This window comes from Wohlfahrtiimonas chitiniclastica, assembly GCF_002252325.1.
Lineage (GTDB): Bacteria > Pseudomonadota > Gammaproteobacteria > Cardiobacteriales > Wohlfahrtiimonadaceae > Wohlfahrtiimonas > Wohlfahrtiimonas chitiniclastica.
In genome coordinates this window covers 461,372-507,661 of sequence record NZ_NEFL01000002.1, presented here as the reverse complement: position 1 = coordinate 507,661, position 46,290 = coordinate 461,372, and the positions used below count along the sequence as shown (strand labels likewise).

Annotated in this window: 46 protein-coding genes and 4 tRNA genes (1 of these 50 running past the window's edge); 8 read left to right on the top strand and 42 right to left on the bottom strand. The window is 43.8% G+C overall.

What is annotated here, in order from left to right; all coding sequences use genetic code 11:
- Nucleotides 1-500 precede the first annotated feature (500 nt).
- From B9T10_RS07640 to B9T10_RS07615, 6 genes are all read right to left on the bottom strand, one after another.
- Nucleotides 501-1,676 carry an AI-2E family transporter gene (locus tag B9T10_RS07640; protein WP_008316693.1) on the bottom strand — a complete coding sequence of 392 codons (1,176 nt, stop codon included), beginning with the start codon at nt 1,674-1,676 and terminating at the stop codon, nt 501-503.
- A gap of 2 nt (nt 1,677-1,678) precedes the next feature.
- On the bottom strand, nt 1,679-2,155 hold the full coding sequence (gene greA, locus B9T10_RS07635) for a transcription elongation factor GreA (protein ID WP_026165790.1): 477 nt from the start codon (nt 2,153-2,155) through the stop codon (nt 1,679-1,681).
- A 2-nt stretch (nt 2,156-2,157) separates the two neighbouring features.
- The gene (locus B9T10_RS07630; RefSeq protein WP_008316695.1) at nt 2,158-2,583 is read right to left on the bottom strand and encodes a VOC family protein; all 426 of its coding nucleotides are present in this window, start codon (nt 2,581-2,583) and stop codon (nt 2,158-2,160) included.
- A gap of 82 nt (nt 2,584-2,665) precedes the next feature.
- Nucleotides 2,666-3,235: a nucleotide exchange factor GrpE gene (gene grpE / locus B9T10_RS07625; RefSeq protein WP_018123101.1), complete on the bottom strand. Its 570-nt coding sequence runs from the start codon at nt 3,233-3,235 to the stop codon at nt 2,666-2,668.
- A gap of 69 nt (nt 3,236-3,304) precedes the next feature.
- Entirely contained in the window at nt 3,305-3,496 is a 192-nt protein-coding gene (locus B9T10_RS07620) for a PA3496 family putative envelope integrity protein (protein WP_008316699.1), read from the bottom strand.
- Between the two features lie 173 nt (nt 3,497-3,669).
- Entirely contained in the window at nt 3,670-5,259 is a 1,590-nt protein-coding gene (locus B9T10_RS07615) for a helicase-related protein (protein WP_094538196.1), read from the bottom strand.
- Nucleotides 5,260-5,529: 270 nt separating this feature from the next.
- Between B9T10_RS07615 and B9T10_RS07610 the strand changes: the two genes are divergently transcribed.
- The 5 genes from B9T10_RS07610 to murA are packed head-to-tail and all read left to right on the top strand — an operon-like array spanning nt 5,530 to nt 9,231.
- On the top strand, nt 5,530-5,826 hold the full coding sequence (locus tag B9T10_RS07610) for a lipopolysaccharide assembly protein LapA domain-containing protein (RefSeq protein ID WP_008316703.1): 297 nt from the start codon (nt 5,530-5,532) through the stop codon (nt 5,824-5,826).
- Nucleotides 5,827-5,829: 3 nt separating this feature from the next.
- Nucleotides 5,830-6,981, top strand: a complete 1,152-nt coding sequence (locus B9T10_RS07605; RefSeq protein ID WP_094538195.1) for a tetratricopeptide repeat protein — start codon at nt 5,830-5,832, stop codon at nt 6,979-6,981.
- Between the two features lie 14 nt (nt 6,982-6,995).
- Nucleotides 6,996-7,694 (top strand): orotidine-5'-phosphate decarboxylase, encoded by a 699-nt coding sequence (gene pyrF / locus B9T10_RS07600; protein WP_063503991.1) that lies wholly within the window; start codon nt 6,996-6,998, stop codon nt 7,692-7,694.
- A gap of 18 nt (nt 7,695-7,712) precedes the next feature.
- Nucleotides 7,713-7,964 carry a BolA family protein gene (locus B9T10_RS07595; protein ID WP_008316709.1) on the top strand — a complete coding sequence of 84 codons (252 nt, stop codon included), beginning with the start codon at nt 7,713-7,715 and terminating at the stop codon, nt 7,962-7,964.
- On the top strand, nt 7,954-9,231 hold the full coding sequence (gene murA, locus B9T10_RS07590; RefSeq protein ID WP_063455674.1) for a UDP-N-acetylglucosamine 1-carboxyvinyltransferase: 1,278 nt from the start codon (nt 7,954-7,956) through the stop codon (nt 9,229-9,231). The genes B9T10_RS07595 and murA overlap by 11 nt, the downstream gene beginning before the upstream one ends.
- A 44-nt stretch (nt 9,232-9,275) precedes the next feature.
- On the opposite strand, the gene dnaQ is transcribed toward murA, so the two are convergent.
- The 10 genes from dnaQ to B9T10_RS07540 form a co-directional block, all read right to left on the bottom strand.
- Nucleotides 9,276-9,956: a DNA polymerase III subunit epsilon gene (gene dnaQ, locus B9T10_RS07585; RefSeq protein WP_094538194.1), complete on the bottom strand. Its 681-nt coding sequence runs from the start codon at nt 9,954-9,956 to the stop codon at nt 9,276-9,278.
- Complete coding sequence (rnhA, locus tag B9T10_RS07580) at nt 9,949-10,404, bottom strand: ribonuclease HI (protein ID WP_094538193.1); 456 nt, start codon at nt 10,402-10,404, stop codon at nt 9,949-9,951. Before rnhA ends, dnaQ begins: the two co-directional genes overlap by 8 nt.
- Complete coding sequence (locus B9T10_RS07575; RefSeq protein ID WP_094538192.1) at nt 10,404-11,198, bottom strand: thymidylate synthase; 795 nt, start codon at nt 11,196-11,198, stop codon at nt 10,404-10,406. The genes rnhA and B9T10_RS07575 overlap by 1 nt, the downstream gene beginning before the upstream one ends.
- Nucleotides 11,199-12,017 carry a prolipoprotein diacylglyceryl transferase gene (gene lgt, locus B9T10_RS07570; protein WP_094494124.1) on the bottom strand — a complete coding sequence of 273 codons (819 nt, stop codon included), beginning with the start codon at nt 12,015-12,017 and terminating at the stop codon, nt 11,199-11,201.
- A 71-nt stretch (nt 12,018-12,088) separates the two neighbouring features.
- On the bottom strand, nt 12,089-12,748 hold the full coding sequence (locus B9T10_RS07565; protein ID WP_018123094.1) for a thiol:disulfide interchange protein DsbA/DsbL: 660 nt from the start codon (nt 12,746-12,748) through the stop codon (nt 12,089-12,091).
- 46 nt (nt 12,749-12,794) lie between these two features.
- Nucleotides 12,795-13,682: a c-type cytochrome gene (locus B9T10_RS07560; RefSeq protein ID WP_008316719.1), complete on the bottom strand. Its 888-nt coding sequence runs from the start codon at nt 13,680-13,682 to the stop codon at nt 12,795-12,797.
- Between the two features lie 119 nt (nt 13,683-13,801).
- Nucleotides 13,802-14,386 carry a DUF2058 family protein gene (locus tag B9T10_RS07555; protein ID WP_008316720.1) on the bottom strand — a complete coding sequence of 195 codons (585 nt, stop codon included), beginning with the start codon at nt 14,384-14,386 and terminating at the stop codon, nt 13,802-13,804.
- 28 nt (nt 14,387-14,414) lie between these two features.
- On the bottom strand, nt 14,415-15,641 hold the full coding sequence (gene serA, locus B9T10_RS07550) for a phosphoglycerate dehydrogenase (RefSeq protein WP_094491673.1): 1,227 nt from the start codon (nt 15,639-15,641) through the stop codon (nt 14,415-14,417).
- Nucleotides 15,642-15,656: 15 nt separating this feature from the next.
- Nucleotides 15,657-17,057, bottom strand: coding sequence for a threonine synthase (gene thrC, locus B9T10_RS07545; protein ID WP_008316722.1), 1,401 nt, complete (start codon nt 17,055-17,057; stop codon nt 15,657-15,659).
- A 102-nt stretch (nt 17,058-17,159) separates the two neighbouring features.
- Complete coding sequence (locus B9T10_RS07540) at nt 17,160-17,921, bottom strand: hypothetical protein (protein ID WP_246781908.1); 762 nt, start codon at nt 17,919-17,921, stop codon at nt 17,160-17,162.
- Between the two features lie 184 nt (nt 17,922-18,105).
- Here B9T10_RS07540 and B9T10_RS07535 point away from each other — a divergent pair, with 184 nt between their 5' ends.
- Nucleotides 18,106-19,395 (top strand): Glu/Leu/Phe/Val family dehydrogenase, encoded by a 1,290-nt coding sequence (locus B9T10_RS07535; RefSeq protein ID WP_094538191.1) that lies wholly within the window; start codon nt 18,106-18,108, stop codon nt 19,393-19,395.
- A 50-nt stretch (nt 19,396-19,445) separates the two neighbouring features.
- On the opposite strand, the gene B9T10_RS07530 is transcribed toward B9T10_RS07535, so the two are convergent.
- The 12 genes from B9T10_RS07530 to B9T10_RS07475 all read right to left on the bottom strand — a co-directional run bounded on the left by B9T10_RS07530 (nt 19,446) and on the right by B9T10_RS07475 (nt 27,540).
- Nucleotides 19,446-20,855 (bottom strand): MFS transporter, encoded by a 1,410-nt coding sequence (locus tag B9T10_RS07530; RefSeq protein ID WP_094538190.1) that lies wholly within the window; start codon nt 20,853-20,855, stop codon nt 19,446-19,448.
- A gap of 93 nt (nt 20,856-20,948) precedes the next feature.
- A tRNA-Pro gene (locus B9T10_RS07525) sits at nt 20,949-21,025 on the bottom strand.
- A 42-nt stretch (nt 21,026-21,067) separates the two neighbouring features.
- Nucleotides 21,068-21,143 (bottom strand) — tRNA-His (locus B9T10_RS07520).
- A 28-nt stretch (nt 21,144-21,171) separates the two neighbouring features.
- A tRNA-Arg gene (locus B9T10_RS07515) sits at nt 21,172-21,248 on the bottom strand.
- Nucleotides 21,249-21,273: 25 nt separating this feature from the next.
- Nucleotides 21,274-21,350, bottom strand: a tRNA-Pro gene (locus B9T10_RS07510).
- Nucleotides 21,351-21,415: 65 nt separating this feature from the next.
- Nucleotides 21,416-22,567, bottom strand: a complete 1,152-nt coding sequence (locus B9T10_RS07505; protein WP_094538189.1) for a tRNA nucleotidyltransferase/poly(A) polymerase-related protein — start codon at nt 22,565-22,567, stop codon at nt 21,416-21,418.
- A 1-nt stretch (nt 22,568) separates the two neighbouring features.
- A complete protein-coding gene (locus tag B9T10_RS07500; RefSeq protein WP_094491669.1) occupies nt 22,569-23,546 on the bottom strand; it encodes an alpha-L-glutamate ligase-like protein in 978 nt (325 codons plus the stop codon).
- Between the two features lies 1 nt (nt 23,547).
- Nucleotides 23,548-25,122, bottom strand: a complete 1,575-nt coding sequence (locus B9T10_RS07495; protein WP_008316733.1) for a UUP1 family membrane protein — start codon at nt 25,120-25,122, stop codon at nt 23,548-23,550.
- A gap of 11 nt (nt 25,123-25,133) precedes the next feature.
- Complete coding sequence (locus tag B9T10_RS07490; RefSeq protein ID WP_008316735.1) at nt 25,134-25,691, bottom strand: ATP-dependent zinc protease family protein; 558 nt, start codon at nt 25,689-25,691, stop codon at nt 25,134-25,136.
- A gap of 23 nt (nt 25,692-25,714) precedes the next feature.
- The gene (ruvA, locus tag B9T10_RS07485) at nt 25,715-26,311 is read right to left on the bottom strand and encodes a Holliday junction branch migration protein RuvA (RefSeq protein ID WP_094538188.1); all 597 of its coding nucleotides are present in this window, start codon (nt 26,309-26,311) and stop codon (nt 25,715-25,717) included.
- A gap of 3 nt (nt 26,312-26,314) precedes the next feature.
- Nucleotides 26,315-26,797: a crossover junction endodeoxyribonuclease RuvC gene (gene ruvC / locus B9T10_RS07480; protein WP_008316737.1), complete on the bottom strand. Its 483-nt coding sequence runs from the start codon at nt 26,795-26,797 to the stop codon at nt 26,315-26,317.
- Nucleotides 26,794-27,540, bottom strand: a complete 747-nt coding sequence (locus B9T10_RS07475; RefSeq protein ID WP_008316738.1) for a YebC/PmpR family DNA-binding transcriptional regulator — start codon at nt 27,538-27,540, stop codon at nt 26,794-26,796. The genes ruvC and B9T10_RS07475 overlap by 4 nt, the downstream gene beginning before the upstream one ends.
- Nucleotides 27,541-27,734: 194 nt before the next feature.
- Here B9T10_RS07475 and pepQ point away from each other — a divergent pair, with 194 nt between their 5' ends.
- Nucleotides 27,735-29,051 (top strand): Xaa-Pro dipeptidase, encoded by a 1,317-nt coding sequence (gene pepQ, locus B9T10_RS07470; RefSeq protein ID WP_094538187.1) that lies wholly within the window; start codon nt 27,735-27,737, stop codon nt 29,049-29,051.
- A 70-nt stretch (nt 29,052-29,121) separates the two neighbouring features.
- Here pepQ and B9T10_RS07465 read toward each other — a convergent pair whose 3' ends face one another.
- Nucleotides 29,122-32,457, bottom strand: coding sequence for a PilC/PilY family type IV pilus protein (locus B9T10_RS07465; protein WP_094538186.1), 3,336 nt, complete (start codon nt 32,455-32,457; stop codon nt 29,122-29,124).
- Nucleotides 32,458-32,750: 293 nt separating this feature from the next.
- Entirely contained in the window at nt 32,751-33,560 is an 810-nt protein-coding gene (locus B9T10_RS07460; RefSeq protein ID WP_008316741.1) for an endonuclease, read from the bottom strand.
- 122 nt (nt 33,561-33,682) lie between these two features.
- On the opposite strand from B9T10_RS07460, the gene B9T10_RS07455 reads away from it, so the two are divergent.
- Complete coding sequence (locus tag B9T10_RS07455) at nt 33,683-34,522, top strand: ribonuclease Z (RefSeq protein WP_094538185.1); 840 nt, start codon at nt 33,683-33,685, stop codon at nt 34,520-34,522.
- On the opposite strand, the gene trmD is transcribed toward B9T10_RS07455, so the two are convergent.
- The 12 genes from trmD to murD all read right to left on the bottom strand — a co-directional run.
- Nucleotides 34,502-35,200 carry a tRNA (guanosine(37)-N1)-methyltransferase TrmD gene (gene trmD, locus B9T10_RS07450; protein WP_063455834.1) on the bottom strand — a complete coding sequence of 233 codons (699 nt, stop codon included), beginning with the start codon at nt 35,198-35,200 and terminating at the stop codon, nt 34,502-34,504. The genes B9T10_RS07455 and trmD overlap by 21 nt on opposite strands.
- Nucleotides 35,190-35,702 carry a ribosome maturation factor RimM gene (rimM, locus tag B9T10_RS07445; protein ID WP_094538184.1) on the bottom strand — a complete coding sequence of 171 codons (513 nt, stop codon included), beginning with the start codon at nt 35,700-35,702 and terminating at the stop codon, nt 35,190-35,192. Before rimM ends, trmD begins: the two co-directional genes overlap by 11 nt.
- Nucleotides 35,703-35,766: 64 nt before the next feature.
- Nucleotides 35,767-36,018, bottom strand: a complete 252-nt coding sequence (gene rpsP, locus B9T10_RS07440) for a 30S ribosomal protein S16 (protein ID WP_008316748.1) — start codon at nt 36,016-36,018, stop codon at nt 35,767-35,769.
- A 129-nt stretch (nt 36,019-36,147) separates the two neighbouring features.
- A complete protein-coding gene (gene lpxC, locus B9T10_RS07435; protein WP_063455662.1) occupies nt 36,148-37,074 on the bottom strand; it encodes a UDP-3-O-acyl-N-acetylglucosamine deacetylase in 927 nt (308 codons plus the stop codon).
- Nucleotides 37,074-38,198 carry a cell division protein FtsZ gene (gene ftsZ / locus B9T10_RS07430; RefSeq protein WP_008316753.1) on the bottom strand — a complete coding sequence of 375 codons (1,125 nt, stop codon included), beginning with the start codon at nt 38,196-38,198 and terminating at the stop codon, nt 37,074-37,076. Before ftsZ ends, lpxC begins: the two co-directional genes overlap by 1 nt.
- A 57-nt stretch (nt 38,199-38,255) precedes the next feature.
- Nucleotides 38,256-39,515 carry a cell division protein FtsA gene (ftsA, locus tag B9T10_RS07425; protein WP_008316754.1) on the bottom strand — a complete coding sequence of 420 codons (1,260 nt, stop codon included), beginning with the start codon at nt 39,513-39,515 and terminating at the stop codon, nt 38,256-38,258.
- Nucleotides 39,516-39,519: 4 nt separating this feature from the next.
- The gene (locus tag B9T10_RS07420) at nt 39,520-40,347 is read right to left on the bottom strand and encodes a cell division protein FtsQ/DivIB (protein ID WP_008316755.1); all 828 of its coding nucleotides are present in this window, start codon (nt 40,345-40,347) and stop codon (nt 39,520-39,522) included.
- 3 nt (nt 40,348-40,350) lie between these two features.
- Nucleotides 40,351-41,274: a D-alanine--D-alanine ligase gene (locus tag B9T10_RS07415; protein WP_008316756.1), complete on the bottom strand. Its 924-nt coding sequence runs from the start codon at nt 41,272-41,274 to the stop codon at nt 40,351-40,353.
- Nucleotides 41,274-42,689, bottom strand: a complete 1,416-nt coding sequence (gene murC / locus B9T10_RS07410) for a UDP-N-acetylmuramate--L-alanine ligase (protein WP_008316757.1) — start codon at nt 42,687-42,689, stop codon at nt 41,274-41,276. The genes B9T10_RS07415 and murC overlap by 1 nt, the downstream gene beginning before the upstream one ends.
- A gap of 41 nt (nt 42,690-42,730) precedes the next feature.
- Nucleotides 42,731-43,804 (bottom strand): undecaprenyldiphospho-muramoylpentapeptide beta-N-acetylglucosaminyltransferase, encoded by a 1,074-nt coding sequence (murG, locus tag B9T10_RS07405; protein WP_063503999.1) that lies wholly within the window; start codon nt 43,802-43,804, stop codon nt 42,731-42,733.
- Nucleotides 43,779-44,966, bottom strand: coding sequence for a putative lipid II flippase FtsW (gene ftsW, locus B9T10_RS07400; RefSeq protein ID WP_094538183.1), 1,188 nt, complete (start codon nt 44,964-44,966; stop codon nt 43,779-43,781). The genes murG and ftsW overlap by 26 nt, the downstream gene beginning before the upstream one ends.
- Nucleotides 44,959-46,290 carry the 3' portion of a UDP-N-acetylmuramoyl-L-alanine--D-glutamate ligase gene (gene murD, locus B9T10_RS07395; RefSeq protein ID WP_094538182.1) on the bottom strand. It continues 45 nt past the right edge of the window, so 1,332 of the gene's 1,377 nt are visible here — the last part of the coding sequence; its start codon lies off the right edge, out of view; its stop codon occupies nt 44,959-44,961. The genes ftsW and murD overlap by 8 nt, the downstream gene beginning before the upstream one ends.

Here is a 46,290-nt window from a genome sequence, read left to right as displayed (position 1 = left end):
ATAAAATATACGCTGGAATTGATTTGGTTCGAAACTTGTATTTCTGTAATCACTTCAATACAAGCTCCCACACAAACCACTTAAGATTAATCTGTTAAAGAACTCGAGGGAGTCAAGTGACTCAACCTCGTGAAGAGCAGGCTATTTTACATGATCTAAATCATTTGTCAACACCTAATTTGAAAAGTTTTTTTCAGCGAGGGAGACTTAAACAACTATCTCAACCTCTCAAAACCCTTCAAACTCACCGCTTTTCAGCAGCGCCTCGTTCAGAAGAGGTGCTCATTATAGATAAATTCAGAGAGGTGTCAACACCCTTTTTCAATTAATTTAAAAGTATTTCACAAAAACTATATTTAACAATGAGATAAAGCATAAAAATAATTGAAATTAATTGCATCGCAACGTGCCACAGCACTGCCCTATCCTAAAAACAACGACCATCCATACAAAAAAACCCGCCAATTCTGGCGGGTTGTGTGCACATATCATGCAATCTTTTAAGCATTCGGTCGTTTTCTTTGCATAAAACGGCGCAATGTTGTTTTCTTCTGAGTACCTTTACGCAATCCCACAATCTTTTCTTCCATTTTAACGTGCTCTTCATCATGTACCCACTCACGCCAAATCACTAATAAGAGCGCCATTAATACAGGACCAATGAATAAGCCTAATAAGCCCATGGTTTGTAAACCACCCACTAATCCAAAAAATGTGGGTAAAAATGGTAATTTAGCAGGCCCGCCCACTAAACGCGGACGAATGGTTTTATCCACAATAAAGAGCTGGCATGTCCCCCATGAAAAGAGAATGATGCCTTGCGTCACCAATCCACTGCCCACTAAATAGAGAGACACCATCGTCATTGACAGTGGCGCACCACCTGGAATCAAAGCAAAAATACCCGTCATGATGCCAAGGGTTAAAGCAGTGGATGATGGAATGCCCACCATCCAATACACCAAGCCAAAGACAATCCCTTCACCAATGGCAATGATCACCATGCCTGTCACGGTTGAACGAATCATAATGGGCACAACGCCAGAGATGCGCTCCCAGCGATCTAAAAACATGATGTGTCCAACTTTCGCTAGATTGCTTTGCAGTTTTTTGCCATCTTTATATAAGAAGAACAAAATAATCAAAATGAACAATAGATGAAAGCCAATGCTCGCAAACTGCTTACCTAATGACAATATATAGTTGGCAAAACTTGTCACACGCTGAAGCCCAGCAAGCTGCAATAGCTCATTGAGCCCATTTTCTTTCCCTAAGTACTCAAGCCACAACTCATTGAGCTGATGCCCAACTAAGGGTAAATTTTTAATCCATTCAGGCGTAGCACTGCCATAACGATTGAGCTGCACCAACCAATTGCTTAAACCATGAAATTCAAACAACAAATAGTGCCCAAGCCAAAACACTGGCAGAACAATCAAAAGTGTAATGATGATGATGGCAATGGTGGCCGAAGAGATGGAGCGGCCGCCCGTCATGCGGAGCAATTCTCGATACACAGGCCATGTCACCACTGCAATGATGATGGCCGCTAAACCGGGTGCAAAGAATTGATGAAAAAAGAAAACACCTGCAAAAAGCAGGGAAATAATCAGCCACTTACCCACCGGATGGTAAGTCAGTGGCTTCAATGCTGCTGCCGAATGTTTTACATTCATTATTAGAGATGCTCAACTGTTAGAATTTCATACAATTGTACACCGCCTGGTGTCTCAATGCGAACTTCTTCACCCTCTTCTTTACCAATTAATGCTCTTGCAATGGGAGAAGTAACAGACAACAACCCTTTTTTTACATTCGCTTCATGCTCACCGACAATTCTATATGTCACTTCATCATCACTGTCTAAATTCAACAATGTGATGGTGGTGCCAAAGATCACTTTGCCGGTGGGCTCAATGGCTTTAACATCAATGATCTGTGCGTTTGATAAACGCGCTTCATAATCTGCTAAACGCGCCTCTACAAAACCTTGCTGTTCACGCGCTGCGTGATATTCAGCATTTTCTTTTAAATCGCCATGCTCTCTTGCCTCTGCAATCGCTGCGATGATCGCAGGTCTTTGCACGCTTTTGAGTTCATGAATTTCTGCTTTTAGCGCTTCTGCGCCTTCCACTGTCATCGGGAATTTTTGCATCACTACCACCAACCTTTATTTTCCATATTAATCCATGGCTCTTGCGGTTCGAGCTTGTCACCTTTTTGCAACAACTCAATTGAAATGTCATCCGGTGAACGTAAAAATGCCATCCAACCATCACGCGGTGGCACATTCAATTCAATGCCTGCATCTAACACACGCTGGCAAATCTCATAAATGTTATCCACTTCAAACGCTAAATGACCAAATGCACGGCCAATGCCATACGTTTCATCTGAATTCCAATTGTAGGTTAACTCAACTTCCGCACCTGTTGGATCATTTGGGCACGCCAAATAAACCAATGTACATTCCCACTGAGGGTATTCTTTTCTGCGTGTCTCGATCAATCCAAGCACATTACAATAAAAATCTAACGACTTTTCAAGATCCGAAACGCGCACCATTGTATGTAAAAATTTCATATGTCCCTCTCAATAAAAATGATCCATATTACCCTTTAGATAATATAGATCATTTTACATTTAGACAAATCAAGCGTGCGTTTTATTGCGCAACCACTACCTGAGCGGCACGCACCAAACGATCGTTCAATGTATAACCTGTTTGCACCACATCCACAATTTCATTACTCGGTTTGCCCGTGTTTGGAATCATGGTGATCGCTTGGTGGAACTCAGGGTTCAACATCTCACCCATCGGGCGCACTTGTTTGACACCAAATTTTTCCACTGCATTGAGCAACATGCGATACGTCAGCTCAGAGCCCTCTTTAAATTTCACAAGCTCTTCAGATAAGTTCTCTTGCTTTTCAAGTGCATTGATTTCAAATTCTAATGCATCAATACATGGCAACAATTCTTTAACGAATTTCTCTAAGGCGAACTTATGGGCATTCGCTAAATCGATCTCAGTGCGGCGGCGCAAGTTTTGCATGTCCGCTTCTGAGGCCAATAAGCGTTGAAAAAGAGCATCTTTCTCTTGCGTTAACTTTACCACTTCATCCGTTAAATCGGTGTCATCGGCAAGGGCTTCTACGCACGCTTCATCCATCGATGTTTCCACCGCTGCATCTTCTGCTTGTGCCATCTCTTTCTCTTTTTCAGCATTACTCATATGTTTTTTCCTTCTAAACTTAGTGAATAGTCTGTTCATAATGAGGATCGATCTGTGATTTTCAAGAGATTAGTCATCCCAATCTTCTAAACCATCTAAATCATACTCTTTTTCAAGTTGTCTTAAGAGCGCACGCTCTTCACGCTTCGCTTCAATGTCACGCCAAGCTTGCGACTGAGAAACCTTAACCTCAGGAATCTCTTCCTCTTCAACAGAATCTTCATCCATTAAATCGTTGTCATCTTCAAAATCAGTTTTCATATGTAAAACCTCCCTTTCATAAATTTATAAAAGCCTTATATATTAAACTGAGAAAAAAGCAATATGAATGGCGGACATTTTTTAAACAATAAAAAAGGCCACCGCTGTTTATCGCGCTAGCCCTTTGTTTTATCGATCATTTATTTAATCAATCGAGATGATTAATTTATGATTTATTGATTCCCATCGATGTCAAACACACGTTTTTTACGATGCACAACTTTTACACTCTTTTTCACAGGTTTTGGCGAATTAAAGTCATCTTGCACATCGCGCGCAGGCGCTTCACGACGACTAAAGAGCTGCTTGACGCGTTTTTTATTTTGGCGCGCAACGCTCGCCTCAAATGAATCGAAGGCAAAAGGATTGCGATTTTCATTCACAATGGAATTGCCATGATTGCTGTTAAATGGATCTTCATTGTGATGGGAAATGTCTTGTGGCTGCGCTTCATAAGGCGCGTCATGTTCCGCAGGTTTCATCGGACGCTGACCAAAGGGTGTATTGCGTTTTTTCTGCGTATTTTTACCGCCAAGCTTACGCAGCCCGCGACCACGTTTTTCTGTTTTCTCAGGTTTTTCTTTATTGTTGCGATCTTTCAAGCGCAAAATATTGTGAGAACGTTGAGGTGGCGCTGCTTGCACAATGGGCAATGTCCATTTCAATTCGCTTTCCATCGCATCAATCCAAGGTGTTTCATCATTGGTCACAATCGAAATGGTGTTTGGCACATTGAATTTTTCACCCAATGTTTCAACACGTGCTTTAAATTCAATGCCCACATCCGGTAGATCAAAGAAGATCACTTTGCCAATGTCACTTAAATCTGTCGTTTGCGCCACAGATTCTGGCAACAACAACACTTTTAATTCACCCGATTGCAATTGCTCAATGACTTTCTCTTTCGCTTCTTCTGATAAATTCGCGTGCAAAATGCGTGAGCGCACCTTCCCTTGATAGAGATACTCTTCTAAACGATGGGCATTGTGGCGCGTGCGTGTGATCACCAATGTTTTTTCATCGCTGCCTTTTAACACATTGCGTAAATAGGCGCGTTTATAATTGCGGTCCACCAGCACAATGTGGTGCCCTGCCTCTGCTGCGCTGGCATCTATCTCATGGCGCACCGCTTCTGGCTCAGGCTCAACGAAGACTTTAATCTCTGGCATGGCTTTGTCATCACTTTGTGCTTTGACCACAATTTCAGGCGCATCGTCCACCATCGGTTCAACTTCCAACACAATGGGCGCCGCTTCTTTTGAGGTTTGTACAGAATCAGACAATGCAACACTCATCAATGGCAAAATTTTACAATCCGCCAATAACTGCGTCACACAAGGCTCTAAAATCGCCGCCATGTCATTCATGCCTTCTGGGGTAATGGTCATCACAAAATGAGAGGCTTGTAACACCTCTTCAGTGAGACGTTCACCGATTTGAAACGCCATCATTGGCGCGACAATCACAGGCGTTGCAAACACATGATCTGCCACTGTATGTGGATAAACGGCCGCAACACTCTCTTGCCCTAAAATGTTCGCCAACAAAATGGCCACGTCAAAACACTCAGAGACTGAATTTGTCACCACGATCATTCGGCGATGATCTGCCAATGCTTTGTGATCATTTCGCAACAACTGTAAGACATCTTTATTGAGCACAGAGGTAAAATGTAACGGTTCTAACTCAGGATAAAGATCCACGGCCTGCTGAATATGATCGCTTAATGCGTCACACAAGCTAATATTAACTTTTTTACTCATCGTAAACTTTATATAACAATTCCTTGAGGACATCCGCAGCTGAAAAGCCTGATCGTCGGATGCAATATGTAAAAACTTATACCAATTACGGAGAACTTATGGGCTGATCAACCATCAAGCCATCTCCAACATTATGAAGTTCATTCGTTAACTACTATACTGAATAATATCACAGCTGTCATTTTTTTCACACGCACAGCACACAAAAGTTGTATAACTTCGGTATAATCCTAACCATCGCTATTTTCATGCCAAACATAGGAATCATAAATGAAAAAGATTATTAAATGGATCAACTTTGTTGTCTTTTTGGTCTTTCTAACCTTAATTTTCTTCGTGCTCTATTTAAACCGCGGCATCGAAGTGCACTTTGATTATTTAATTGGAGATGCCGTCTTAACCTTGCCAGCGGTCATCAGCATCATCTTCTTGTCGGGCGCGGTGTGTGGCATCATTGTCTCTTTACTCTTAAGCCTTGGCAGTTTTGGTGAGTCTTTCCGTCAGCGCCGTGAATTGAAAGCTGCGAAAAAATCCCTCAAAAAACTACAAGAAGAGAAAGCCCTCTAATTTATGTTTGAATACATCTGGATCCTGTTACCGCTCGGTTTAATCATTGGTTGGTATGCGGCTAAACTTGACAGTTCGCGTAAACGTAAGCTCCATCAATATTTAAACCTGCGTTATTACCTTGATAAAGAGAAGGTCAAAACGCCGGTATCTACGCCTGACTCCGCGATTCCCTTAAATGTGGAAGATGAAGGCATCCACTTTACCTTAACCCTTGGCGATGCGTATCGTCGCCGCGGGGAGGTGGATAAAGCGATCGAGATGCATGAACATTTACTCCATTCCTTAGACATCAATGATGCTAAGCGTGCTGAAGTGCTGATCTCGCTGTCTGAAGATTATGTGCACGCAGGGATTTTTGATCGAAGTGAACGCACGCTCAGAGAGCTACTCTCAACACCGTATCATGATGAGGCTGCCCTTAAGCTTGCCGCCCTTTATAAACAGCAAAATGACTGGCTACAAGCGGCAAGCATGTATGAGCGCATCAATGATTATAAAACGCGTTACACCACAGAAGTTGCCCACCTTTATTGTGAAATTGCCGAGCAAGCTTTAACGGATCATGATTTAGAGCAAGCCCTTTTTTGGTCAGCGCGCGCCTTGTCTGTGGATGAAAACTTAGCCCGCGCAAGTTTAATCAATGCGTACATCGCACTCACCCATCAAGAATTTCATAAAGTGATCGATGCGCTCACTCTATTATCTGAGCAGCAACCTTCACTGACGCCCATCATTGTACCGATCATGTATCGCGCGATGATGAATGTAGAGCCGCAGCGTTTTGTACCATGGCTAGATGAGATGATCGAACGTTATCCCCATTATTTTTATTTAAAACTGTGGAAAACGCATCTATGTGTGCTCACCGATTCTCTTAAAACGGCGATCGATTATCTGACTGAGCAATTGACACACACGAAAAATCTACAAGGCATCACCCTGCTCAATCGCCTCAACAGTTTACAAGATGGCGAACATCAAGCCACATTCACCCTCTATCATGAAACGTTTCATCATGTGATTGACTACTATGCGCAGTTTCGTTGTGAGAAGTGTGGCTTCATCAGTAAAACGCTACAATGGCACTGCCCAAGCTGCCAATCATGGAATACAGCTGCGCCGGTTTCTGATATTATAGCGCTTCAAAAATAGTTACAGAGGACTCTATGCAAACAACATCACCCATCATCGTTGCCATCGATGTTGATCATACGCAAGCTGCATTGAACTTAATGGATGCACTTGATCCTGCTTTATGCCGTTTAAAAGTTGGCAAAGAGCTCTTTACCATGGCAGGCCCAAGCATTGTAGAAGCCATGCAAAAACGTGGCTTTGATGTATTTTTAGATTTAAAATTCCATGACATTCCAAACACAGTGGCGAGCGCCGTGAAAGTGGCGGCTGAATTGGGCGTTTGGATGGTGGATGTGCATGCCCTTGGCGGTCGCAAAATGATGTGTGATGCCAAAGAAATTTTAAGTGGTTACTCCACTCCACCTTTATTGATCGCAGTGACATTGCTCACGAGCATGAGTGATGAAATGGCCAATGAGATTGGCTTACTTGGCAATAAAGATGAGATCGTCACACGTTTAGCGAACTTAGTGGCGGAATGCGGATTAGATGGTGTCGTTTCTTCTGCAAATGAAGCGAGCATGATCAAATCATTACAACCAAATTTACACACGGTTTGCCCTGGCATTCGTTTAGATGATACAGTCAAAACAGATGATCAAGTGCGCATCATGACGCCACAAAAAGCTGTGGCAGCCGGTGCCGATTATTTAGTGATTGGCAGACCGATCACCCGTGCAGCAGATCCTCGCGAAGCATTGCACAACATTCTCTCTACCCTTTCCATTTAATTTGAGGAGACAGTAATTATGATGACTAAAGAAGAAGTACAAAAAAGAATCGAAGCCGGTTTAAAATGTGATTATATTCTCGTCTCTGGTGATGATGGCCGTCATTTTGATGCCATCGTTGTGAGTGCCGCATTTGAAGGCCTTGGTAAATTAAAGCAACATAAATTGGTGTATGAAACCTTAGGCGATGCAATGCAAACGGATGAAATCCACGCACTGTCTGTACACACCTATACGCCAACAGATTGGGAGCGCGTTCATGCACTCTAATGGCCATGTTCCTAAACTCATCATTGAGGGCAACGGCCCTCTGACCGGTGAAGTGGTGGCAAGCGGCGCAAAAAACGCCGTTTTGCCCATTTTAGCCGCCACCATTTTAGCCTCAGAACCCGTCACATTACACAATGTGCCTAAATTACAAGATGTGATTGTGCTCACAGATCTTTTAAAAGATTTGGGTGCAAAAGTTGAAATCAACGGCAATACCGTTGTGATTGACCCACGCAGCATCACCAAAATTCGTGCGAGCCACAATTTGGTGAAATTAATGCGTGCGTCCATTTTAGTCCTCGGTCCATTGGTCAGTAAATTTGGTGAAGCAGAAGTCTCTTTACCGGGCGGCTGCGCCATTGGTAGCCGACCTGTGGATCAGCACTTAAAAGGGTTAGAAGCTTTAGGTGCAAACATTGAGCTGAAAAATGGTTATGTATTTGCCTCAACACCGAATCATGCAAAATTGACGGGTAACCATTTCACATTTGACATGATCACGGTGACGGGTGCAGAAAACATCATCATGGCTGCCGTCTTAGCCGATGGCCGCACAGTCTTAGACAACTGCGCACAAGAGCCTGAAGTGGTGGATTTATGCGAAATGCTCATCACATTGGGCGCACAAATTGAAGGTGTGGGCACCAGCCGCCTTGTGATTGATGGCGTCATGCAATTAACCGGTGGTGAACACACCATCATGCCAGATCGCATTGAAGTGGGCACTTATTTAGTGGCGGGCGCCATGACATTTGGTGACATCATCGTCAATGATTGCACGCCAATTCATCAAGAAGCCACCATTGAAGCCCTATTGCAAACAGGCTGCGGCGTTGAAGTGATGGAACGCGCCATTCGCGTCTTCCCAAAAGCTTCAAAACTGCAAGCCATTGACATCAAAACGCAACCTTATCCAAAGTTTGCCACCGATATGCAAGCGCAGTTCATGGCATTGGCCACCATTGCGGAAGGTAAATCCACCATCATTGAAACCATTTTTGAGAATCGTTTCATGCATGCCAATGAATTGAGCCGCATGGGTGCGAACATTCGCATTGAAGATCACATGGCGATTGTGACGGGTGTTGATCGTTTATCCGGCGCTGAAGTTTCCGCCACCGATTTACGCGCATCCGCTGCCCTCATTTTAGCGGGATTAGTGGCAGATGGCACCACAACCATGGATCAAATCTACCACTTAGATCGTGGTTATGATGGCATTGAACGTAAATTAACTGGGTTAGGCGCAAAAATTCGCCGCATTTAATGCCCAATGTTAAAAAAGCCAGTGGAAACTGGCTTTTTTTATGACTATTTTTTCAGCTTTGCAAAAAAAGCATCGTGCGCGGCAATCTCTTCTGCCGTTGCGTAGATGACGCGCGTCGCTTCTGGCATCATCTCTGCTGCATTCAATAAAGATGGATCGAGCGAAACCGTTGCATGATTATCATCACCTTCTCCGCCAAAGAGCGAATCTTGCCCGCCCGTCATGGCTAAAAAGACTTGGGCAAGGATTTCGGAGTCTAACAACGCGCCATGCAACGTACGCTTAGAGTTATCAATCCCTAAACGGCGGCACAATGCATCTAAGCTGTTGCGCTGCCCTGGATACATATCGCGTGCCATTTTTAAACTGTCAATCACGCCGCATTGTGCACTCAAAGTCTGCATCTTGAGCAATTTAAGCTCATGATCTAAGAACTTCATGTCAAACGCAGCGTTATGAATGATGAGTTCTGCGCCATCGATATAATCCACAAAATCTTGTGCAATGCTTGCAAAGACAGGTTTATCACTCAAAAACTCTTCGCTCAAACCATGCACTTTAAAGGCTTCCACCGGCATGTCACGCTCAGGATTGATGTATACATGAAAGTGATTGCCCGTCAGCATGCGATCGACCATTTCCACACAACCAATCTCCACAATGCGATCACCCGTTGCCGGATCCATACCTGTGGTTTCTGTATCGAGCACAATTTGTCTACTCATCGCTTAACCCTCGTTCATTTTTCACTGCATCGGTGGCCAACGTATCGGCACGCTCATTTTCAGGATGCCCCGCATGACCTTTCACCCATTGCCAATCAATGGAAAGATGGCGATCACGCTCGATCACCAATTGCTGCCAGAGATCCACATTTTTCACAGGCTGCTGACTCGCTGTTTTCCAATCACGTGCAATCCAGCCATTGACCCACTCATTAATGCCTTGCTGCACATAACGAGAATCGGTGATCAATGCCACATGGCATGGCTTTTTTAGCGCTTGTAAACCTTTAATGGCTGCCGTCAGTTCCATGCGATTATTCGTGGTGTCTGCACAATAACCAGACAATTCCTTCTCATGACCACGATACTTTAAAATGCAGCCCCAACCGCCTTTGCCTGGGTTACCGCTGCATGCACCATCAGTATAAATATAGACTTTATCCATCATTACACAGCAACTGCGGCTTTGATGTGAGGGTGAGATTCATAATTCACCAACTCAAAATCCTCAAACTCAAAGCTGAAAATGTCTTTCTTCAATGGATTGATTTTAAGCTGTGGCAATGGCAATGGCTCGCGCGTCAATTGCAATTCAGCCTGCTCAATGTGATTGGCATATAAATGGCAATCCCCGCCCGTCCACACAAAATCACCCACATCTAAATCGCACACTTGCGCCATCATGTGAGTTAAAATCGCATAGCTGGCAATGTTAAACGGCACGCCCAAAAATAGATCCGCAGAACGCTGATACAATTGGCACGACAATTTGCCATTGGCCACATAAAATTGGAACAATAAATGGCAAGGCGGCAATGCCATGTTGGGCACTTCACCCACATTCCACGCACTCACAATAAGGCGACGGGAATCAGGATTGGTTTTAATCTGATTCACCACCTCTGTAATCTGATCAATGGTTTGACCATCTTGCGTTGGCCAGCTGCGCCATTGATGACCATACACAGGACCTAAATCCCCATTGTCATCTGCCCATTCATTCCAAATGCGCACGCCATTGTCCGTCAAATACTGAATGTTCGTATCACCTTTTAAAAACCATAACAATTCATAAATGATCGATTTTAAGTGCAATTTTTTGGTGGTCAATAAAGGAAAACCTTGTTGTAAATCAAAACGCATTTGATGCCCAAAGATGGAGTAGGTGCCTGTGCCTGTTCTGTCCTCTTTGAAGGCGCCTTCATTTTTAACCTTTGCCAGTAAATCTAAATATGTTTGCATCTATTGCCCTTTGTTGTTGCGATATGCGTAAATCATTAAGCCTAATCCGGCAACGATCATCGGAATGCAAAGGATCATCCCTGTGGTGAGCCAATCGGTTCCGAGTCGATAACCTAAATGTGCATCCGGCTCGCGGAAGAATTCTACAATAAAACGTGCCATGCCGTAACCTGCTAAGAACAAGCCCGATGCGGCGCAGCGTGGTCGTGGCTTGTTTGTGTACCACCAAAGCGCAATGAAGAGCAATAAGCCTTCGGTGATCGCCTCATACAGTTGCGAAGGATGACGATACACCAAACCATTGACCACAGGTGCATGTTCAAAGAGCACGCCCCACGTTTGATCCGTATATTTGCCCCAAAGCTCGCCATTGATAAAATTGCCAATGCGCCCGAAAAAGAGCCCTAATGGTAAAAGTGGCGCAAAGAAATCAGTGATTTGCCAAAAGCTTTTTTGAATCTTTTTGCGCACCAAAAGTGCCGCCACCAATGTGCCTAGCAATCCACCATGGAAGCTCATGCCGCTCCATTCAATCGTGTGTCCATTCCAACCTAAAATAAAGAGCGGATTTTGCAACACCTGTTCCCAACCATAAAAAATGGCATAACCCACGCGCCCACCTAGCACAGCACCAATGAATAAGTAAAAGGCAGCATCGCCCACATTCTCTTTTGTCCAAGTCGAGCCCGGCTTTTTCGCACGATAATTGCCAAGGCCAATGGCAATGAGCAATGCCACAATGTACATCAAAGAGTACCAACGCACCGCTACCGGTCCGATGGAAAAAATCACAGGGTCAATCTGCGGCGTAAATATCATATCTATTTCCAATTTCAATAAAAAAGGGCTATTCAATGAAAGCCCTTTGCTGGTCAATGAGGCAGCATGGATTACTGTGCTGTTGCAGCCTGTTCAGGCGCTTTGGCTTGTTTTTCTTTGAGTAAAGATTTAGACACTTGATCCACCGCTTCCACAATGCCTTCATAAGAAGTTGCTTTAGAGGTTTCACCGTTCACTAAATATTCACCATCAATGATGAAAAATGGCGTGTAATCTTGCTGATATTGATTTTGTACTAAGTCTAACGCGCGGTTATAACTCGCTGTGACAGGAAATGAATTCCATGTCTTTAAGAAGGTCGCTTCATCAATGCCTGCATTTTTCTGTAAATAAGCTGCAATGTTCTCAGGCTCAAAGTCACGCATGCGATCCACCATCAATGCTTGATACATCACAGGGTGGGCTTTTTCCAATTCACCCATCGCCTCTAACGTGAAAAACGTGCGGGACAATTGACCCCAAACGCCTTCCCCTGGCATATGAATGCGAACGAAATTCACATCTTCAGGCTTTGTTTTTAACCAGTTTGCTACCGGCGCTTCTAACTGATAACAGTGACCACAAGTGTAAGAAAAGACTTCCACCACTTCCACTTGTTCAGGATTAGACGTTTTCACCAATTGTGCTTTTTCTGGCAATTTAACCGATTGTGCACCGGCAAACAACATAGAGCCCACCAATAATGTGGTGCCTAAGAGTTTTTGTGACATTGATCTTAAAGACATAGCTTCACTCTCTCTTGATTAAAGGATTGACTTATTTTGGTTGCATATACTTAATGTACGTGGCCACTGCTTCGATCTCATCTTCACTCATGCGCTCTGCAATGTCACGCATCATGCCCGCAGGATCGTTGCTGCGTTTATACGTTTTGAAGTTGTGCAATTGATTGGTTAAATACTCATAGTTTTGACCGATCAATGCAGGATAAGCCGCAGGGCCATTACCCGTACCTGATGGGCTATGACACGCTGCACACGCAGGAATGCGTTTGTTCATGTCGCCACCAAAATAGATTTGCTCACCGCGCACCATCAAGGCTTTTGCTTTTGCTTCAGCTGCTGCGATTTCATCATTCGCGCCTTCTGCTTTACGCACAGCACTTTTCGCGCCACGTAAATCACGGGACATGGCTTTTAACTCTTTTGCCGCATCTGCATTGTTTGCATCGGCTTTCACTAAGGCTTTTAATTCAGCTTCTTTCGCTTCTAAAGCCGCTAAATCATTTTTGGCCTTTTCTAAATCAGTCGCCGCTTGTGTGCGTTTTGCGCTGAAATCTTCATCTAAATGATAAAACAACATCGGTTGTTTGCTGTAGTAAGCAGAGATGTTGGCAATGTCTTGATCAGACAACATGCTCGCTTGCGGGCTCATGGTCATTTCAAAACGAGAACCTGTGGCATCTTTTGATTCTTTTAATGCATGCAATTGAACACGAAGATAATTTTCGTGCTGACCTGCTAATTTAGCTTGATGTGGTAATGAGGCAACACCTTCACCATAAACCCCATGACACGCGGCACACTGCGTTTCTACAATTTTTTTTGCATCATCTGCATTGCCCACCACGTTTTGTGCATTTGATAATGCCATGGTGAGTCCTAAGGTACCGAGTGCTAATAATAGACGATTATAAGACAGCACAATAATTCTCCTACACTTTTTTTCTGTCATTGATATTCAAAATATCGATTATTCTAATACAAATGGGAAAATAATGTTACAAATTTTCCATCATTCCCCACCGTAATCCAATGGCTTATTTATTTTTCTTTGGCCAGTTCCGCCTCGTAAGCATCCCATGCAGCCCACTCATCAGCGTTATCCACTTCTTCTGTTGGATCCACCAATAAATATACCCAACGCTCTTCCATCAATTTTTCGATTTCCAATAAACGCTCAGCATTTTCCTTTGGAATCAAAGGAATATCAAATCCGTCACGATCATTGCGACAAATGGCTAAATTGCCATTGCCAAGCTGCTTACGCTGTTCGGCGGTCACATTAACGTAACGGATCTTTTTTCCATCGGGGCTAAAGTTAAAGCGATCGGTTGCACTGTCAACATTGACGCGTTTCTCATCAATGATGCGGCGCGCTTCAACACGCAACGCTTTACGCTGCTGTTTTGCTTGCACCGCTTGATTCGCTTGTGCTGACTTTGCTTTCTCTTGAGCCTCGCGGGCAAGAACCGCATCCTTTTGAGCCTTTGTCTCCGCCTCAAGCTGAGCTTTTACATCCTTGTTGCGATGCGCTTGATGCTTCGCCTTTTTTCTCTCTTGGTCGACTTTTTTAGCGCGTTCTTCACTGACAACGCCGACTTTTAAAAGTTGATCACGCAATGACACGATTCTTCCCTCTTACTTTTCAATCAAATTAGAACAACAAACGGCAACGGATTGTGCCATCAACATGTTGCATCTCTTTATACAATGCTTCAGCATCTTGTTCCGTGGATTTAACATCTAACACCACATAACCGATGTCACCACTTGTTTGCAGGTACTGCGCATCAATGTTCATGTCATAGTTAGACACTAAGTTGTTCATGGTGCGCAAAATGCCCGGCACATTATGGTGAATGTGTAAAATTCGGTGGCTGTCAGGGTTCACAGGCAATGACACTTCAGGGAAGTTCACCGCTGTAATGGTTGAACCATTATCTGAGTATTTCACCAATTTAACGGCAACTTCTACGGCGATATTTTCTTGCGCTTCCATGGTTGAACCACCAATGTGTGGCGTTAAAATCACGTTGCGGAAGTTACGAAGTGGCGTGATGAACTCATCTTGGTTTGATTTTGGCTCAACAGGGAAAACGTCAATCGCCGCGCCCGCTAAATGTTTAGACTCAATCAAATCTGCCAATGCTTGTAAATCCACCACTGTACCGCGTGATGCATTCAATAACACGGCACCTTTTTTCATACGGTTGAGGTTTTCACGGCTCATTAAGTTTTTCGTAGAGGCATCTTCTGGCACATGAAGCGTGACGATGTCAGAAACCTCTAACAAACGCTTCAAATCTAATGGCTCAGAGTTACCAAGTGCCAATTTTGTTTCTGTATCATAATACACAACGTTCATGCCAAAGCTTTCAGCAAGGATGCTCACTTGTGTCCCGATGTGACCATAACCGATGATGCCAAGTGTCTTACCACGCACTTCATGCGAACCATTGGCAGATTTTAACCAACCACCTTCATGGCACACATAGTTTTTCTCAGGAATGCCACGCATGAGCATGATCATCTCTGCAATCACCAATTCAGCCACCGAACGTGTATTGGAATACGGCGCATTAAACACAGGAATGGCACGCGCTAAGGTCTCTTCGAGATCCACTTGATTCGTACCAATACAGAAGCAACCAATGGCCATCAATTTAGGGGCTTGATCGAGCACTTCTTTGGTGATGCGTGTGCGTGAACGAATCCCGATGATGTGCGCATCTTTCAAGGCTTCGATCAATTCAGCACCTTCAAGGGCTTTTGCATAGGTCACCACATTGGTGTAACCCGATTTATGCAAACATTCCACAGCAGAGGGGTGAATGCCTTCAAATAAAACGATCTTAATCTTTTCTTTAGCTAATGAGTACATTTGGTCCAATCCTTTTTAGCTTAATTGCGTAACAACATATTGTTTCAATAACTGTGCATCGACCGGCAACTTTTCAAAGCGCTGTGGCAATGCTTCAATCTGTGCATAGTCAGCAGGACGCTCTGGCACAAAACCTAAGGCTTGCTCAACAGTTTGTGCGAATTTAATCGGCTGAGCGGTCTCTAAATACATTTGTGGGATGCCTGCATCCTTGTATTGTGCGGCCACAAAAATACCATCTGCGGTGTGGGGATCCACCACCACATTGAAGTCATCATACACCTTACGGATGGTTTCCACACGATTGTCATGCAAACTCTGACCTGACTCAATGTTCCAGTTTGCACGCTCTGCCCAAATGGGGTCTTTAGTCAAATCAAAATAACCTTGCGTTTCAATTTGTTCCCACAATTGACGCGTGCGATCCGCCCCAAGCAATAAATAGATGAAGCGTTCAAAGTTACTCGCCTTGGCAATGTCCATTGATGGGCTTGAGGTCAAATGCACATCTTTAGAAGCACGCGGGCGATAAATGCCTGTTTTAAAGAATTCATCAAGCACATTATTTTCATTGGTGGCCAAGATGAGTTTACGAATCGGTAAACCCATTGCACGCGCATAAATGCCCGCAAAAATATTGCCAAAGTTACCCGATGGAATGACAAAATCCATGGGCTCGCCAATCTCTTTTGCCGCCGCTAAATAAGCTTTAAAGTAGTAAACGATTTGCGCTAAAATGCGCGCCCAGTTAATGGAATTGACTGCACCTAAATGGTTTGCCGCTTTAAATTCCGCATCGTTATTCAGGGCTTTGACCAAATCTTGGCAATCATCAAAGACGCCTTCCACAGCAATGTTAAAGACGTTCTCATCTTGCACTGAATACATTTGTGCCGTTTGGAAATCACTCATGCGGCCAAATGGGCTGAGCATGAACACATTGATGCGTGGTTTGCCACGCATGGCATGAATGGCGCTTGAGCCTGTATCGCCGGATGTTGCTCCCACAATGTTCAATTGTTGATCACGTTTTTCCAGTAAATATGGAAACAATTCACCTAAAAACTGCATGGCCATATCTTTAAAGGCAAAGGTTGGGCCATTAGATAAACCGACCACATAATCTTCATTGAGCTTAGAGAGGCTGACAACCTCCTCAATACCAAATTTTTCGGCGGTGTATGCTCTTTCCACAATGCCTTTTAAATCATCAGCCGGAATGTCCGTAATGAAGCGGGACATCACATTAAAGGCAAGTTCAGGATAACTGAGCGATTGCCATGCTTGTAAAGTCTTGGTATCTACGGTTGGCACTGTCTCTGGCATGGCTAAACCACCATCTTTGGCCAATCCCTCTAAAACAACATCCGAAAACGCCTGCGGCTCGCTTTTTCCTCGGGTACTAATAAATTGCATGATATTTTCCATTCCAAACTGATCAATGTGAAAGAACGAGATTGATTAAAGCACACAACAAAGCGGATCATCAAGGTGCGCGCTAAAATAAAATCCATTGTTTTATTCGTTAATCTCATAAGGATCGATCACGATGTAGTCGATGATTTGCGCCGTTTTTGGATCAATCACCGCCGTCATGAAGAGTGGCGACTGTTTTTCAGGAGAAAAATAACGAATCGGCAACCACATAAACTCGGCTTTTTCGATGGCGTGCTTGGCCATAAAATCCGCCGCCGCTTGTGTCGCTTCACCGTTTTTTGCAAAGTCCTCATATCCTTTGGCCATTTTTAACACCCGATCAATGTTATCCTCATACGGCACGTAATATTTTGGCTGCTTTGAAATGTCTAGCCCAAAGAGTGCATCATTGTTGACTTGAATGCGCGCCTCTTGATCAGGCACGGTTTGTTCAACATCCACCACAGCCATTTTGAGTCCTTCAAACAAAGGCAGACGATCAAACGGCGCTGTGTTTGCTAGATTCTCTGCACTCACCTCTTGATCCACCACCAATTCAAAGCGATCTGCATCAAAAGCAATGAAGACTGGGCGCGAAATGGAGATTGTCCAAGCACCCCATGCAAAAAATGCCAGCTGACACAATGTGATCACAGAGATGTCTAATATTTTCTCTTTGCGGGACTTATGGGGCTTATATGCAAAGCCCACACATAGCGGTCCCACACACAGATCCACCATCACAATCATCCAAACCAATTGATAGCCACCGATTTCCGTGGCCCAAATGCCAGGATACCAAAGGTGCACGATGAACAACGCAAGCCCACCGATTAAGACAATGCTGAATAAAAAATGATACAAAAAAGCCTTGAGATTAAATACTTTCGATAATGACATCATAATTTTACTGAGTTCTAGTGAATGATCGGGGATTATACAATAAACTGCGCATGAAAAAATTTTACCTTATGGCTTGCAATTAAAAATAAATTGATAATAGAATCGAAAGGTAGACAAAATTATAACCACAGTAGGGGAACACTCAATGGAACACGACGCATATAATCCTTTCACGCATGCTCAAAAACAATTTGATCATGTGGCGACTTCGTTACATCTTGAAGAAGGTATGAAAGATCTTCTTCGCTCACCGATGAAAGAGATTCACTTTTCCATCCCGATTAAAATGGACGATGGTTCAACGCGCGTGTTCAAAGGTTTTCGCATGAAGCACAATGAGGCTTTAGGCCCTGCGAAAGGCGGCATCCGCTTCCATCCGCATGAAAGCGTTGATACAGTGCGCGCTTTATCGATGTGGATGACATGGAAATGTGCCGTTGTTGGCTTGCCATTAGGTGGTGGTAAAGGCGGTGTGATTTGTGATCCACAAACACTATCTTTAGCCGAACAAGAGCGCATTTGTCGCGGTTATGTGCGCCAAATTCATACGCTCTTTGGCCCAAATACAGATGTCCCTGCCCCAGATGTGATGACCAATGGTCAACACATGGTGTGGATGCTCGATGAATTTGAAACCATCAATCAAGGTCACTTCCCTGGCATGATCACCGGTAAACCTGTGAATTTAGGCGGATCACAAGGCCGCACAGAAGCCACAGGCTATGGCGTTGTGTATCACCTGCTCGCCCTGCTCGCTAAAAAAGGACTCGACATTCAAAACACACGCGCAAGCATTCAAGGCTTTGGCAATGTTGCACAATATGCCGCAGAGTTATACAGTCAATTAGGCGGAAAAGTTGTGGCGGTCTCTTGTTGGAATCAGAAAGATCAAAAAAGCTACACTTTCCGTGATTTAAATGGCTTAAATGTGGCAAAACTTTTTGAAATTAAAGATGCTTTTGGCAGCTTAGACATCGAGAAAGCTAAAGCCCTAGGCATTGAGATTTTACCTGGCGAAGCATGGATTGAACAAGATGTAGAGATCCTCATTCCTGCTGCCCTTGAAAATCAGATCACTTTAGAATCCATGGCAAAAATGTCCAACAATGTTCAAATCATTTGTGAAGGCGCCAATGGCCCCACTGCCTATGAGGCCGATGCAGCTCTATTTGAACGCGGTGTCACCATCATTCCTGACTTTTTATGCAATGCAGGTGGCGTCACATGCAGCTACTTTGAGCAAGTGCAAGGCAATACTAACTTCTATTGGGATAAAGAAGAGGTGCTCTCTAAATTGCAAACCTTTATGAACAATGCCTTTGAGAATGTTTATAACGTTGCAAAAGAAAAAGAGATCAATCTGCGTGATGCGGCATACACCATCGCCATTACACGCGTGAAAGAAGCTGTACAAGCTCGCGGCTGGGCATCTTAATTTGACCCATTAAAAAAAGCACCGAATGGGTGCTTTTTTATGGTCAGCATTCAGCGCTTGAAGGTGCGATTGGCCATATTATCCCCATCAGTGCCTTTTAAAATCACAAACACTAACGTGGAAAACAATGTAAAAAGCCCCATGATGATCATCGTGGCTTGAAAGGGCTCGGTTTTGTGATCAAAATAGGCCATCGGCACATGGGCAAAGATATTCATAAAGATGGCTGCAAATGCAATCGCGAGCGTTAAAGACGCTTGCTGCACCACCAGCATCAGGCTATTGCCACTGCTGACATTATCATCCGTTAGATCCGCAATGGTGAGCGTATTCATCGCACTAAATTGAATGGAGTTACAAAAGCCCAATGCAAACAACAAGCCAATCAATACCGCAGCATGCACATGCGGTGCCACAAAGCCCATCACCATGATCAAAATACTGATCAATAATGTATTGATGATCAGCACCGTTTTATACCCATACCAACGCATGATGGTGGTCACCATGGGTTTATTGATGAGGTTTGCCAAAGCCAATGGCACCAGCATCCAGCCTGACAGTTCGGGCGTATAACCCATCCCCACTTGCAACAATAATGGCACCACAAATGGAATGGAGGCAATGCCAAGGCGCGCTAGAATCCCACCAAAAATCCCCACCACAAAAGTGCGAATCTTAAACAGTTCCACAGAGTATAAGGGCGAAGTGCTGTAATAGGCATAAATCCAATAGCTCACCAATAACAACAAACCTAAACAAAGCAGCATCATGGAAAACACTTCATTGTTTTGACGGCTGATGAACTGCAAGCCCAAAATCAACAATGAGATGGAAGCAGCAAACAGTACATACCCCACATAATCCATCTTCACATTGTCCGCTTTATAATCAGGCATGAAGAAGATCGCAAGGCTCAAACAGATCAAGCCAATTGGTAAATTGATCAAAAACACCCAGTGCCAGGAGAGATATTGCACCAAATATCCACCTAAAATCGGGCCGAGCATCGGGCCAATCAATGCAGGCGTAATCGCATAATTCATGATGCGTAAAATATCTGACTTAGGATAGGTTTTAAAAATCGATAAGCGCGCCACCGGAATCGAAAGTGCCCCGCCAACGCCTTGCAGGACACGCGCAAGATTAAGCTGCGTTAAGTTCATGGACAATGCACAAAAGAGCGAGCCTAATGTAAACACAAATAAGGAAATGATGAAGGTATACTTTGTGCCAAATTTATCGGAGATGATGCCACTTAATGGCGTACAAATCGCCAATGTGAGTGCATAACTGATGATGGTGGATTGCATCTGTAAGGGCGATTCGCCAAGATCTTTGGCCATCGTGGGCAACGCGGTATTTAAAATGGTGGTCTCTAACATCTGCATAAAGATGGTGACCCCTAAAATCCACGGCAATACTGCTTTAGATCGGTCGGATGCAATCGAATTGGCCATAATGTCTTCTCTGTCCACAAATAATGGATAACAGAATACCACTCAAAACCATAAAGTTTAAGTGGTTAAAATATACATTAAGGATTTAAAAGATGGTCGGGGCAGAGGGATTCGAACCCCCGACCCACTGGTCCCAAACCAGTTGCGCTACCAGACTGCGCTATGCCCCGAAATCGATATAACCCTTCGAGCTCTCGAAGGGTTATGAATAGTGGGGTGAACGACGGGGATCGAACCCGCGACAACTGGAATCACAATCCAGGGCTCTACCAACTGAGCTACGTCCACCATTGTTTGTTGCCAGAGTAATCGAGAATGGCGCGCTCGGCAGGACTCGAACCTGCTACCCTCGGCTTAGAAGGCCGATGCTCTATCCGGATGAGCTACGAGCGCTCAGGTCCAAGCTTACTCTTAAAATTGGTCGGGGCAGAGGGATTCGAACCCCCGACCCACTGGTCCCAAACCAGTTGCGCTACCAGACTGCGCTATGCCCCGTTAATCTTGTTCTCTAAAAGAGGACGCCACTATATAGCTAAATTTAAATCGTGTCAAACATGTGTTTAAAATTTAATCATTTTATCGATCATTTCTAAACGATGTGCCGCAATTTTCTGTGGAATTTCTTTTGGCAATACATTCTCAATCAATGGTTTAACATCCACCTGACTCAATGCATCATATATGGATAATAATTGCTTTGACCATTCATTGAATGCAGATTGATCACCATGTAATTCAGAAAAAATTGCCATGCTTGCTAAATAATCATGCAATTGATCTGGCTTACGGAAGGCATCTAAACCGAGCAATAGATCTAACCAGGTTTGCGCCACCGATAAATCACGCGTTGGCCAATCTTTCCACGTATGTAATTTCTCTGCCGCTGCCTTTTCCTGCGCCGATAAACGATAGCGCGCTGCAAATTGCTTCACCTCTGCCATTGTTTTAAAGATCGATAATAAAAGCGCCACACGAATGTGCATGCCCTGCTCTGCTTCAATGCTCATGCGAAGCGCAGCAAACATTGCCTCCACAGCAGTTTTATGCTCATCAAAATAGGGTTGAAAATAGGGTTGCAACGCAGGAAACACAACTTTTAATGCACCTAAATCATAGAGCGCTTTAAAATAGTGTGCCGCATTCACGTCACTCAATGCCTTGTGAGTTTCGAGCCAAATGCGCTCTGCCACTAAATGATCAAGCTCACCGCTCTCCACCATTTTGTGAACCAAGTGCGCAGTTTCGCTCGCAATTGTAAAACCATCCTCATAAAAACGTGCATAAAAACGCGCCAAGCGCAACACGCGTAAAGGATCTTCTTCAAAAGCAGGACTCACATGGCGTAAAATCCGAGCATTGAGATCATCATGCCCGCCATAAGGATCATATAAATTGCCCGCATCATCTTTTGCCATCGCATTGATGGTCAAATCACGGCGCAATAAATCCTCTTCAAGCGTCACATCTGGCGTGGCAAAAACAGCAAAGCCCCCATAACCATGACCTTGCTTGCGTTCAGTGCGGGCAAGTGCGTACTCTTCTTTCGTTTTTGGGTGCAAAAAGACCGGAAAATCCTTGCCCACTTGTTGATAGCCTTGTGCCACGAGATCCTCTGCCGTTGCACCGACCACCACCCAATCACGATCCTTCACTGGCTTGCCAAGGAGTTCATCACGCACAGCCCCGCCCACCTGATATATTTGATGACTCATCTTAAAATCCAAAATGCTCTTGAGAAAAGGCAATGCGCGCTGCAAAGTCCTCTTCTGGTAAATCTTTGGCTTTGAGCATCGCTAAACGCGCTTCCACAGTTTGATTGCGCGCGGCTAAGCCTGAGTCATTGGCGATCTGAATGTTTAAACCTGGACGCGCATTGAGCTCAAGAATCATCGGACCTTTTTCTTGATCAAGCACCATATCCACCCCAATGTAGCCAAGGTTAGAGAGCTCATAACAGCGACTTGCCAATGAAATGAAATCCTCCCAATGGGGAATTTGCAGATCAAAAATACTGTTATTGGTGTCAGGATGGCGTTCAATTTTGTCATTGAGCCATGTCCCACGTAAAGTTTTACCCGTGCGTAAATTGATGCCTGCCCCAATCGCCCCTTGGTGAAGGTTCGCTTTACCGCTCGATTGACGGGTGGGTAAACGCAGCATTGCCATCACAGGATAACCTTTAAGTACAATGATGCGAATGTCCGGCACACCTTCAAAACTGATGGATTTAAAGACAGGATCAGGCGTCACACGATACTCAATCATCGCCCGATCACGCATGCCACCTAATGAGTACAAGCCCGTCAATATATTGGAGATTTGATACTCAATTTCCGTCATGGTGATGAGTTTACCTGAGATGGTTTTAAAGCGATTTTCATCAAAGCGATCAGCCACCACCAAAATGCCATCACCGCCCGCCCCTTGGGCAGGCTTGATGACGAAATCTTGGCGATCTTTTAAAATCTTACGCAGATTACGCGTGATCTCGCTTTCCGTTTCAATGATGCCATAGAGCTCCGGCACACTGATGCCCTCCTCTATTGCCCGTGCTTTGGTCAGGATTTTATCATCCACTAAGGGATAATAACGGCGATCATTGTATTTAAGGATGTAATCGCCATTACGCTGATTGATCCCCATGATGCCGCGTTTTTTCAAATCCTTCCATGTTTGAATATAACCAAACATATTAACCTTCCTTCACCAGTGCTTTAAAGCGCACCAATTCCGTTAAACGGTAACCACGATAACGACCCATCGCCAACATAAAGGCAATGAGGATCAATAAAATGCCTGGGAATGTGAAGGCAAAGTAGCTGAGCTCATTTAAGTTCATCACATAAAAGGCAATCGAACCTGTGAAGAATGTGCCAAGCGCCACTTTAAAGGCAAATGCACCGCCGCGCTCTTCCCATGTGACGGATAAACGCTCAATGGTCATGGTTAAAATGACCATCGGGAACAATGTCACAGATAAACCTTGATCTAACCCAAGCTTGTGACTCACTAAACTTAAGATGGCAATTAAAATCACCACGCATGTTAAAACGATTGACAATCTTGGCAACATTTGTAGTTTTAAATGCTCAAGATAGGATCGTATCGCAAGGCCAATGGCCACAATGACGCTGAATAAGAAGATCCCAAACACCAGCCCTGTTTCACGAAATGCCAATGCAATCAACACCGGAGTAAAGGTTCCTAAAGTTTGGACACCCACAATATTGCGGAAGATCAAAATGGCCAAAACACCAAATGGGATCACAATCATGGTCAAATAGGTTTCTTGGATTTGAATCGGCAAGCTATACAGTGAATACGTTAAAAAGCTGCTGGCCTCTGCATTGTTCACTTTATTGGAGATGATGCCTTTTGAGGTCAATTCTCTATCATCTAAGCTGAAATTAATATTTGCCTTGATGTCATTTGACACCGTCAATAACGGATCATTGCCCACCCACCAAATGAGGCGGTCATTCGTTAAGCCGCGTTGCCCAGAATTGAGATCAAAATAGATCCATTCACCGAGTTTTTTCTCATCTTGAGATTTCTCAATGTAGCTGCGCACAAACATTTGTGGCTTTTGATTCGAGCCAATGCTGAGTTTTAACGTGTGCACAAATTGAATCGGGATACGCGCTTGGGACAATAACACTTCCAACATTTTCCCGCGATTCTCAATGGAGTAATCACCTTCTAACAATGTTTTGGCATAATCATTGCGACGATCATTCAACGTTTGAATGGCTTCAGAGACAAAAGTTGCCGTGTCCGATGACAATTCACGAATGCTAGCAATTAAAGAATCAGCGGCCACTTTTTGTGCGCCTTCTAACGGGATCGGTTCACGATACACTAAGCCCTTAGGGCCAATGTAACGCTCCACATTGCCGGCCTCTTCTGACACCAATAAGCGGTAATACAAGGTTTGATCACCGGTGGCTCTGCGTGATGAGAGGATCAATTGCTGATTGCCTAAAGGATCAATCTCACGGGCCACGCCATAATTACGGGCAAGGATATTGTCATCTTCTAAAATCACGGTGCTTAAACCATTTTCTTTAGAAGGGATGAACAATTTCACTTTCACAGGTTTTGAGCCGCGGACATTGAAATTGATTTTCGTATCAATCGTCCAAACAGACCCACGGGAATCTTCTGTCAATGGGATTTTAAGCACCCATGCTTGATAAGCAATGGAGCCAAAGCCAATCACCAATAACAAAGTGATTAATATTTTAAGATGCAACGTTAGTGATTTCATATCTGCTCTTTCTATTGTTGACAATTCGGTTGTGTGGTTTCAGATAAAGCGGGATCCACCACAGCTTTTAATTTGATCAATCCTACTTTACCAATCAATATCGGGTATTGAAAGCGTGAGCGATCTTGTAAATTGACTTCCATCTTCTTGCGCTGATTGCCAAGACAGATCTCTAACTCAATCACAGGACGCTCTGATGATGTTGGCACCCCCTCATGCATGCGCTCACCTTCACGATTCTTAATGCGGCTCATGCGCTTGATGGGAAACTCATAAGTTTTATTGTTTTTTTCCAGTTGAAAGCGCACCCACTTCTCTTTATTTTTAGTGAAAATCTTGATCTCTTTTGCACTCAAAGAGGCCGTTTTTGCACCCGTGTCTAATTTCGCGTGCAATTGAATATTGTTGAGCTGTGGCAAAACCACCTGTTCATCGTGTCCATAAACATGTTTGACCACCTCAGGTTTTTGCACAGGGGTCGATTCAGTGGGTTGATCACTTTTCTCTTCTGCCAACACCGGCGCAAAAAACAAAGGGAACAATAGCAAAAATTTTGAAATTGTTTTCATAAGGGTCCTTATCAGTAGCACATTTATTTTTTCATAGAGGATTGCAAGGCAAGCTTGATGAGCTCATCCACCGCCATTGCAGGTTGCGCGATCTTTTTAATCATCTTCTCAGCATCGCTCTGTTTATAGCCTAATGTAGCCAAAGCCAATACGGCATCTGTGGTCGGATCAGCCATGGGTGTTTGTCCATTAAAGAGATCGATACCCAACGATAATCCTTTAATCTTATCTTTTAATTCTACAATGAGGCGTTCTGCTGTCTTTTTGCCAATGCCTGGCACACGCGTTAAGCGCGCAACATCTTCACTTGAGATCACTTCATACAATTCACTGACCGATAAGCCAGAGAGAATCACAATCGCGCTCTTTGGTCCAATGCCAGAGACTTTAATCAATAAGCGAAATGCCTCTTTTTCTGCCTGCGTATAAAAGCCATAAAGCAAACTGGCATCTTCACGCACAATGTTTTGAATCTCTAATGTGGTGCTCTCGCCAGCTTTTGGCAACATTGAGAATGTGGACACAGGCACTTCAATCTCATAACCAATGCCGCCGACATCTAAAATCACAATGTTCGGTGGCATTTTTTCCCAAATCAATCCCTTTAAGCGTGCAATCATTTTTTATTTCACTCCCAAAACTGGTCCATGAAAACCATGTGTCAAGGCGATGGCCAATGCATCGGCGGCATCTGCTTGCGGTTTTCGACTTAATTTTAATAGATGTTCCACCATGTGCTGCACCTGCTCTTTTGTGGCATGGCCATTGCCCACCACCGTTTGTTTAATGCGCGTGGGTGTGTATTCATGAATCTCAATATTCGCTAAAGCCGCCGCACACATCACAACACCGCGTGCTTGCCCTAACTTAATGGCAGATTGAGGGTTTTTATGAACAAAGACCTGTTCAATCGATAAGACATCCGGCTGATAGAGCCCGATCAATTGATCAAGCCCTTCAAAAATCGTCTTTAAACGATTGCCGGTGGTTGCCTTCACATCCATGCGAATGCAACCACTGTCGATGTATTTAGCTTTATGATTGACCCATTCAATCACGCCATAACCAGTGATGCGACTGCCTGGGTCAATGCCTAAAATAATCACAATTGACTCAAAATCTCGCTAGAGATGTCCGCATTAGAGTACACGTTTTGTGTGTCATCTAAATTTTCTAACATGTCCAACATTTTGATCATTTGCTTAGCATCATCTAATGATAACGCCACATTATTTGCTGCGCGCATTGTCACTTCTGACTCTTCAGGCTCTAACCCTTTTTCCACCATAAAATTATAAACCGTTGCATAATTTTGTGGCGTGGTTAACACATCAATGGAAGTATCATCATTGACAACGATATCATCAGCACCTGCCTCAATCGCTGCATCTGTAATGGCATCTTCATCGGCACCTTCAGGATAAGACAATACGCCTGTTTCTGTAAATTGGAAGGCAACAGAGCCAGACACGCCTAAATTACCACCGCATTTTGTAAAGGCATGGCGCACTTCACCTGCGGTACGGTTACGGTTATCTGTCACACAATCCACCATCACAGCCACACCGCCAGGACCATAACCTTCATAACGAATCTCTTCTTGCGCGCTGTCAGAATCACCGCCTAAACCACGCTTGATGGCACGCTCCATCGTATCTTTGGACATGTTGTTAGACAACGCTTTATCCATCGCTAAACGTAAACGCGGATTGCTCGCAGGATCACCATTGCCTGCCATGCGCGTAGCGATGGTGATTTCGCGGATCAAACGCGTAAAAATTTTACCGCGTTTCGCATCCTGTGCGCCTTTACGATGTTGGATATTTGCCCATTTACTATGACCTGCCATGAAAGCTCCTTAAACTTTAACAATTAACTGCATGTACACTCAAAATCAATGCATTTTATCACAAAGCCCCCCGGGGTTTGCAACCACCGACAAAGATTCCCATCCATCGTGCTTTCATGGTTGGTTATTTGCGGCGCGTGCATTATCATTTGTGGTGACACATTCAATCATAAAGTCATCACAAGGAAAACATTATGTCCCTTTATCAAGATCACTTAAACACACTTCACGCAAAAGCGGCAGATTTTTTAGCCTCAGAACAATTAGATGCTTTAATCCTAACCGCGGGCATGCCACATTTTTATTATGACGATGACATTGAGATTCCCCATAAAATGCCCGCAAGTTTACGCCATTGGATTCCCGAAAACATTGGCACACATCAATATTTAGTGATTACAAAAGATGCACGCACGCTTTACAGCCACCGCCCAAAAGATTTTTGGCTCAAAGTCAAAGAGAGTTTTGATCCATGGTCGGACGCCTTCACCCTTGAACCTCATGAGTCATTAGAAGGCTTATTCGCCGCCTTAAACAACGCCACACAAACACAAAAAACCATTTGGCTCGGCCCTGATGTACCCGATGAATTTGCCCACAACATCGCCACACAAACACAAAAAATGGCCATCGACAGTTGGCGCCTCATTAAAACTGAATTTGAAATTGAATGCATGAAGCTTGCCTCGATCCGCGCGGCTTCTGCTCATGTGGCGGTGCGCGAATCACTCAGTGAATACATCAGCGAATTTCAGATGAATTTAGATTATTTAGATGTGACTGGGCTGCGTGAATCTGAATTGCCGTACGGCAACATCATTGCTTACAATGATCATGGCAGCATTTTACATTATCAAGATTTAGATCAAACACCACCTGCTGTTTTAAACAGTTTTTTAATCGATGCGGGCGCTGTGTATGACGGTTACATTGCAGATATTACCCGAACCCATCCGGGGGAAGATGCTGATCCTTTTTTCATCACGCTCCTTAAACACATGCGCGCCATTAAACTCGCATTGATTGATGAGTGCAAAGCGGGTGTTTCCTATATGGACATTCATCGTTATGCCTTAAAGCTCATCGGTGAACTGTTGATTGAGCATCAATTCATTGTGAACATCGAGCTTGCAGATGCTGTGGATAAAGGCATTGTGCGCGTCTTCTTCCCACATGGCATCGGGCATTTATTGGGCTTAAACACGCATGATACGCCAAGCATCGCCAAATCCTTAAAAGAGAGCAATGAAACCTTTAAAACCCTGCGTCTGACGCAATCGCTGCAAAATAATATGGTGCTCACCATTGAGCCTGGCATCTATTTCAATGACACCTTGATCACTCAAGCGTTAGAAAATCCTGAGATCGCACCGCATTTAAACCTTGAGCGCATCAACCCGATGATGAGCTATGGCGGCATTCGTGATGAGGACAACATCGTCATTTGTGATGATCAACCGCGCAACCTGACCGCTGAAGCATTTGCTGAAATTGGCGCACCCAATTTTTAATTCTCTCTTCATGAACACATAAAAAAATCCCTTGCCATGGCAAGGGATTTTTGTCTTCAGCCGTCAATCATTAGAAACTAAAGATTTTCTGAATGCCAATGCGTTTAGGATCTAAGACTTTCTGATTTAACAAACTGCGATCATATAAATCGCACTCTAAACCACCTGTTAAATCACCTTCACAATAAGCGGCATAACCTTCAGGGTCCGTTGCATGCGTACTGTTCTCTTCACCCACTGCCACAATTAATTCCTCTGCGGCCTTAGCATCAATTTTTTTAAGATCATCAATGTTAGTCACACTGTTTCCTTCTGGCGCTGCATATAACTCATCACCAGTTAAACCACCCGGTGCGTTATTCGTTTTACCCTTGTTACTTAAACCAATTTTATTGGATGCGCCACCCGTTTTCACATCAATCGCCAATGATTTACCAAATGCTGCATCTGATAAGCATGGATCATCTAAACCGTCAATCGGTTTACCACCTTCACGCTCATGCACGCCCCATGTTGAAAAGGTAATCGCTTTATGACGCGCATCATACTTCGGTTCTTGAATGACACGTTCACCACTTTTGTCACCATCAGCAATCAAACGTAAATACCAACCATCTTTGTTAGAAACATTAACAGGTGCTTTAATCTCTAATTTATGTGTGTCTGTATCTGTATAGTTGACATTTGCTTTATTAGCATATTCAACCTTGCCTGGGCTCAAATCTTTTTGGGTTAAAACAGGGGCTAACACTGATGCAGCACTAGAGCTCATCGCACTTGCTTTTGCCGTGGAAGCAGCGCTGGTTTGATTCGAGTCAACCACTGCATAAATACTATGTTCAACCAAAGATTTTTCACCACGGTCAAGCTCTTTACTCGCAGCCATACCCGTACCGAAATAAACCGTCACTTTGCCCGTAATGTCATTTTTCAATAATAATGGCTTAATGGAAATGGCGGATTGTCCAAAACCTTTTTCCGGTGCTTTAAATAAAGCGGTGACTGTGACATCACTATCTTTTAATCCTTTACCATTAAAATCAACTCGATAAAGTGTGCCTGAGTAATCGCCCACATAAATGCGATCCACCATTTGACCCGCACCTTCAGCATGCACCAACATCGATGGCGTTGATGCACCACCACCTTGTGGATTGAGAACAATTTCACGGATCTTTTCGCCTGTATAAGCATCAATGAAATAGATGCTCGATTTTTGTGCACCAAAACCATTACCAAAGACAGCAACGGCTTGGCCGACTTTGACGCCATTTAAAGGATTCGTCCGATTAAAAAACTCAAAACCCGAATAAGTGTAGCCTAAGTTTTCAAAACCTTTGGTTCTAAACTCTTTAGGCCCTTCGTTAATGATTTCAAACAATGGTTTAATTTGAGTAGATGTCGAAGTAAATAATTGACCATTATTGGTTGTACCTTCAAAGATACTGTAACCCACCAAGCCTTTACCACCACTGCCCATAGATGTTAAACCAATGGTTGCATATTGATTTGCACCCACTTTGGCATCCACAAAATTGGTTCGTCCTTCCATCACCAACGTTGCCGATCGATTCACTTTGGCAATGTCATCGATTCGACTGGCCAACATTTTTGGAAAATATGCCGTGTTGCGTTCACCTGCACGATAACCTCTAGCCAGCCCTCTTTCCGCATTGATAAAATTAATAAAACCATTATTATCACCCACAACCAAGTGATTCACAGGTTGATTTTTTGCTTTAAACATCAACCACTTAACCAAACCTTCTCTTAGCTCACCACCCATTTTTTTAGGCGTAATGTCAATATATAATTCATCTTTATTGGCCAATTTAATGTCTGAGTTTGTCACACTACCAATGGGCGTTAAACGCCCACGTAAATTGTGTGCATGTGTTGTCACCTCATGATCTGTCAACCATGTCACATATGTTCTGTCATAATTGTTGCCTGAATCAGGATATGCCTTTTTATAAATTTCATTCATGGCACGAATGGATCGATCATCGCTCAAAAGTCCGCCTAATGTAACGTATCGGCCCTGATTACTTTTAACCGTTTGATCTGTATTCCATAACTCTAAAGTTGCCTGTTTTGGCTTACCTGCCGCATCCACTTGAGGGATTTTTTTACCTGAAGCATCTTCAGTCCAGTCACTGATATAAGGCACCATGGCACGAATGGTACCAAACTGCTGTCTAAAGTTGTAAGTGGTATCATAACGAATCGCACCCATGGATGACAAATCACCTTTTTTCGGTGTGCCAAACAAAATATCAGCATTCGCCTTATCATTCATGGCTTTCGTACTACTGGTACTTTTGATAATGGCAGAGAAAATCGTATCAAAGGCCAATAAAAGATCTTGAGCCGTTCCCTTATTTTTTTCAAACCCTAAATTCATCCCTTTACTGGCACTGGTTAATTCAGTATAAACATCTGCTGTGGGTTTAATGTACAAACTCACACTGTGCACTGTAATGGGCATTTTGGTTGAAAATTCATCATGCCAATCTTTACCTGCATCATCCTTTTCTTTAATGCCCCAAACTTCTCTACGCCATGGATCTAAACCCAATAGTTTTGGTTTAAATGCATCACGTAAATCTGTATTGGCGGCAATATGACCCAATGTCGAACCAAATCTACCCAGTTCAACTGAGCTGCTTAAAATCACACCATTACTGATCACATCTGTATTGGAATTTAAAGAATTGACATAACGACCGAATAAATGCCTATCTACCTCAGCAATGCCCACAGAGGTATCACCATAGGGTTGTCCATCTGTCATCACAATCATATGATTTTGCTGACAACGATATCTTAATGGTGTTTCTAATTGTCTGCCCTCATAATATCTAGTTCGATAAGACTCATATTGAATGGTACCATTCGCGTTCATCCCACCACGCGCAGACACTGGCATGCCTCGAAACATTTTCAATGTATCGTAAACTGCAGGACGAATGGGTGTATTGCCCGGAGAGCGTTCTAATAATCTTGAAATTCTGTCAATCACATCCCATTTAAAATCATATTCACTCATTTTTGAATAATCATCTAAAGGCAGTTGAATCAATCCAGATTCATTACGATATTGATAGATTAAAGTAATGCCCAAATATGCTTTGTCACGATATTTATATAATAAACTTTGTACAGCATCGTCTAATGCTTTAGTTCGCAATATATACCGACCACCTGGGCGATCTAAAATATCTCGTGATTTCATTGATCCTGAATCATCAAGCACCATATGAATATTCGGCTTCGCTTGGGCGGTATTAAACACAGGCTCCGTCGATGGCACAAATTCTTTTTTTTCTTCAGAAAAGGCTAGCGACCCGATGGCAACGGGGGCTAAGGCGAGTAACATTTTTATCAATAATGTTTGCTGTTTCATGGATGACTCTCGATACCCTAATTTGTTATAAATGACTGTCAATTCTATGATCGAACCTAAAGTGATCGTTCCGTTATGGTACTGAAAAATCTCATAATATAGTGCTCAACCATCATATAATTTATAAAAAATTGCTTTAAATCAAAGTGCCCACATTCAGAAAACCTCGCACTTTACGCAATTTAACTTTTATATTATAGAACATCTCTGTCTAAGTTTGACAAAATACATCGGTAAATCAACAAAAAGCGCCATACAGCGCCTTTGTTGAATCTTAAAAAACTGACATTGCTTTACTTTTTACATTGTGAGGTGATGAATGGATTATCATTGCCTTGCATTTTAGCGATGATCTCATTGCGGCGGCACTCCCAAGCATCTACAGGATACGTGCGATTCCATTCATTCATGAGCTTTTTCTCTTGCTCAGCCACTTTGATGCCATAACGCGCTTCCATGTATAAATAAGTGCGGGCAATCACGCCTTTGATCTCATTGCGTGGCTGCACTTGGCGCTTTTTAGGATCCACAGCAAAATGGCATTTACCATACTGACCAAAACGCTTGGTAAACTCACTGTAACGGAAATTTGAACGATCCCCATTCACTTCCCCAATGGCTGGCTGCAAGTTGTGCATATCCCCTTCCATCACATTAAATTTGGCATAATCTTGGCAATTTTTACGGCCACCTTCTTGCCAACATTGCAAATTTTTACCAAAGTTATGAGCGGGCATGACATGCTCCCACTCAATGCGGTTAGCACGCGCAATGTTGCTTTGATTGCGCACTTGATAACCACATTTTTTAAAATCTAAACTCGATTTACGCTCTTCATAGGTGAAATCACAACCACAATAAAATTCTTTAATATTTGGATTGTCTTTGTACAATTTGATCAATTTTGTTTTGGCTTTTGCAAACGTTTGTACGTCACGCGAGTCACCCTTATCACTCTTTTCAATGATGGTTTTGCCACCAAAGAATGAAGCGATCAATGCAAAGACAATCATTGCGATCGTTTGTAAGGGACGTCGTTGAAATTGTGTCCACAAGCGAGATAAATCTTGTGGGGTCACGGTTTTTTGTGGTTTTTTCGCCATCTTTTATGCCATTTGTATCATTAAAAGTCGCATACTATAGCAATCTATGGGCAGCACCTCAATCAAACCTGAGATTTTAAATTCTGCTATAATGCCAAAATCCGTCAACTCAGGGCACTCGCATGAATCTCACATTCTTAGGCACCGGCGCTGGCCGTCCATCTTTACAACGCAATGTCACCAGCATGGTTTTAGATTTAACCCAAGAACGTCATGAGATGTGGCTATTTGATTGCGGCGAAGCCACAGGCCATCAAATCCAACGCTTACAGCAACAAGAATCTAAAAATAATGTTCAATTGCCTGGCATCACGTTGCCCAAAATCTCTAAAATTTTCATCACCCATTTGCATGGTGATCATATTTTTGGGCTATTTGGTTTTTTAACGAGCCGCTCGATGTCTGGCTGCCAAAAGCCATTGACGCTCTATGGCCCAAAAGGCATTCGTAAAATACTCGAAACCGTGATTGAGATTTCTGAATCCTTTATGCTCTTTCCCTTTGAGATTGTGGAATTAACGCCAAACAGCGATCCAAGTCAACCATTCACTGTGTTTGAAGATGATACCATTACTGTTACAGCCATTGAATTGCAACATCGTGTGCAATCCTTTGCCTATCGAATTGAGGAACATCATCTCCATCGTGATGGGAAAACCGTCGTGATCTTTGGGGACACTTATCCTTGCGATAATGCCATCACCATTGCCAAAGGTGCTGATTTTATGGTGCATGAAACCACATACGCCGCAGAGTTTGAAGAACTCGCCTTACAGCGTGCCCATTCAACCACTGTACAAACTGCCACAACGGCACATACAGCAAATGTGGGTAAACTTTATATGACCCACATCAGCTCACGTTATTATAATCAAGCATTGCAGCAGCAACTGATTGATGAATGCCGCTCAATTTTTCCAAACAGCCATTTAGCTCACGATCTACTTCGTGTGGAGATTTAATTTTTCCCACAAATCCGGGCGGCGTTCTTGAGTGTCTGCAATTGATCGCTCAGTGCGCCATTTGGCAATGTTTTTGTGATTGCCTGAGAGCAACACATCGGGCACACGCATGCCGTTGATCTCTTCTGGGCGCGTATAGTGCGGGCAATCTAATAATCCATTGCTGAACGAATCTTGCTCAAAGGATTCATGATTCGATAACACATCTGGCAACAGACGCGCCACTGAATCAATCACCACATTAGCTGCAAGCTCACCGCCAGACAACACATAATCCCCAATCGATAATTCAAGATCAATTTCACTGTCAATGATGCGCTCATCAACCCCTTCATAACGGCCACACAATAAGACAATGTGTGATTGCTCAGAGAGCGTTTGCACGAGTTGTTGATCCAACAATCGACCGCGCGGCGAGAGATAAATGCGAAAACCACGCGCTTGACGGGTTGCTTTAATCTCATCAAAAGCATCTTTTAAAGGCTGATACTTCATCACCATGCCAGGACCACCGCCATATGGGCGATCATCCACAGTATGATGAATGTCTGTGGTGTATTGACGAGGATTCCAACAACGGGTTTCAATGCTGCCCTTTTGATGAGCGCGTCCGACAACACCAAGTTCGCAGTAACCCTCAATCAATTCAGGAAAAAGCGTGATGACATCAAAGATCATCTTCATCCCAATCCACTAAAATGACACGATTTTCCAAGTCCACATCTAAAATGGCATGACCACGCGTGAAAGGAATCAATGTGGTTGCACCACCTTTTTTCACGATCATCACATCATTTGCGCCCGTTTCTAAAAACTCAGACACTTCACCAAAGATATGGCCTTCAGTATTTTTAACTGTAATGCCCAATAAATCTGCCCAGTAAAATTCACCCTCTTTGAGATCTTCTAACTGATCGCGCTCAATGAAAAGCTGTAAACCGTAATAAGGCTCAATCGCTGTGCGATCAATGAAGCCTTCAAACTTAATCACCAAGCTTTTGCCTGCATATTGGGCTTTTTCCACCACCAATGTTTGCCACTCATTGTTTCTGAAGACATATAGATGATCATAGTCAAAGATGGCATCTCTTGGGCGCGTTTCAGAAAATACTTTCACAAAACCTTTTAGGCCGTAAAAACCGTTAATTTTACCCACAATAATTTTATCGTGATTGTCCATATAAATCGCCTTCAAAAAAAAACCTCACTCGAGCGAATGAGGTATTTCTATTATTCAAAACTAATTATTGAGCTTTTTTGTTTAACTCATTAATTAATTGTTTAACACGATCAGTTGGTTGTGCACCCACACCTTTCCAATAGTTTAAACGATCCATATCAATGCGTACACGTTCTTCTTGACCTGAAGCGATAGGGTTAAAGAAACCTAAACGCTCAATATAACGACCTGTTGCAACGTTTCTGCTGTCTGCAGCAACGACTTGATAGAAAGGGCGCTTCTTAGATCCACCACGTGCTAAACGAATTGTAACCATAAAATAAAAATCCTAAAAATATCAATAATTAAATAACACAGTACTTCTTTTAAAATATAGAGACACGATACATAGAGAAGCACAAAAATAACATCTCATTCTACTACAAAAGTTAGAAAAAGAAAATATTTAAGCGTGTACAAATGTTGGCAATGTAAATTGTGCAAAAATGGAGAACTCTTCTTCTTCGCATGTCACCCATTCATACGCATCCGGCTGGCTCATCAACTCACGAATCAAGAGATTGTTCAATCGATGTCCTGCTTTATAGCCCACAAATTTACCTAAAATCGGATAACCTAATTGATATAAGTCACCAACCGCATCCAACAATTTATGACGCACAAATTCATCTGGATAACGCAAACCACCTTCGTTTAAAATGCGGTAGTCATCCACCACAATGGCGTTGTCTAAACTGCCACCTAAACCTAAGTTGTATTCGCGCATCTTTTCAAAGTCACGCATGAAACCAAAGGTTCGCGCACGTGAAAACTCTTCGATGAAAACTTTTGCTGAAAAATCACACGCAACATGATCGCCCGTGCGATTTAAAACAGGATGATTAAAGTTGATGGTAAAGTCTAAGGCAAAGCCATTGTATGGCTCTAATGTTGCCACTTTATCATCTTCTTTGACGCTCACTGTTTTCTTAATTTTAATGAAACGCTTCGGCGCCTCTTGATCAACGGTGCCCGCTGATTGTAACAAGTAAACAAACGGTGCAGAGCTGCCATCCATGATGGGCACTTCCGCAGCGCTCACTTCAATCAACACGTTGTCAATCCCGAAAGCAGCAAGGGCTGCCATCAAGTGTTCAACCGTAGACACCGTCTCTTTTGAGTCCGGACCACTTGCAATTTTTGTGGCAAGCATGGTCTCGATCACGCCTTCAGCCGACACTTTAAAAGGTGTGCTGTTTGGCATGTCACTGCGTTTAAATTGAATGCCAAAATCAACGGGCATAGGATGCAACGTCAGGGAAACTTTCTTCCCTGAGTGTAAACCGATGCCAACGGTTGAGATGGTCTGTTTTAACGTTCTTTGCTTAATCATTAATTTGATTGCTTTCTCAAAAAGGCGGGAATATCTAAGATTTCACCAAACAATTTGTCCTGCTTAGAACCGCGACGCTCCGCAGGATGCTCTTCTTCCTGCTCTTCCACAGTCGTCGCAACGCGGCGACGTGTGGTTGGTGCTGTTGTGGTGTCTTTTGGTGCATCTAAACCAGTCGCAATGATGGTGACACGTAATTCATCACCTAACTCTTCTTCAATGGCTGTACCAATGATCACCGTTGCATCATCAGATGCATATTCACTGATCATCTGACCCACTTCATTGTATTCACCAATGGAGAGACCCATGCCACCTGTAATGTTCACTAAAATACCCTTAGCACCCGCTAAGTTAATGTTGTCTAACAACGGAGAGGCAATGGCTTCTTGCGTCGCTTCACGCGCACGATTGTCGCCAGATGCTGAGCCCACGCCCATCATCGCCATACCTTGTTGGCTCATCACTGTTTTCACGTCATTGAAGTCAAGGTTGATTAAACCGGGCTTAATGATGCTCTCAGAGATGCCTTGAACAGCGTTGTACAACACGTTATTTGCTGCGGCAAATGCCTCAACTAAACTGGCGGTTTTACCTAACACTGTCAATAAACGTTCGTTTGGAATGGTGATCAAAGAATCCACATGATCGGCCAAAACTTTTAAGCCATCATTGGCCGCTTTTTCACGCTTTTTGCCTTCAAAGCTAAAGGGTCTTGACACCACAGCAACGGTTAAAATCCCCATTTCACGGGCAATCTCAGCAATCACTGGCGCAGCACCTGTTCCGGTACCACCGCCCATGCCGGCTGCCACAAAAACCATGTTCGCACCATCTAATGCTTCTTTGATGCGCTCTTTATCTTCTAGAGCGGCTTGACGACCGATCTCAGGGTTTGCACCAGCACCTAAACCTTTGGTCAATGATGATCCTAATTGAATCATGATTTCTGCTTTGGTTTTTTTAAGTGCTTGCGAGTCAGTATTAGCGGATAAAAAGTGAACACCTTTTAAACCTGAATCAACCATATGAGTTACAGCGTTGCCACCAGCGCCACCAACGCCAATAATTTTTATAATTGGTTTTTGGTCTTCAAAGTCTTGGTGTAATTCAAAAACTGGCATCTATAAAACCCCATAAAAAATAAAATTCACGCCATTATAGCAAAATATTCTTAAATATTAAAAATATTGCTTTAGCCCCTTTTTGACTTTTTGAAGGAAGGTCAACTTCGGTGCCTCTTCAATCAGTCCACGATGATGTATCAAATATTCTTGCTGCGTTCTTAGCAATCCTATCACATTTGCATACTCTGGATCACTAATATTGATATTTTTTTCACGCAGTTTTGGATCAAGCTGCACATTTTTCACATACCCAACACGCACCGGTTGGTCAAAATAGCTGATCGCAGCATCCACGAAACCATCAATATTAGCAGCGCCCCCTGTAAATACAAGCCCTGCCCCTAACATGTGATCATAATAGTTGCTTTTGAGGGTTTGACGAATGAGCCCAAAGAAATCATCATAGCGTGGCTCGATGATGGCAGCTAAATCAGCACGCGAGACGGTTTTTACACCTTGATGCACTGGCATGCTCACCATCTCACCATGAGGCACGCGATCAACGCTCGCTGAACCATATTTGACCTTAAAGCTTTCTGCAAGATCCGTACTCATATGCATCACGCGGGCAATGTCCATAGTGACAAAGTCACCACCAAATGGAATGCTCACCACATCTTTTAATTGACCATTGATGTAAATGGCTAAATCTAAAGTGCCACTGCCAATGTCCACTAAACAGACACCTAAGCGCTTTTCATCTTCCGTTAATACCGCAATTGAAGAGGCTAACCCTTGAAACACAAAATGATCCACATCAAAATTGCAGCGACGGATACATTTACGTGTATTGTCTAATGCATTGCTCGCCGCAGCGATTGCTAGCGCTTTAACCGCTAAGCGAATGCCCGCCATGCCAATGGGATTGGTGATGCCTTTTTGCTTATCAATCTCATACTCTTGGGGAATCATGTTGATGATTTCAGAGCCCTGAGGCAACGCCATGTCATAAGCTGTGTTCAATACCTCTTGCTTATCTTTATACGTCACTTCTTTACGATTGATCGGCACCATGCCACCGGTTTCATAACACTCAATGTGTTTGCCAGACAACGACGCCGAGAGCGAATAAATTCTACATTCGCTCTGTTGCTCTAAATCTGTGATCGCATTTTTCACAGCCGCAGCCACTTGCTCAATGTCTGAGATTTCACCAGCATTGACGCCATATGTTTTTTGGCGGCTCAATCCACGAATGATCACATGATGATCATTCACTTCCGCCACCACTGCCAACACTTTGCTGGTCCCAATGTCTAAACCAACCACTAAGCTTGGCGTTTCTTCATTCACAACTTGTTTATTATCTGCCATCACTTTACTGTTTCCATTTCAATGCATATCCATGATCATATCGAAAATCGATCGCCATGATGCTGTCCATTTTTGCTCGAATCGAAGAAGGATAATGCAAAATAAATTTTCTTAACCTTTCTTCAAATAAACTTGAACCTAAATACAATTCTACATTATTTTCCAGAATAATGGTCCAAGCACCTCGATAATCGAGAATAATTTTATCCACTTTCACACCAATGGTGCGCATCGCTTGCGTGATTTTTTGCATGCCATCGAGCATTTTCATACGATGTGCTTCAGGCCCCACAAGGTTGATCCAATTGACATTCGGCATCAAATCAGGCTCAAAAATCTCACCATCGGCTTCAATCAAATAAAGATCATTCCACATCGCAACAGGGCGGCGCTCTTCAATCAATAACTCAATGGATTCAGGCCAATGACGCACCACATGTGCTGATTTAATCCAAGGATGCGCGTTTAATTGATCGCGCTGCTGCGTTAAATCATAACTGACCAAGTTTTGTCCCATCAACTCATTGATGATGCGCTGTTTATGATCGCCCGACACATAATGCTCTGTACCATTGATGGTGTGAAACATCACATTTTTCACAGGGAACAGATTATTGACAGACAAATACATCCACCCCCAAATGGGCGATGTACACACCACGATCACCGTTAAGACCACAATGGCAAAACGCAGGTGTCGACCGAGGGCTTTAAACATCTCCCCCCATTGAAATGGCTTTTTGTAATGTGCACCGCGCTTCTTTCTCGCCCATGTCCATGTATCATTAGGCTGATGGATGCGCTGCGCACCGACAGGTTTGGCGTGCTTCATCAATTATAAAGTTGTCTTTAAAATTTCGATGCAAAGCGCATCATAATCCATGCCCACAGCATTTGCCGCCATAGGTACCAATGAGTGCCCCGTCATTCCAGGTGACATGTTCACCTCTAACAGCCAAGGTAAGCCTTGTGCATCTAACACAAGATCCACTCTGCCCCAACCTTTGCCACCCACTGCATGGAACGCTTGTTCACACAATGCACGAATCTCTTGCTCTTTAGCTTCATCTAACCCACAAGGACAAAAGTAGCGCGTATCATCACGCAAATATTTCGCATCAAAGTCATAAAAAGTTAAATCTGTTTCCATGCGAATCAATGGCAAGGCTTGATCGTTTAAAATGCCACAGGTGTATTCGCCTTCGCCAATGATCCAAGGCTCTGCAAACACTAAACCACTTTTACCTTTTGCATTATGCCAAGCGGCTAAAAGATCTTCAGCACGCTCAACTTTACTCACACCAACGCTTGAACCATCTGCGCTTGGCTTCACTGCCAGCGGGAAAATCCCCAACTCTGCAACGCGCGCCACATCCGCTTCATTGTTCATTTCAAAGGTTTGTAACACCGGCAAACCTTTGGCCTGCCAAATGGCTTTGGTAAACACTTTATCCATACCCACCGCGCAGCCTAATGTGCCGCTGCCGGTATAAGGAATGTTTAAATAATCCAACACCGCTTGAATGGTGCCATCTTCACCCGCACCGCCATGTAAGCTGTTCATCACGCGATCAAAACCATGTTCAGGCAAATAGGCTGCAATGTTCACTTCACTTGGATCGACGCCATATGCATCCACGCCTTGGCGCTTTAATGCTGCCAATACCGCTTCACCTGACCACAAAGAGACTTGGCGCTCAGAGGATTCTCCTCCTAACAACACCGCCACTTTACCAAATTGATTGACATCGATTGTCATTAGAGTGCGCCTCCCTTATAAAAATTCGCTGCAATGCCGCCAATACTGCCTGCGCCCATCATCACGATGAGATCATCTTCTTTTGCCATGCCTTGATAGACCGTTCGAATGTCTTGTAATGTTGGTGCAAAATTCACTTTATGCCCAGCAGCAGCTTCAATCGCCGCAATCAATTTATCAATGCTCACGCCATCTTTAGGCTGCTCACCGGCGGGGTAAATGTCCGTTAAAATCATGTCCGGATAATTTTTTAATACCGTCACAAATTCATCAAACAACTCTTCTGTGCGCGAATAACGGTGGGGTTGAAATGCCAATACCACACGTTTTTTAGGATACGCTTCTGTCAATGCATTCATCACGCTCTGAATTTCCGTTGGGTGATGGCCATAATCTTCCATCACTGAGACATTGCCACCAGTTTTTAATGGCACATCCGGATGGAATTGAAAACGGCGACCAACACCTTTAAACTTCATCAAACCACGACGAATCGCAGGGGCACTCACCCCTAAATCGGTGGCAATGGCAATGGCTGCAATGCTGTTTAAGGCACTGTGTTTACCCGGCAATGCCACCGTAAATTCGCTCACACCAAAGGGCGTTTTCACCAAAAACTCCGTGCTCATTTTATTCGAGCGATATTCCAATAATTGGAAATCAGCATCTTCTGATTCACCATAAGTGATCACCGGGCGCTGCAAAGCAGGAATGATCTCACGCACGCCCGCATTATCCACACACATCACCACTAAACCATAAAAAGGTAAATGATGCAAAAAGTTCACAAATGTCTGTTTTAAGGTATTAAAATCACCATCATATGTGGACATGTGATCTTTATCGATGTTTGTCACAATCGCGGCCATTGGGCGCAAATAAAGGAAAGAGGCATCAGATTCATCCGCCTCTGCCACAAAGTATTCCCCTAAGCCTAATTGTGAGCTCGATAAATTATTGGATTTATTGAAGCGACCACCCACCACAAATGTCGGATCAAGCCCCGCTTCTTCTAAAATCGATGCCAATAAGCTTGTGGTGGTGGTTTTACCATGTGTACCCGCCACTGCAATGCCATAATGAAAGCGCATCAATTCGCCAAGCATTTGAGCGCGCGCAATGATGGGAATGCCAAAATCTTTTGCCGCCACCACTTCAGGATTGTCATTGTGCACAGCCGTTGAAACCACCACAACATCAGCGCCCACCACATGACTGGCATCATGGCCAATCTTCACCAAGGCACCTAAAGCAATCAAGTGCTCAACGGTGGTGGATAAATTAATGTCTGAACCTGTCACCTCATAACCAAGATTCAAACACACCTCGGCAATCCCACACATCCCTGTGCCACCGATACCGATGAAATGAATACGATTGATTCGGCGCATGTTGCCTGCGCGTTTGTAGTGCATTGTCTGTGTCAAAATAACATCCTTTTTAAATAAATTGAGGACTAGAAAGTACGCTCAATTGCCTCGGCAATTTCTTCCACTGCCTTGGGTTTCGCATTTTTATGTGCATTTTCCGCCATTTCTTGGGCGCGTTCAAGTGTTATGCCATCCAAAATCGTAATCATCTGTTGTGCATCAAAAGTTTTTTCATCAATGCAATATGCTGCATCACTCTGAACTAAAAACGCTGCATTTTTACGCTGATGATCATCCACCGCTGTGGGCAGCGGAATCAAAATGCTGCCAAGCCCAACGGCTGTCAATTCTGCTAAAGTCAATGCGCCTGCTCGACAAATGATGATGTCTGCCCACGCATACGCTTCCCCCATATCCTCAATGAATGGGGCGATGCGAAATGGCGTCACACCCGTTGTCGCCCAACTGGCATTGGCTTCATCAAAAAGTTTTTGCCCCGTTTGATGCCACACTGCAATGTTACGTTTTGAACCTGCAATCACAGTCGGCACAATGGTGTTTAAAAAACGTGAACCCTGAGAGCCGCCCACCACCAAAACACGCAACTCATTGGCATCATGACCCGCAAAGCGCGTTTGAATATTCGGCAATTGAAACAATGCTTCACGCACGGGATTGCCCACATATTGACTATTGGCCCATTGAGGCAATGGAAAACCTGTCATCACATGTTGGCTCATTTTAGCCAAATAGCGATTGGTCATGCCTGGCACTGCATTTTGCTCATGAATCATGAGCGGAATTTTTAAAGCATTGGCGGCCAATCCCCCGGGCCCTGATGCAAAGCCCCCAAAGCCAATCACGCATTTCGGGGAGAGCATTTTTAAAATGGCTTTAGCTTCCCTGACTGCTTTGAGCATTTTAAAGGGCAACATCAACCAACCTTTTAAACCATTGCCGCGCAAACCTTTGATGCTCAAAGAATAGAGCTCGATGTTGTGCTTTGGCACTAAAGTTGTCTCTAAACCATGGGCACCAAGCCAAGCCACGCTGTAACCTTGTGCACGCAATTTTTCAGCCACTGCAAGCCCCGGGAAGATGTGTCCACCTGTCCCACCTGCCATGATGACCACATCAACCTGCTTCGCTGTTTGCTTCATCTTTCTCCACCTTTACTTGTGTTCGTTTAATCAACTCGCGCTGCGAATCCACATCAATGCGGCACAAAATGCCAATGGCAATCAATAAGGTCACAATGCTAGAGCCACCATAGCTCAATAAAGGCAATGTCAAACCTTTTGTGGGTAAGCGCCCCATTGCCACAGCTAGATTAATAAAGGCCTGTCCCACAATCCACATGCCGATGCCATAACTTAAATAGGCACCAAAGCGCATATTGCAAAACTCAGCGCGCTTACCAATGATGAATGCTCGGGACAATAGCATGGTAAAAATGGCGATCAAAATCACCACGCCCAATAATCCAGTCTCTTCTGCATAGACTGCAAAAATAAAGTCCGTGTGGGACTCTGGCAGATAGCCCAATTTTTGTACACCCTCACCAATGCCCACGCCCATCCATTCACCGCGGCCAATGGCCATTAAGGAGTTGATGAGCTGAAAGCCTTCGCCATATTTATCATCCCATGGATTTAAGAAGGTTTTCAAACGCGCCACACGATATGAAGCGCTGAACAACACGAACAACATGCCGCCAACGGTGACAATGATCACCACCAAGAAATTTCGCATCGAAACCCCGGCAATGAACACCATGCTTAGACCAACGCCAAGCATCACCACTGTTGAACCAAAGTCTGGCTCAAGGAGCAGTAACACGCCATAAAAGCCAAGCACCAATAAAATGGAACCTAAGTGCACCCACTTTTTACGCAGTTTTTGATAATGGGCATCTAAAAACGCTGCCACATAGATAAAAATTAGAAGTTTTGCCATCTCTGAGGGCTGAAAGTTAATGGGGCCGATCGGAATCCACCGCATCGAACCATTGATCTCGCGCCCGATGCCAGGAATCAGCACCAAAGCTAAGAGCAATGCAGCCGCAAAGCCTGCCACAAAATGCATGTTGCGCCAGAAAGTCAAACGCATGCGAAACGCCACCCAACCTAAAAAGATGCCCCCCACAATGAAAATCGCTTGCTGGCGGGTGTAGTGATACCAGATCACTTCATAGCGTTCTGTGGTGTAGGATGAGGCGGAAGTCACCATTAAAATACCGATCACCAATAAAACAGTCACCGCACTGATGAGCCACGGATCCACATACACACGTTTTGGCACACGCAGGGCTTCTTTAAACATAAGGCTCCTTCACTAAGGCATGAACGTAGCGCTCAAAATGCTCACCACGGTCATTAAAACTTTTGAACTGATCAAAACTTGCACAGGCCGGTGAAAACAACACCACTTCGCCTGCTTTGGCACGTTTTGCAATGGCTGTGACAGCACTTTGTAAATCACGACTATAAACAGACTCGCACGTGACAGGAATGTGCGGTGTGATGGTGGCAACATCTTCCCCAATTAAATACACGCCAAGCATATTGTCATCATCTAGCAATGTTTGTAATTCTGAAAAATCTTGATCTTTTGTCACACCACCTAAAATGAGCCATTTTGGCTCTAAAAATCCTTCAATGGCTGCAACCGTTGAGGGTAAATTGGTGGCTTTTGAGTCATTGTAATAACGCACGCCATCCATCACCGCCACTAAAGCACAACGATGGGGCAATGCTTGATAATGCAAAATGGCATCACGCAGCGCCGCTTCTTTCACACCTAATAATTGCGTGATCGCACACGCCGCCATGACGTTCGCATAATTATGCAATCCACCTAAACTGATGTCCGTAAGATGAATATTGATATCACCATTGGTAATGGCTGCAGGCAGATTATTTTGCCATTGCATGTGCCAAGTGGCGGCATCATTTTTAAGGCTAAATGTTGTTGTGCTCAAGGATTGATGAGCCACATAATCCATTAAATAGGCATCATCTACATTCACCACCGATTGTTTAGCCATGTGCAATAATTTAAATTTAGAATGTGCATAATGGTCAAAATCACGATAACGATCTAAATGATCGGGCGCTAAGTTCAAAATCGCCGCCACTGTCACATCTAAATGCTCTGTGGTTTCTAATTGAAAGCTTGACAGCTCTAGTACATATAAAGGATCGCAAATGCCCTGAGCCTTTGCCGCTAACCACAAATTCAGCGCAGGTTCACCAAGATTGCCACCCACAAATACAGCGCGATCATCTTTCTCTAAAATGTCCGCCACCAATGTTGTCACTGTACTTTTACCATTTGTCCCTGTAATGCCGACAATGGTTTGCCCTTGTGTCAAGCGCGCAAACAGCTCAATGTCTCCGCCGATGTGATCTTTGGGCAAACGCGCTAAGCAACTTTGCAATTCAGGCGTGGCTAAAGGTACGCCTGGACTTAACCATAAATAATCACAATCATTGAGCCAAGTCTCACAAAAACCACCGATATGACAATCTGCCCCTAATGCAGCAATTTCTGAGTGATTCGGCGGCGCATCTCTTGAGTCCATCGCGTAGATGTGGGTTGCCCCAAGTTCTTTTAAGGCTTTGACTAAGGACAATCCTGTAATCCC

Coding starts and splice junctions, on each gene's coding strand:
- trmD (WP_063455834.1), bottom strand. CDS start 35,200: ATGATCTTTGATGTCATCACGCTTTTTCCTGAATTGATTGAGGGTTAC.
- B9T10_RS07620 (WP_008316699.1), bottom strand. CDS start 3,496: ATGAAAACTGATTTTGAAGATGACAACGATTTAATGGATGAAGATTCT.
- B9T10_RS07535 (WP_094538191.1), top strand. CDS start 18,106: ATGGAACACGACGCATATAATCCTTTCACGCATGCTCAAAAACAATTT.
- B9T10_RS07460 (WP_008316741.1), bottom strand. CDS start 33,560: ATGGCGAAAAAACCACAAAAAACCGTGACCCCACAAGATTTATCTCGC.
- B9T10_RS07605 (WP_094538195.1), top strand. CDS start 5,830: ATGTTTGAATACATCTGGATCCTGTTACCGCTCGGTTTAATCATTGGT.
- rimM (WP_094538184.1), bottom strand. CDS start 35,702: ATGGACAATCACGATAAAATTATTGTGGGTAAAATTAACGGTTTTTAC.
- pyrF (WP_063503991.1), top strand. CDS start 6,996: ATGCAAACAACATCACCCATCATCGTTGCCATCGATGTTGATCATACG.
- rpsP (WP_008316748.1), bottom strand. CDS start 36,018: ATGGTTACAATTCGTTTAGCACGTGGTGGATCTAAGAAGCGCCCTTTC.
- dnaQ (WP_094538194.1), bottom strand. CDS start 9,956: ATGAGTAGACAAATTGTGCTCGATACAGAAACCACAGGTATGGATCCG.
- B9T10_RS07465 (WP_094538186.1), bottom strand. CDS start 32,457: ATGAAACAGCAAACATTATTGATAAAAATGTTACTCGCCTTAGCCCCC.
- B9T10_RS07595 (WP_008316709.1), top strand. CDS start 7,713: ATGATGACTAAAGAAGAAGTACAAAAAAGAATCGAAGCCGGTTTAAAA.
- B9T10_RS07640 (WP_008316693.1), bottom strand. CDS start 1,676: ATGAATGTAAAACATTCGGCAGCAGCATTGAAGCCACTGACTTACCAT.
- serA (WP_094491673.1), bottom strand. CDS start 15,641: ATGTACTCATTAGCTAAAGAAAAGATTAAGATCGTTTTATTTGAAGGC.
- B9T10_RS07475 (WP_008316738.1), bottom strand. CDS start 27,540: ATGGCAGGTCATAGTAAATGGGCAAATATCCAACATCGTAAAGGCGCA.
- ruvA (WP_094538188.1), bottom strand. CDS start 26,311: ATGATTGCACGCTTAAAGGGATTGATTTGGGAAAAAATGCCACCGAAC.
- lgt (WP_094494124.1), bottom strand. CDS start 12,017: ATGATATTTACGCCGCAGATTGACCCTGTGATTTTTTCCATCGGACCG.
- B9T10_RS07615 (WP_094538196.1), bottom strand. CDS start 5,259: ATGAGTAAAAAAGTTAATATTAGCTTGTGTGACGCATTAAGCGATCAT.
- grpE (WP_018123101.1), bottom strand. CDS start 3,235: ATGAGTAATGCTGAAAAAGAGAAAGAGATGGCACAAGCAGAAGATGCA.
- B9T10_RS07455 (WP_094538185.1), top strand. CDS start 33,683: ATGAATCTCACATTCTTAGGCACCGGCGCTGGCCGTCCATCTTTACAA.
- murA (WP_063455674.1), top strand. CDS start 7,954: ATGCACTCTAATGGCCATGTTCCTAAACTCATCATTGAGGGCAACGGC.
- B9T10_RS07490 (WP_008316735.1), bottom strand. CDS start 25,691: ATGAAAACAATTTCAAAATTTTTGCTATTGTTCCCTTTGTTTTTTGCG.
- ftsA (WP_008316754.1), bottom strand. CDS start 39,515: ATGGCAGATAATAAACAAGTTGTGAATGAAGAAACGCCAAGCTTAGTG.
- B9T10_RS07630 (WP_008316695.1), bottom strand. CDS start 2,583: ATGAAATTTTTACATACAATGGTGCGCGTTTCGGATCTTGAAAAGTCG.
- murC (WP_008316757.1), bottom strand. CDS start 42,689: ATGCACTACAAACGCGCAGGCAACATGCGCCGAATCAATCGTATTCAT.
- ftsW (WP_094538183.1), bottom strand. CDS start 44,966: ATGTTTAAAGAAGCCCTGCGTGTGCCAAAACGTGTGTATGTGGATCCG.
- B9T10_RS07505 (WP_094538189.1), bottom strand. CDS start 22,567: ATGAGTCATCAAATATATCAGGTGGGCGGGGCTGTGCGTGATGAACTC.
- B9T10_RS07495 (WP_008316733.1), bottom strand. CDS start 25,122: ATGAAATCACTAACGTTGCATCTTAAAATATTAATCACTTTGTTATTG.
- B9T10_RS07415 (WP_008316756.1), bottom strand. CDS start 41,274: ATGACAATCGATGTCAATCAATTTGGTAAAGTGGCGGTGTTGTTAGGA.
- B9T10_RS07500 (WP_094491669.1), bottom strand. CDS start 23,546: ATGTTTGGTTATATTCAAACATGGAAGGATTTGAAAAAACGCGGCATC.
- murG (WP_063503999.1), bottom strand. CDS start 43,804: ATGAAGCAAACAGCGAAGCAGGTTGATGTGGTCATCATGGCAGGTGGG.
- lpxC (WP_063455662.1), bottom strand. CDS start 37,074: ATGATTAAGCAAAGAACGTTAAAACAGACCATCTCAACCGTTGGCATC.
- B9T10_RS07575 (WP_094538192.1), bottom strand. CDS start 11,198: ATGCAAACATATTTAGATTTACTGGCAAAGGTTAAAAATGAAGGCGCC.
- ftsZ (WP_008316753.1), bottom strand. CDS start 38,198: ATGCCAGTTTTTGAATTACACCAAGACTTTGAAGACCAAAAACCAATT.
- pepQ (WP_094538187.1), top strand. CDS start 27,735: ATGTCCCTTTATCAAGATCACTTAAACACACTTCACGCAAAAGCGGCA.
- thrC (WP_008316722.1), bottom strand. CDS start 17,057: ATGCAATTTATTAGTACCCGAGGAAAAAGCGAGCCGCAGGCGTTTTCG.
- B9T10_RS07610 (WP_008316703.1), top strand. CDS start 5,530: ATGAAAAAGATTATTAAATGGATCAACTTTGTTGTCTTTTTGGTCTTT.
- B9T10_RS07530 (WP_094538190.1), bottom strand. CDS start 20,855: ATGGCCAATTCGATTGCATCCGACCGATCTAAAGCAGTATTGCCGTGG.
- rnhA (WP_094538193.1), bottom strand. CDS start 10,404: ATGATGGATAAAGTCTATATTTATACTGATGGTGCATGCAGCGGTAAC.
- greA (WP_026165790.1), bottom strand. CDS start 2,155: ATGCAAAAATTCCCGATGACAGTGGAAGGCGCAGAAGCGCTAAAAGCA.
- B9T10_RS07420 (WP_008316755.1), bottom strand. CDS start 40,347: ATGAAGCACGCCAAACCTGTCGGTGCGCAGCGCATCCATCAGCCTAAT.
- B9T10_RS07565 (WP_018123094.1), bottom strand. CDS start 12,748: ATGTCACAAAAACTCTTAGGCACCACATTATTGGTGGGCTCTATGTTG.